This is a genomic window from Gilliamella sp. wkB292 (assembly GCF_001690235.1).
In the GTDB taxonomy this organism is placed as follows: Bacteria; Pseudomonadota; Gammaproteobacteria; order Enterobacterales; family Orbaceae; genus Gilliamella; species Gilliamella apicola_F.
Genome location: NZ_LZGO01000014.1, coordinates 1 through 45,439, shown reverse-complemented (window position 1 = coordinate 45,439; position 45,439 = coordinate 1). Strand labels below are relative to the sequence as shown.

General features: G+C 35.6%; 48 protein-coding genes and 1 pseudogene. 32 read left to right on the top strand and 17 right to left on the bottom strand.

What is annotated here, in order from left to right; all coding sequences use genetic code 11:
• Positions 1 to 38: 38 nt before the first annotated feature.
• The 3 genes from A9G09_RS01090 to A9G09_RS01080 all read left to right on the top strand — a co-directional run bounded on the left by A9G09_RS01090 (position 39) and on the right by A9G09_RS01080 (position 4,411).
• On the top strand, positions 39 to 950 hold the full coding sequence (locus A9G09_RS01090) for a ribokinase (protein ID WP_065633075.1): 912 nt from the start codon (positions 39 to 41) through the stop codon (positions 948 to 950).
• A gap of 664 nt (positions 951 to 1,614) precedes the next feature.
• Positions 1,615 to 2,982 carry an allantoinase AllB gene (gene allB / locus A9G09_RS01085; protein ID WP_065633074.1) on the top strand — a complete coding sequence of 456 codons (1,368 nt, stop codon included), beginning with the start codon at positions 1,615 to 1,617 and terminating at the stop codon, positions 2,980 to 2,982.
• Between the two features lie 46 nt (positions 2,983 to 3,028).
• On the top strand, positions 3,029 to 4,411 hold the full coding sequence (locus A9G09_RS01080) for an NCS1 family transporter (RefSeq protein ID WP_065633073.1): 1,383 nt from the start codon (positions 3,029 to 3,031) through the stop codon (positions 4,409 to 4,411).
• A gap of 117 nt (positions 4,412 to 4,528) precedes the next feature.
• On the opposite strand, the gene flhA is transcribed toward A9G09_RS01080, so the two are convergent.
• The 5 genes from flhA to flgA all read right to left on the bottom strand — a co-directional run bounded on the left by flhA (position 4,529) and on the right by flgA (position 9,396).
• Positions 4,529 to 6,616 carry a flagellar biosynthesis protein FlhA gene (gene flhA, locus A9G09_RS01075; RefSeq protein WP_065633072.1) on the bottom strand — a complete coding sequence of 696 codons (2,088 nt, stop codon included), beginning with the start codon at positions 6,614 to 6,616 and terminating at the stop codon, positions 4,529 to 4,531.
• 17 nt (positions 6,617 to 6,633) lie between these two features.
• Positions 6,634 to 7,764, bottom strand: coding sequence for a flagellar biosynthesis protein FlhB (gene flhB, locus A9G09_RS01070; RefSeq protein ID WP_065633071.1), 1,131 nt, complete (start codon positions 7,762 to 7,764; stop codon positions 6,634 to 6,636).
• Between the two features lie 132 nt (positions 7,765 to 7,896).
• Complete coding sequence (locus A9G09_RS01065) at positions 7,897 to 8,331, bottom strand: flagella synthesis protein FlgN (protein ID WP_065633070.1); 435 nt, start codon at positions 8,329 to 8,331, stop codon at positions 7,897 to 7,899.
• Between the two features lie 23 nt (positions 8,332 to 8,354).
• Complete coding sequence (gene flgM, locus A9G09_RS01060; RefSeq protein WP_065633069.1) at positions 8,355 to 8,654, bottom strand: flagellar biosynthesis anti-sigma factor FlgM; 300 nt, start codon at positions 8,652 to 8,654, stop codon at positions 8,355 to 8,357.
• 82 nt (positions 8,655 to 8,736) lie between these two features.
• Positions 8,737 to 9,396, bottom strand: coding sequence for a flagellar basal body P-ring formation chaperone FlgA (gene flgA, locus A9G09_RS01055; protein WP_065633068.1), 660 nt, complete (start codon positions 9,394 to 9,396; stop codon positions 8,737 to 8,739).
• Between the two features lie 155 nt (positions 9,397 to 9,551).
• On the opposite strand from flgA, the gene flgB reads away from it, so the two are divergent.
• The 9 genes from flgB to flgJ are packed head-to-tail and all read left to right on the top strand — an operon-like array spanning position 9,552 to position 16,771.
• The gene (gene flgB / locus A9G09_RS01050; RefSeq protein WP_065633081.1) at positions 9,552 to 9,962 is read left to right on the top strand and encodes a flagellar basal body rod protein FlgB; all 411 of its coding nucleotides are present in this window, start codon (positions 9,552 to 9,554) and stop codon (positions 9,960 to 9,962) included.
• Between the two features lie 8 nt (positions 9,963 to 9,970).
• Entirely contained in the window at positions 9,971 to 10,375 is a 405-nt protein-coding gene (gene flgC / locus A9G09_RS01045; protein ID WP_065633067.1) for a flagellar basal body rod protein FlgC, read from the top strand.
• A 13-nt stretch (positions 10,376 to 10,388) separates the two neighbouring features.
• A complete protein-coding gene (gene flgD / locus A9G09_RS01040) occupies positions 10,389 to 11,108 on the top strand; it encodes a flagellar hook assembly protein FlgD (RefSeq protein ID WP_081297424.1) in 720 nt (239 codons plus the stop codon).
• A gap of 15 nt (positions 11,109 to 11,123) precedes the next feature.
• Positions 11,124 to 12,335 (top strand): flagellar hook protein FlgE, encoded by a 1,212-nt coding sequence (gene flgE / locus A9G09_RS01035; RefSeq protein WP_065633066.1) that lies wholly within the window; start codon positions 11,124 to 11,126, stop codon positions 12,333 to 12,335.
• A 14-nt stretch (positions 12,336 to 12,349) separates the two neighbouring features.
• The gene (locus A9G09_RS01030) at positions 12,350 to 13,105 is read left to right on the top strand and encodes a flagellar basal body rod protein FlgF (protein WP_065633065.1); all 756 of its coding nucleotides are present in this window, start codon (positions 12,350 to 12,352) and stop codon (positions 13,103 to 13,105) included.
• Between the two features lie 20 nt (positions 13,106 to 13,125).
• Positions 13,126 to 13,908 (top strand): flagellar basal-body rod protein FlgG, encoded by a 783-nt coding sequence (gene flgG, locus A9G09_RS01025; protein ID WP_065633064.1) that lies wholly within the window; start codon positions 13,126 to 13,128, stop codon positions 13,906 to 13,908.
• A 14-nt stretch (positions 13,909 to 13,922) separates the two neighbouring features.
• Positions 13,923 to 14,609 carry a flagellar basal body L-ring protein FlgH gene (locus tag A9G09_RS01020; RefSeq protein ID WP_065633063.1) on the top strand — a complete coding sequence of 229 codons (687 nt, stop codon included), beginning with the start codon at positions 13,923 to 13,925 and terminating at the stop codon, positions 14,607 to 14,609.
• Between the two features lie 11 nt (positions 14,610 to 14,620).
• Positions 14,621 to 15,730: a flagellar basal body P-ring protein FlgI gene (locus A9G09_RS01015; protein WP_065633079.1), complete on the top strand. Its 1,110-nt coding sequence runs from the start codon at positions 14,621 to 14,623 to the stop codon at positions 15,728 to 15,730.
• A 15-nt stretch (positions 15,731 to 15,745) separates the two neighbouring features.
• The gene (gene flgJ / locus A9G09_RS01010) at positions 15,746 to 16,771 is read left to right on the top strand and encodes a flagellar assembly peptidoglycan hydrolase FlgJ (RefSeq protein ID WP_065633062.1); all 1,026 of its coding nucleotides are present in this window, start codon (positions 15,746 to 15,748) and stop codon (positions 16,769 to 16,771) included.
• A gap of 529 nt (positions 16,772 to 17,300) precedes the next feature.
• Here flgJ and flgL read toward each other — a convergent pair.
• The 8 genes from flgL to A9G09_RS00970 form a co-directional block, all read right to left on the bottom strand.
• Entirely contained in the window at positions 17,301 to 18,248 is a 948-nt protein-coding gene (gene flgL / locus A9G09_RS01005) for a flagellar hook-associated protein FlgL (RefSeq protein ID WP_065633061.1), read from the bottom strand.
• Positions 18,249 to 18,263: 15 nt separating this feature from the next.
• Complete coding sequence (flgK, locus tag A9G09_RS01000) at positions 18,264 to 19,907, bottom strand: flagellar hook-associated protein FlgK (RefSeq protein WP_065633060.1); 1,644 nt, start codon at positions 19,905 to 19,907, stop codon at positions 18,264 to 18,266.
• Positions 19,908 to 20,050: 143 nt separating this feature from the next.
• Entirely contained in the window at positions 20,051 to 20,947 is an 897-nt protein-coding gene (motB, locus tag A9G09_RS00995) for a flagellar motor protein MotB (protein WP_065633059.1), read from the bottom strand.
• Positions 20,944 to 21,834 (bottom strand): flagellar motor stator protein MotA, encoded by an 891-nt coding sequence (gene motA, locus A9G09_RS00990; protein WP_065633058.1) that lies wholly within the window; start codon positions 21,832 to 21,834, stop codon positions 20,944 to 20,946. Before motA ends, motB begins: the two co-directional genes overlap by 4 nt.
• Positions 21,835 to 21,897: 63 nt before the next feature.
• Positions 21,898 to 22,503, bottom strand: a complete 606-nt coding sequence (flhC, locus tag A9G09_RS00985; protein ID WP_065633057.1) for a flagellar transcriptional regulator FlhC — start codon at positions 22,501 to 22,503, stop codon at positions 21,898 to 21,900.
• 12 nt (positions 22,504 to 22,515) lie between these two features.
• Entirely contained in the window at positions 22,516 to 22,836 is a 321-nt protein-coding gene (gene flhD / locus A9G09_RS00980) for a flagellar transcriptional regulator FlhD (protein WP_141671490.1), read from the bottom strand.
• A 178-nt stretch (positions 22,837 to 23,014) separates the two neighbouring features.
• On the bottom strand, positions 23,015 to 23,731 hold the full coding sequence (locus A9G09_RS00975; RefSeq protein ID WP_065633055.1) for an RNA polymerase sigma factor FliA: 717 nt from the start codon (positions 23,729 to 23,731) through the stop codon (positions 23,015 to 23,017).
• A gap of 172 nt (positions 23,732 to 23,903) precedes the next feature.
• Complete coding sequence (locus tag A9G09_RS00970) at positions 23,904 to 24,716, bottom strand: flagellin (protein ID WP_065633054.1); 813 nt, start codon at positions 24,714 to 24,716, stop codon at positions 23,904 to 23,906.
• A 315-nt stretch (positions 24,717 to 25,031) separates the two neighbouring features.
• Here A9G09_RS00970 and fliD point away from each other — a divergent pair, with 315 nt between their 5' ends.
• Genes fliD through A9G09_RS00955 form a run of 3 tightly spaced genes read left to right on the top strand, consistent with a single transcriptional unit; the run spans position 25,032 to position 27,213 of the window.
• Positions 25,032 to 26,465, top strand: coding sequence for a flagellar filament capping protein FliD (gene fliD, locus A9G09_RS00965; protein ID WP_081297422.1), 1,434 nt, complete (start codon positions 25,032 to 25,034; stop codon positions 26,463 to 26,465).
• Between the two features lie 9 nt (positions 26,466 to 26,474).
• On the top strand, positions 26,475 to 26,855 hold the full coding sequence (gene fliS, locus A9G09_RS00960) for a flagellar export chaperone FliS (RefSeq protein ID WP_065633052.1): 381 nt from the start codon (positions 26,475 to 26,477) through the stop codon (positions 26,853 to 26,855).
• Between the two features lie 13 nt (positions 26,856 to 26,868).
• Positions 26,869 to 27,213, top strand: coding sequence for a hypothetical protein (locus A9G09_RS00955; RefSeq protein ID WP_065633051.1), 345 nt, complete (start codon positions 26,869 to 26,871; stop codon positions 27,211 to 27,213).
• A 231-nt stretch (positions 27,214 to 27,444) separates the two neighbouring features.
• On the opposite strand, the gene fliE is transcribed toward A9G09_RS00955, so the two are convergent.
• The gene (gene fliE / locus A9G09_RS00950) at positions 27,445 to 27,756 is read right to left on the bottom strand and encodes a flagellar hook-basal body complex protein FliE (protein WP_065633078.1); all 312 of its coding nucleotides are present in this window, start codon (positions 27,754 to 27,756) and stop codon (positions 27,445 to 27,447) included.
• Between the two features lie 178 nt (positions 27,757 to 27,934).
• On the opposite strand from fliE, the gene fliF reads away from it, so the two are divergent.
• The 14 genes from fliF to A9G09_RS00880 all read left to right on the top strand — a co-directional run bounded on the left by fliF (position 27,935) and on the right by A9G09_RS00880 (position 40,690).
• On the top strand, positions 27,935 to 29,644 hold the full coding sequence (fliF, locus tag A9G09_RS00945; RefSeq protein ID WP_065633050.1) for a flagellar basal-body MS-ring/collar protein FliF: 1,710 nt from the start codon (positions 27,935 to 27,937) through the stop codon (positions 29,642 to 29,644).
• Positions 29,641 to 30,645: a flagellar motor switch protein FliG gene (fliG, locus tag A9G09_RS00940; protein WP_065633049.1), complete on the top strand. Its 1,005-nt coding sequence runs from the start codon at positions 29,641 to 29,643 to the stop codon at positions 30,643 to 30,645. Before fliF ends, fliG begins: the two co-directional genes overlap by 4 nt.
• Positions 30,638 to 31,390 (top strand): FliH/SctL family protein, encoded by a 753-nt coding sequence (locus tag A9G09_RS00935; protein ID WP_065633048.1) that lies wholly within the window; start codon positions 30,638 to 30,640, stop codon positions 31,388 to 31,390. The genes fliG and A9G09_RS00935 overlap by 8 nt, the downstream gene beginning before the upstream one ends.
• A gap of 31 nt (positions 31,391 to 31,421) precedes the next feature.
• Entirely contained in the window at positions 31,422 to 32,765 is a 1,344-nt protein-coding gene (gene fliI / locus A9G09_RS00930; protein WP_065633077.1) for a flagellar protein export ATPase FliI, read from the top strand.
• A gap of 12 nt (positions 32,766 to 32,777) precedes the next feature.
• Positions 32,778 to 33,239 carry a flagellar export protein FliJ gene (gene fliJ / locus A9G09_RS00925; protein WP_065633047.1) on the top strand — a complete coding sequence of 154 codons (462 nt, stop codon included), beginning with the start codon at positions 32,778 to 32,780 and terminating at the stop codon, positions 33,237 to 33,239.
• A complete protein-coding gene (locus tag A9G09_RS00920; RefSeq protein ID WP_065633046.1) occupies positions 33,229 to 34,425 on the top strand; it encodes a flagellar hook-length control protein FliK in 1,197 nt (398 codons plus the stop codon). The genes fliJ and A9G09_RS00920 overlap by 11 nt, the downstream gene beginning before the upstream one ends.
• Positions 34,426 to 34,601: 176 nt before the next feature.
• Positions 34,602 to 35,069, top strand: coding sequence for a flagellar basal body-associated FliL family protein (locus A9G09_RS00915; RefSeq protein WP_065633045.1), 468 nt, complete (start codon positions 34,602 to 34,604; stop codon positions 35,067 to 35,069).
• A gap of 5 nt (positions 35,070 to 35,074) precedes the next feature.
• Positions 35,075 to 36,112 (top strand): flagellar motor switch protein FliM, encoded by a 1,038-nt coding sequence (gene fliM, locus A9G09_RS00910; protein ID WP_065633044.1) that lies wholly within the window; start codon positions 35,075 to 35,077, stop codon positions 36,110 to 36,112.
• Positions 36,105 to 36,482, top strand: coding sequence for a flagellar motor switch protein FliN (fliN, locus tag A9G09_RS00905; protein ID WP_065633043.1), 378 nt, complete (start codon positions 36,105 to 36,107; stop codon positions 36,480 to 36,482). The genes fliM and fliN overlap by 8 nt, the downstream gene beginning before the upstream one ends.
• Entirely contained in the window at positions 36,482 to 36,919 is a 438-nt protein-coding gene (locus A9G09_RS00900; protein WP_065633042.1) for a flagellar biosynthetic protein FliO, read from the top strand. The genes fliN and A9G09_RS00900 overlap by 1 nt, the downstream gene beginning before the upstream one ends.
• Positions 36,916 to 37,656, top strand: coding sequence for a flagellar type III secretion system pore protein FliP (gene fliP, locus A9G09_RS00895; protein ID WP_304364020.1), 741 nt, complete (start codon positions 36,916 to 36,918; stop codon positions 37,654 to 37,656). The genes A9G09_RS00900 and fliP overlap by 4 nt, the downstream gene beginning before the upstream one ends.
• An 8-nt stretch (positions 37,657 to 37,664) precedes the next feature.
• Complete coding sequence (gene fliQ, locus A9G09_RS00890; protein WP_065633041.1) at positions 37,665 to 37,934, top strand: flagellar biosynthesis protein FliQ; 270 nt, start codon at positions 37,665 to 37,667, stop codon at positions 37,932 to 37,934.
• Between the two features lie 5 nt (positions 37,935 to 37,939).
• Positions 37,940 to 38,740 carry a flagellar biosynthetic protein FliR gene (fliR, locus tag A9G09_RS00885; RefSeq protein WP_065633040.1) on the top strand — a complete coding sequence of 267 codons (801 nt, stop codon included), beginning with the start codon at positions 37,940 to 37,942 and terminating at the stop codon, positions 38,738 to 38,740.
• 657 nt (positions 38,741 to 39,397) lie between these two features.
• On the top strand, positions 39,398 to 40,690 hold the full coding sequence (locus tag A9G09_RS00880; RefSeq protein ID WP_065633039.1) for a hypothetical protein: 1,293 nt from the start codon (positions 39,398 to 39,400) through the stop codon (positions 40,688 to 40,690).
• A 138-nt stretch (positions 40,691 to 40,828) separates the two neighbouring features.
• Here A9G09_RS00880 and A9G09_RS00875 read toward each other — a convergent pair whose 3' ends face one another.
• Together A9G09_RS00875 and A9G09_RS00870 are read right to left on the bottom strand one after the other, a co-directional pair.
• Entirely contained in the window at positions 40,829 to 41,464 is a 636-nt protein-coding gene (locus A9G09_RS00875; RefSeq protein WP_065633038.1) for a tetratricopeptide repeat protein, read from the bottom strand.
• Between the two features lie 262 nt (positions 41,465 to 41,726).
• Positions 41,727 to 42,062 (bottom strand): zinc ribbon domain-containing protein YjdM, encoded by a 336-nt coding sequence (locus A9G09_RS00870; protein WP_065633037.1) that lies wholly within the window; start codon positions 42,060 to 42,062, stop codon positions 41,727 to 41,729.
• A gap of 433 nt (positions 42,063 to 42,495) precedes the next feature.
• Here A9G09_RS00870 and A9G09_RS00865 point away from each other — a divergent pair, with 433 nt between their 5' ends.
• From A9G09_RS00865 to A9G09_RS00855, 3 genes are all read left to right on the top strand, one after another.
• Positions 42,496 to 43,497, top strand: coding sequence for an ABC transporter substrate-binding protein (locus A9G09_RS00865; protein ID WP_065633036.1), 1,002 nt, complete (start codon positions 42,496 to 42,498; stop codon positions 43,495 to 43,497).
• 61 nt (positions 43,498 to 43,558) lie between these two features.
• Complete coding sequence (locus A9G09_RS00860; protein ID WP_065633035.1) at positions 43,559 to 44,386, top strand: ABC transporter permease; 828 nt, start codon at positions 43,559 to 43,561, stop codon at positions 44,384 to 44,386.
• A complete protein-coding gene (locus tag A9G09_RS00855; protein ID WP_065633034.1) occupies positions 44,386 to 45,147 on the top strand; it encodes an ABC transporter ATP-binding protein in 762 nt (253 codons plus the stop codon). The genes A9G09_RS00860 and A9G09_RS00855 overlap by 1 nt, the downstream gene beginning before the upstream one ends.
• A 171-nt stretch (positions 45,148 to 45,318) precedes the next feature.
• Here A9G09_RS00855 and A9G09_RS12505 read toward each other — a convergent pair.
• A pseudogene (locus A9G09_RS12505) lies at positions 45,319 to 45,439 on the bottom strand (elongation factor Tu); the annotation flags it as partial.

The following is a 45,439-nucleotide window of genomic DNA, read 5'->3' as shown; positions in this document are numbered from 1 at the left end:
TACCGTCTAAGTAACAACGGTTTAAATAAGGAGTTACCATGAAATATGATGTAGTTGTCATCGGAAGTTTAAATTATGATATTTTAATTCAACAAGATAGATTACCTTATATTGGTGAGACTTTTATTGGTAATGAATTATTAATGATGCCTGGTGGCAAAGGAGCTAATCAGGCCGTCCAGTGTGCAAAGTTAGGACTGAAAGTAAAATTTATTGGCTGTATTGGTAATGATATATATGGTGATGAACTATTAAAATCACTTAAAAATAATAATATATCTACCGATAATATATATCGTAGAGGTTCTAATTCCGGCATAGGTGTAGTGCAAATTTTAGAATCCGGGGATTATTGTAGTACCATCATTAAAGGTGCCAATTATTTATTAACCAAAGAAGATATTAAAGATACATTTTTCGAAAATTCCCCATTAGTAATTTTTCAATCAGAAATACCTACAGAAGTTGTTGAATATGCAATTAGTCGAGCTAAATTTTATAGTTGTAAAATTATTGTTAATAATGCTCCAGCTAGATCAATTCCAGCCGCAATATTAAAGCAAATTGATTATCTAATTATTAATGAAACCGAGGCTACATTTATGGCCAATAAATATGTTGAAGATATCAATGATGCTCAAATGTGCGCTGAAGAGTTGTTTAAAAATAACCCATCAGGTACTGTTATTATTACTTTAGGTGAAAACGGAGCGGTATTTGCTGATGCAAATAATGTTACACATCACCCAGCAGTATTTTGCCCACAAGTAATTGATACTACTGGTGCTGGTGACTCTTTTATTGGAGGAATAGCTTGGAGCATAATCCAAAATATGCCAATGAATGAAGCTATTCCGTTTGCAGCTGCAATTAGTACTTATTCTATTCAAAAATATGGTGGGCAAAGTTCGTTCCCGATGTTGTCTGAAGTTCAACATGTATTGAAATAGTAAGTTAATACTGTGGGGTTTTATTGGAAAAGATCATCGAAAATAGCATATGTTTACAATTTAATTATTAAGATGAAATCGATTTTGAAAATCAATAAAACTATATGGTTTTCTAAATTTCTTTGATCGATAAGATAAAGTTCATTGTTGCCTGCTAGGTAAAATGTTTATTTTAGTTGGGTTATTGCTTATTGAAAATTATATATTTTTGCGTTATTACCATCGTAATTAAGGCTATATCCAAGCCTTATCTGCCACTACAGCATAGATGATTAATGGTAGTTGTCCTAATTTAATTCGATAGTGCTGTTACTAATATCACTACAATTGATGCGCTGCTAAGTATTATTATCTTTGATATCACAGCGCAAACCACCTAGATTCAAGCAAATAATCTTTCAACAGCAGAATTATTTGATAAATGCTGTGTCATACGTTTTGGTGTTGCTTAACCTAATGCACCATAATGTTTAGAAGCAGTCTGCAATAATTATAAAGTGGATCATTTTGGTGCGTAAAGATCAAATAAGTAGCAATGATACGTGGTTTTTGGCTTGGTATGTTTTTTGCACAAAAATGTAGTAATGAACGGTAATAATGAATAAGATGAAGAATAAGCGTTATTACAAGTATATTTTTTACTAATCATTTTTGGAAAATTATTATGCAGTATGATCGAATTATTAAAAATGGTATTGTTATTCTTGAATCAGGTGAAGTCCGTACTGATATTGCCATTAAAAATGGCAAAATTGCAGCCATTGCTCCAGATCTAAATGGTGCACATGAAGTTATTGATGCTCAAGGTTTAATTGTTAGTCCGGGTATGGTTGATGTACATGTACATATAAGCGAACCTGGCGGTATTCGTTGTGAGTGGGAGGGTTATGTCACTGGCACTAAAGCTTGTGCTAAAGGTGGCGTGACAACCTTTGTTGAAATGCCACTTAACCAACTGCCAGCAACCACTTGTGGTGATACACTTCGACAAAAATACGCTGCCGGCGAAGGCAAACTCTATGTTGATGTCGCCTCATTTGGGGGATTAGTCCCTTATAACCTCACTAATGGTGGCATTGAAGAACAAGTTAAAGAGGGGGTAACCGCATTTAAATGCTTTATGGCAACGTGTGGCGATCCTACTTTAGAGGGCGATTTTGCAAACGTTAATGACTATGCACTTTGGGAGGGCATGCGTCAAATTGCTAAAACCGGTAAATTACTGGCTATACATGCTGAAAACGCCGCCATTACCGACATGTTAGGCAAGCAAGCTAAAGAACGAGGTGAAACACGCGTTTCACAGTATGTGGCAACCCGCCCTATTTTTACAGAAGTAGAAGCAATTCGCCGAGCAATCTTTTTTGCTAAACAAACGGGTTGCCGTATTCATATTTGTCATGTGGCGTGCCCCGAAGGTGTTGAAGAGGTGATAAAAGCGCGCCAAGAAGGGGTTGATGTCACTTGTGAAACCTGTATCCATTATCTCTATTTTACCACTGATGAACTTGATGCAATTGGACCTTTAGCAAAATGTTCACCCCCTATTCGTGATAAACAGGCCCAAGATGGATTATGGAAATATCTATTTTCTGGTCACATTATTACCGCCGTATCTGACCATTCTCCTTGTACTTATGAAATGAAAAATAAAACTAATGCATTTGATGCATGGGGTGGAATTTCGGGTGTACAAAATAATGTCGATATTTTCTTCGATGAAGCGGTGCAAAAACGTGGTATGTCATTAAAACAGTTTGCCGATATCATCGCTAAAAATCCTGCTGAGCGTTATAACTTACCAACTAAAGGTTCAATTCAGATTGGCAAAGATGCGGATATTATCTTTATCAAACCGCAATCAAGTTATGTGATGAGAGCAGAAGATCTTGAATATCGTAACAAATTTAGTCCTTATGTTGGACGACAAATTAACGCACAAGTAGTACGTACGTTATTACGCGGTGAAACAGTTTACAATTTGACTACGGGTATTGAATCGACACCAAAAGGATCATTTATTCGTCGTTAGTTTGAATATAGCGGCGTTAAAAAGTTAAGTACGAAAGGAATAGGTAATGAATAATAATAGCCCTCAATTATCTAATAACCAATTAAATATTGATAAATCACTATTACCGAAAACACCACAACAGCGTACGGTCAATCCATTGGCATATGCTTTTATGTGGATTGGTGATGGTGTGAATCTTGGCAATATGACCTTAGGCGCCAGTTTAGTTGTTGCCGGTATTGCTACTATGAATATTGTGCAAACTTTTATGGCGGCTTTGATAGCTATTTTAATTATTACCAGTATTTTTGTACTTAATGATCGCTTAGGTTACCGGACCGGTATTCCTTATGTGGTGCAACTTAGGATGTCATTTGGTATAAAAGGTTCGATAATCTCTTCGCTGCTCCGTGGTATTCCTGGTATTGTCTGGTATGGTTTTCAAAGTTGGATTGGTGGCACGGCACTCAACGAAATTATCAAAATTCTATCCAATGAGAGTTTTGATAATGTCTTTATCTGTTTTGTGGTTTTACAATTTATACAAATTGCGTTATCACTGTATGGCTTTCATGCGATTAAATGGGTTGAGATATTAATATCATTAGTTATTCTATCCGCACTTGTCTATGCCTTTATTTTGTTACTTCGCAATCATCAAACTGTCATTATTGAAAAATGGATTAATACTGAAGGAACTTGGGGATTACCATTTTTTGGTTTTATTATGATGTTTTTAGGTAATTATGCTGCAATATTTTTGAGTGCGGCGGATTATTCACGCGAACTCAAATCAGGTATTAGTAACGGTAAACGCGGACTGTTATATTTTGTACCTATCACCATTGCCTATGGATTTGTTATCACAATTGGTGCTATGTTAGCTTCGGTTACAGGGAATAGTAATCCTGTTAAAGCATTTGCTATTGTTGTGGATAATTCGTATATCACTGTTGCGGTATCGTCATTTATTGTACTTGGGGCGATTGCGGTTAACATGGTGGCAAATATTATTCCACCGGCATATGTGATTAGTTTATTAACTAAAGTCAAATATAAATCAGCGGTAACGATTACGGGGTTACTCGCCATTGCTTCTTTTCCTTGGATTTTAGTTCAAGACTCATCAGCCAAAGGCTTAGGTCTGTTTATTTTGATCTATTCTGCGTTTTTAGGACCAATTGTGGCAATTTTACTTGTAGAGTATTATCTATTAAGGCGCCAACAAGTCGATATTAATGAACTCTATAATAAAAATGGTCAATTTGCAGGTTTTAATAAAGCTGCTATTTTAGCAATGTTTATTGGCTCGGCTGCGGCGTTTTGTGAAGTAAGTTTATCGTGGCTAATTGGCTTTTTTGTTGGTGGATTAAGTTATATTCTATTAACAAAATATGCCTTTAAACAATCACCGTTTAGAAAAGGTACTATTTTTGAAAAAAAGTAAATTAAGTGAAATTGAATGATGATCATTACTGATAATGATCATCTTTATTAACTCAGTTATTCGTTAGCGACTTGAGCGAGTCATACTAATTTTAATGCTTATTTGTGTTATGTTCCATTAGCTATTGCCAATTTGGCATGTCACCTTAATTTCTCGATTATCAGTAATTTCAAGATTAGATAATACCGCCAATTGTGGAAAATTAGGTCGCAAAAACTGTGATAGCATCAGCCTTAGTGAATGGTTAACTAATAATACTGGTGGTGCACCGATTGCTTCTTGTTGGTGAAGTGCTTGTTTAAGTTGTTCAATGATCTGCTCAGCAAGCCCTGGTTCAACATGGCTAGTATTTTGCATGGCTTGCAGTAATAAACGTTCTAAGTTGATATCTAAGCCAATCACCTCGATTGGATTGTTACCTGCAAACCATTGTTGTGTGATGACTCTACCTAAAGCAATCCTGACTATACTCAATAATTGATAAACATCATTTTGATTTGGCGCGTTTTCACAAATAGTTTCAATAATAGTGCGCATATCACGAATCGAAACTTTTTCCGCTATTAAATTTTGTAGTATTTTATGAAAGGTTGTTAACGTTACAACCTCAGGAATAAAATCTTCAACTAACTTAGGTACCTCTTGTTTCAAACGGTCAAGTAGTTCTTGTGTCTCTAATCTACCTAATAATTCGCTCGCAAATTGTTGTAGTAAGTGGTTAAAATGTGTGGCAATCATGGTACTGGTATCGACAACGGTATAACCTAATATTTGTGCATTTTCTTTATTGCTTTCATCTATCCATATTGCTTGTAAACCAAAAGCCGGCTCGGTTGTTGCAATACCATCAATGGTTTCTACCACTTTACCTGGATTGATTGCCAACCATTTATTATTCATAATTTCACCTTGCCCAATTTCGCCACCTTTTATAAATAATTTGTATTGGTAAGGGGCTAAGGACAAATTGTCACGAATATGTACTTGAGGCGGTAAAAATCCAAAAGTTTGTGCAAATTTTTTACGTAAACTGCGTATTCGACCAAGTAATTCGCCATTTTGTGCTTGATCAACCATTGGAATCAGTCCATATCCGACTTCCATCGCTAAAGTATCTTCAATATTGACATCCGACCAAGACGCTTCAATATTACTTGGTGTAGTGGCATCGACATTGACTTGTTTGGTTTGTTGTTTAACCTCACTTTTTTTATATTTAGCTAACCACCAAGCAATAGCCAATAATAGACCGGTAAACAATAAAAACACTAAATTTGGCATACCAGGAATCAAACCAAGTAGCCCTATCACAGCCGCTGTTAAAATTAATACTTGTGGATTTTTAAATAACTGGTTGAGCATCTGCTCACTAATATTTTCTTGTGAGCTAACTCTAGTTACAATCACGCCTGCGGCGGTTGAAATAATCAGTGAGGGAATTTGAGCGACTAAACCATCACCAATGGTTAGTAAGACATAAGTTTTACTAGCATCAGCAAGTGTCATGTCATGTTGCATAATACCTACCATTAAACCACCAATAATGGTGATAGCCATGATTAATAAGCCGGCAATGGCATCACCACGGACAAATTTACTGGCACCATCCATCGAACCATAAAAATCGGCTTCTTGCGTGACTTCGGCTCGGCGCGCTTTGGCTTCGTCTTCACCAATTAATCCAGCATTAAGATCAGCATCAATTGCCATTTGTTTACCGGGCATACCGTCTAGTGCAAAACGTGCACCTACTTCGGCTATACGCCCAGCCCCTTTGGTGATAACCATAAAGTTAATAATCACCAAAATAATAAACACCACAATACCGATAGCAAAATTGCCACCAACCAAGAAATGGCCAAAGGCCTCAATAACTCGCCCTGCGGCGGCACTGCCTGTATGACCTTTTAATAATACAACGCGAGTTGACGCAACATTCAACGATAATCGCAATAAGGTGGCAAAAAGTAAAACAGTTGGAAAGGCGGCAAAATCAAGTACTCGCTTAGTAAATAACGCAACAATTAAAATAATAATCGACAAAGCAATGTTAAAGGTAAAAAACAGATCTAATACAAATGCCGGTAAGGGTAATACCATCATCGATAGTATTAATAAAATCAGTAATGGACCGGCTAATATTTGATAATGACCAGTTTTTAATGCATTTATTGATAATATATTGAGTAATTTGGATTTAATCATAAAAATAGTGATTGCCTTTATTTATTTTCAGATAAAAAATCGGGTATAGGTAAGTTATTGGGTTTTGCTGGCTTGTTGCCGCCATGTTTACGCCAATGTTTTAATTGATACACCCAAGCTAAAATTTGCGCTACAGCGGTATAAAGTTCAGTCGGAATGGTTTGACCAATTTCACCGTGACGATATAACGCGCGAGCAAGTGGTGGTGCTTCTAATTGTGGAATATCATGTTCACTGGCGATTTCTTTAATCCGTAAAGCCGTGTTATCGGTGCCTTTGGCGAGTAATTTAGGGGCTGCCATGGTTTTTTCATCATATTGTAAAGCCACAGCATAATGGGTTGGATTGGTGATAATAACATTTGCTTTACTCACATCGTTCATCATTCGGCGCCTTGCCATCGCTTGTTGCACTTGACGAATGCGCCCTTTGATTTGCGGATTGCCCTCTTGCTCTTTAAACTCATCTTTAATTTCTTGTTTCGACATGCGCAATTTTTTTAAATTGCTCCATATTTGATAAAAAATATCAAACCCCACCATTGGAATTAAAGATATAACGGCAAATAACCCACAAATCATAATTAATTGTGCGGCTTTTGCTAACGCATTGCTCAAATACATGTTGGGCAATGCGAGTATAGTAGAAAATTGGTGTAATAAAAAAAGTGCGCATGCAGCAGAAATTAACACTACTTTAAGGATAGATTTGAGTAATTCAGAAAAAATTTTCGTACTAAATAATCGACCGAATCCGGCAATTGGATTGAGTTTTTTAAAATTAGGTTTAATTGATTGCAAACTAAATAGTAAACCACCAATACAAAGCGGCGCTAGGATAGCTACAATCACTAAACCTAAAAAAATCGGCAAAATAGACCAAAAACCGGCTGTGAATAAATTAACCAAATTAAAAATGATTAGTTTATCATCCAAAACATGATTAGACACTTTCATTGCTGTTTTGATAATAACGATTAAATTGCCAACTAAATTGGCACCGATCATCGCAAATAGCGTAATACCTACCAGTAATATGATTAACGAAGTTAGTTCACGCGATCGCGGAATCTGACCCTTTTCTTTAGCTTTTTTGATTTTACTATCTGTGGGTTGTTCGCTTTTATCTAAATCACTGTCGTCAGCCATATTAAGCTTAAATAAAATTTAGGGGATAAGAATAGTGACAGTATGAACTCAACTCGAAAAAGTTATTGGCTAGAAAAGACCCTAAATTACGGGGTATTTATCGCGTTTACTAACACATAATACCTTTTATCACTAAACTTTGGCGCGTTTTGATGAAATAATTTCGGTCTGTTGATAACCGTGATTAGTATAAACAACCGGATTATTAATGCTTTTTAGATAATCAATTGACTGTTGTGTTAAGTTCATACGTTTTTGAATAATCATGCCATTTTCGCGATTAATCAGCGCTAATTGTTGTGTAGTATTAACAATAAATTGCCATTTATCAGCAAGCTTCGCTTTTTCACTATAAGGTGATTGGATATTATGCTGTTTGCTAAATTTTATGCGCTTTTCATCGAGTAATTTTAACTCAATGAGTAGTTGATTTTTTTGGTTAATAACTTCATTGAGTTGATTGATAGCACTATTTTCAATCAATATTTGCTGTTCATTGTTAAGAACGTCGGATAATGTTTGCAACATAATGATGACGTTATCTAGAATGTTGTCTAATTCTAACATTTTTATTTCCCTTCAGTTTTGAATTAGCTTTTAATATCTTCAATAGTTTGTTGAATCAACGCATCTGCAATTTTACTTGGATTAATCACTAAACTACCGTTGCTAATTGCCTGCTTTATTGTCTTTATTTTTTCGATATCAATATCGTTCTCACTGCACTGCAATTGCGCCATAACATGTTGACTTAATCTTAAGTCAGCACAGGTAGTTGAATGATGTTTTTCTGGTACAGATGCCTTTGGATTTTTTTGTTGTTCATTGATTACCTCACGGCTGAGTAGTCCCGATATTGTTGTCACCAATTTAGTTGCATCTATACTCATGTCATACCTTTAATTGAAGTTCAAATTTAAATGATTTGTTTAATGTTATTATCGGCAAAAATTTGAAAATCATTAATTTTATTTATTGATTAATTGTTATACCTTGCTCACTGACAATACCTTCAACAATCGTGCCAGTATTGAGTTTAACGTGAATATAATCACCCGAAGCACCATTAGCCAACGTTTTACCTTTAGTTGCCACTAAGTAACCATCTCCATTGATGATCACTTTTACCTGTTGTCCGGCCTTAACCTGCCAGTGTCTTTTAAGCATTGAAGTTTTTATGGGTTCTTGTGGATCGATATGCCGTATTGCAATATGGTTAATAATTTGGCTTTTATCTAAAATGATTGTGGCAGGGAGTTTGTCTAATTGACCTGATTGCTCTGTTATGTGCTGTTCTGTAATTTTTGTATCGGCATTTATTGCTTGATTGGCAACAATATAACTGCCAACCACATCCACATATAGTTGGATATATTTGGTTTGATTTTTACATTTTGCACTCAGGGTAAGGTTGCCCCATAGTTTGTTTTTACTCAGTAATTTTAATGTTGGTTTTCGACAGTTTAAATCAGGTTGAGCAGCTAGATAGCGAATCCCAATATGATCGATTTTTTTATCTTGCAATTGTTCCGAAATAAAATGATGGATCTGATTATCAAGTACATCAGCAAACGATGTTTTCCAGCCTAATAGTATAAAAATGCAAAATATCAATCTAATAAAAAATGTCATAGTTATTTGTTTTTAAAATTATTTATGGCCAAATTTTACTGTATGTGTAAATGGTTTGAATGTTGAAATAAGGACAATTTTTGGTGTTATTTGTACGATGATTTTTTTTTGATTCACTTAAAATTCAAAACATCAATAAAGGTGAGATGATTTTTATGCTGAATAAATTAGATACATTTGTGAATTTTCATCAACAAGCATTAAATATACGTGAAACACGTCAACAGATTTTAGCTGCAAATATTGCTAACAGTGATACGCCGCATTATCAGGCTAGAGATATTGATTTTAATGCTGAATTAAACAAAGCACTGAATAATCAAAATAATATTAATGGCGTAAAACTGCAAGTGACTAACAAAAATCATATTGCAATTCAATCACCTATAACAACGAATACCAATCTTCTTTATCGTATTGCTTATCAAGCTTCGGCTGATGGGAATACTGTTGAAATGGATCAAGAGCGCACGGAATTTATCGACAACACGATTCATTATCAAAGCAATTTAACCTTTTTGGGTGAACAATTTAAGAATGTAATGTCAGTATTACAGCAAGGATAACAACAGATATGAGTTTCTCTATTTTTTCAATTTCAGCTTCAGCCTTAATGGCGCAAACGCAGCGGATGAATGTCAGTGCCAGTAACCTTGCTAATGCTGACAGTGTGACAAGTACTTCAGGTCAAGCTTATCGCGCTAAACAGGTGGTGTTTAGTGTTGATCATCAGGGCTATCAAAATCACATTGCTGGTGTAAAAGTTACCCAAGTTATTGATGATCCTACTCCGATGAATTTAGTTTACGAACCCCATCATCCACTGGCTGATGAGCAAGGTTACATTCAAAAACCTAATGTCGATATTGTCGGTGAAATGGTTAATACGATTTCGGCTTCCCGTAGTTATCAAGCAAATGTAGAAGTCATAAATACGGTAAAAAGTTTAATGTTAAAAACACTGACCTTAGGACAATAGTAAGGAGTCATTTATGGGGGTGTCTAACGTACCTGTTTCGGAATCATCAACAATAAAAAGCCCACAATCCATGCAAAAAAGTGCAGCGGAAGCAAATTCAAGTAAAGAGTTGCAAGATAACTTCTTAACGCTGCTTATTGCTCAAATGAAGAATCAAGATCCAACTAATCCAATGGATAACAGCCAATTAACTTCGCAGCTAGCTCAAATTAATACTTTAGCTGGCATTGAAAGGTTAAACACAACATTAGGGGTAGTATCTGGTCAAATTGACGACAGTCTTTCTGTAAATGCCAGTAACCTGATTGGTAAAGGTGTAATGGTGCCAGGTAATAAAATTTTGGTTGCTACCTCAGAACAAGATGAAAGCGGTGGTGAGCGCGAAACCATTACCACACCATTTGGTTTTGAATTAGCACGTGATGCAGATTCTGTTGTTATCACCATTAAAGATGAAAATGGTAATGTGGTGCGTGAAGTTGATTTAGGTTCGATTTCAGCTGGGGTGAGCTCTTTTACTTGGGATGGTGAACTTAATGATGGAACAACTGCACCGGATGGCAGTTATACATTTACAGTTAAGGCAACAAGCGATGGGCAAAGTGTATCGTCAACATCACTATCTTATTCTGTCGTTTATGGCGTTATAAATAGTCAAGTGAATAATAAAGTCTTACTTGATTTAGGCATACTTGGTTCAATTAGTATTGACGAAGTTCGTCAAATTCTTTAGGGAGATAAAGTTTATATGGGATTTTCTCAAGCAATTAGCGGAATGAATGCCGCATCAAAACAGTTAGATGTTATTGGTAATAATATTGCTAACTCTGCAACGGTAGGCTTTAAAAGTGCAAGTATTTCATTTGCCGATATTTATGCTGGCTCAAAAGTTGGTATGGGCGTAAAAGTGGCGGCTGTGATGCAAAACTTTAATGATGGCACCGCCACTTCAACCAATAATAGTTTAGATGTTGCTATTTCGGGCAATGGTTTTTTTCGTTTAGTGGATAGTAGTGGTCAAGTTTACTATACCCGTAATGGTCAATTTCAATTAGATGCTGAGCGTAATATTATTTCTGCTGATGGTTTGCAATTAACAGGTTATCTGGCTACAGGTACACCGCCTAAAGTACAACAAGGTAGTGCACCAGGCCCACTTAAAATTTCACAAGAAATGTTAAATGCTTCGGCTACAACCAAAGCATCGTTACAAACCAATTTAAATTCAAACAGCAAAATACCTGAAAAACAACCTGTCAATGCGCTTGATGCTGATACGTTCAATTATTCCACAACTATTACTACTTATGATTCATTGGGTAATCAACGTAATGTTCAGCTTTTTTATGTCAAAACTGCCGACAATCAATGGGATGTGCATTATATCGATGGTAGTGATCCGAGCAGTAATTTACAAAAAATTGGGCAAATGGAGTTTGATTCATCCGGAAAACTCATTAGCAATCCTGAAATGACGATTAATATTAAAGGGCTTAACGGATCTGCTGATAATACCTTTACTTTATCATTAGCCAATAGCTCACAACAAAATATGGGTAAAGAATTGGGCAGCATCAAAACGCCTGTGGTTGATGGTTATGCACCGGGTGATTTAGTCGGTTACAGTATTAGTGATGATGGTTCGATTTATGGTATCTATTCTAATCAACAAACGATGTTGCTTGGCCAAATTGCGATGGCTGATTTTGCCAATGTCAATGGATTGGAATCAGCCGGTAACAATAACTGGCGCTCAACCATTAATTCTGGTGCTGAAGTGCTGGGTGTTGCAAATTCGGGGACTTTAGGTGCATTAACCAGTGGCGCAGTTGAGTCATCAAATGTTGATATGAGCCAAGAATTGGTCAATATGATTGTTGCTCAACGTAACTACCAATCTAATTCACAAACAATTAAGACTCAAGATCAGATCTTAAATACACTAGTGAATCTTCGTTAATATAAAGGTTATTTATGGATCGCGTTATTTATACTGCTATGTCAGCAGCGAGTCAGACACTGCATCAGCAGTCTATTACCGCCAATAATCTTGCTAATGTATCGACAGTAGGATTTCGAGCACAGCTAACAGCCATGAAAGCTGTGCCTATCATTGGCAATGATAGACCAACAAGGACTATGGTTACCGCGACAACACCAACCTTTGATTCGCAAATGGGGACATTTAATTATACCGGACGTGATTTAGATGTTGCATTGGCAAAAGATCATTGGTTGGCCGTGCAACTACCCGATGGTAGTGAAGCGTACACGCGTAATGGCGCTATCGAGATTGATGAAAATGGCACGCTTAAAGTACAAGGTTATCCATTACTTGGTGATAATGATGTATTAACTGTGCCCCAAGGTTCACAAGTTACTATTAGTTCTGATGGAACCTTATCAGCTTTGGGGGCTGGTGATAAGCCAACGACAATTGCACAAGTGGGTAAAATAAAAAAAGTACAACTTGAACGTAATGAAATTGTACGGGGTGATAATGGCTTGTTCCAATTAACACAAGCGACACGCGATACCCGAGGCGCAGTTATGCAAGATGACCCTAATACCAAATTAATGTCAGGTGTTTTAGAGGGCAGTAATGTTAATCCAGTTACTGCTATGGTTAATTTAATTAGCCACTCGCGTCAGTTTGAAATGCAGATGAAAGAGATTATGACGGCTGACGAAAATGCACAAAAAGCCAATCAAATTTTATCATTAACTTAAATGGAATAGGAAAAACAACCATGATTAAATCATTATGGATAGCCAAAACAGGATTAACTGCCCAGCAAATGAATATGGATATTATTTCTAATAATTTGGCTAACGTTAGTACCGGTGGATTCAAACGGCAACGGGCTGTTTTTGAAGATTTGCTTTATCAAACTATTCGCCAGCCAGGTGCACAATCTTCAGAGCAAACCACCTTACCTTCTGGATTACAAATTGGTACAGGAGTAAGACCGGTTGCAACTGAACGTATTCATAGTCAAGGTAATTTAGAATTAACTGACAATAGCAGTGATATTGCTATTAATGGGCAGGGTTTCTTTCAAGTTTTAATGCCCGATGGCACGCAAGCTTATACGCGCAGTGGTGCTTTTCAAGTCAATCAAAATGGACAGCTAGTGACCGCGGCCGGTTATGAAATTCAGCCAACAATCAATATTCCATCAAACGCAATTAAAATGACCGTAGGCCGTGATGGCGTTGTCAATGTCACGTTAGCTAATCAATCAACACAAGTGCAAGTCGGGCAGTTAACATTACACACTTTTATTAATGATACCGGGCTTGAAAGTGTTGGTGAAAACCTTTACCTCGAAACCGAAAGTTCTGGTGCACCAACTGAAAACACACCAGGGTTAAATGGCGCAGGTTTGTTATATCAAGGTTATATAGAAACATCGAATGTCAACGTTGCTGAAGAATTAGTTAACATGATTCAAGTGCAACGTGCTTATGAAATTAATAGTAAAGCTATTTCGGCCTCAGACCAAATGCTACAACGATTAAATCAACTCTAAACAGTAATCATGCGATGAACATAATGCGATATCTTGGTATTTTAACCGTATTTCTTTTGTTGGGTTGTGCCCAGTTACCTAAAAAACCTTTAGTTGAGGGCGAAACAAGCATTGAACCAATGCTGCCTGTAATAGGTAATTCAACCGGTTCGATTTATCAGTCTTCACAACCCACTAGTTTTGGTTATCAACCGATGTTTGAAGATCGTCGTCCTCGTAACATTGGTGATGTGTTAACTATTGTGTTACAAGAAAATGTAAGCGCCAGTAAAAGTTCATCAATCAATGCGGGGCGAAACGGTTCAACCGATTTAAGTGTCAAAGCTGTGCCGCAATTTCTTGATGGCCTAATTGGACGAGGCAAAGTTGATACTGATATTTCTGGTGCAAATGATTTTAAAGGGTCTGGCGGGGCGAATGCAAAAAACACCTTTAGCGGCACTATTACAGTGACGGTTCAAGATGTCATGATCAATGGTAATTTAAAAGTCATTGGTGAAAAACAAATAGCTATCAATCAAGGCACCGAGTTTATTCGATTTTCAGGTGTGGTTAATCCAAGAACTATTAGTGGCAATAATACGGTTATTTCAACGCAAGTTGCTGATGCGCGTATTGAATATGTCGGTAATGGTTATATTGACGAGGCCCAAACCATGGGTTGGTTGCAGCGTCTATTTTTTAATTTTTCTCCATTTTAATGAGTATTGTTATGCTAAAAAATTTGCGTTTTATTCTCTGTTTTAGTTTGACAATGATCGTAGGTATGCCACTGAGTCATGCTGAGCGTATACGTGATTTAGTCTCTATTCAAGGTGTCAGAGAAAATGCTCTAGTGGGTTATGGTTTGGTTGTGGGGCTTGATGGAACAGGAGACCAAACATCGCAAACCCCATTTACTATTCAAAGTATCACGAATATGCTTTCTCAGCTCGGTATTACAGTGCCATCGGGCAGCAACATGCAACTAAAAAATGTGGCTGCGGTGATGGTAACAGCAAAATTACCTTCTTACGCCCGAGTAGGACAGCAAATTGATGTGGTGGTGTCCTCACTGGGTAATGCTAAAAGCTTACGAGGTGGAACATTGATTATGACGCCTTTAAAAGGGGCAGATAATCAAGTCTATGCCATTGCACAGGGAAATCTATTTGTTGGCGGCATGGGCGCAAACAGTAAAAATAGCAGTGTGAGTATTAATCAAATGTCAGGCGCAACCATTCCTAATGGTGCGACAATTGAACGCGAATTGGCAACGCGATTAGATGAACAAAATACAATGTATTTGCATCTAAACCATTTTGATTTTACCCAAGCGTTGAAAATTGCTGATGCGATTAATAAGTTACAAAAAAATACAGCGGTCGCTTTAGATGGGACTACTGTTAGCCTATCTATGCCCAAAGACAGTCAAGCAAGGGTAAAATTTTTATCACAAATTCAAAATTTGGAAATTGGTGTGACGCCAATTTCAGCTAAAGTGGTGATAAATACGCGAACCGGTGTTGTGGTGATGAATCAAAAAGTAAAATTAGATAATTGTGCAGTAGCACATGGTAACTTGTCTGTCGTGGTCAACAATAAACTAAAAGTTAGTCAACCCAACACACCTTTAGCAGGCGGTGCAACTGCAGTTATCCCTGATGATCAAGTCAGTATAACGCAAGATGGTGGGGCACTACATAATCTCGCTTCAGGTACAGATTTGAAACATGTGATTAATTCGCTAAATGTATTAGGCGCGACCCCGACCGAATTGATGTCAATACTGGAAGCATTAAAAACCGCAGGCTGTTTGCATGCAGCATTAGAAACAATTTAAGTTTGAAAATTGAAGATGAATAATAAAATAGGTCAGTCTTTTAATCGTTTTGCTTATGATTTATCGAGTTTGCATCATTTAAAACGAAATGTGACAACGGGAGCAAATGATAGTATCAAGCAAGTTGCCGAACAATTTGAAACACTTTTTATTAATATGATGATGCAATCAATGCGTAAAGCAGTACCAGAGGGTGGCTTATTTACCAGTGCAGCCACTCAACTGTTTACCTCGATGTTTGATCAGCAAATAGCACAACAATCCGCAGGTAAAGGATTGGGATTAGCCAATATGCTAACTCAACAATTAGCCAAGTCTTCGTCTGATTCAGCCAAGATTAACATGCAGTCTAATAGCAATAATAAACAACCTAATTTAAAATTGGCTCAATCTTTATTTTCTGAAAATACTTCGCATCTTTCACCTCAAGCATTGGGGCAAATGCTCTATCATCAACATAAGACAGACAATGCATCACAACTTAAGTCAAATGAGTTAGCTTTTAACACTTCGCGTCAAGATCTTGATGCTGATCATGTTACAACCTTCGTGCAACAGTGGCTTAAACCCGCTAAGCAAGCATCGGGGGTTTCTGGTATTCCTTATGAAGTTATAATTGCACAAGCAGCATTAGAAACAGGCTGGGGACAAAAGGAAATTAAAACAGAAGATAATGCCACTAGCCACAATTATTTTGGGATTAAAGCGACGCCTGCTTGGAAAGGTAGTTCAACGCGCTTAACCACTCAAGAATTTGTGAATAATCGGATGATAAAAATTCAGGATGAATTCAAAGTTTATAACAGTAAACAACATGCATTGACTGATTATCTCAATTTATTAACTAAAAGCCCTCGTTATCGTGCTGTGGTTAATGCGCCTGATGCTCGATCCGCTGCTAAAGCATTACAAGCGGCAAATTATGCCACCGATCCAAACTATAGTGATAAACTAATTCAAATTATTGGTCGTATTGAGCAAATTGCCGCAACAATACCATCAATATCCACGAGTGGTTTTAAACAAATCGCTTTTAACTAAGCACACTTTGGTTATTGACGCGCGTTGCTATAATCAAAAAGGCGGGTAAACCCGCCTTTAATTTTTAGAGATGTCTTACTGATGATAGTTGCAACAAGTATCATCGCAATAAACTAATTCAAATTATTGGTCGTATTGAGCAAATTGCCGCAACAATACCATCGATATACACAAGTGGTTTTAAACAAATTGCTTTTAACTAAGCGCACTTTGGTTATTGACGCGAGTTGCTATCATCAAAAAGGCGGGTAAACCCGCCTTTAATTTTTAGAGATGTCTTACTGATGATGGTTGCAACAAGTATCATCATGATAAACTAATTCAAATTATTAGTCGTATTGAGCAAATTGCCGCAACAATACCATCGATATCGATAAGTGGTTTTAAACAAATTGCTTTTAACTAAGCGCACCTTAGTTATTGACGCGCGTTGCTATAATCAAAAAGGCGGGTAAACCCGCCTTTAATTTTTTAAATATGTCTTACTGAAGATGGTTGCAACAAAAGTACAACTATTAAAAATAGTTAATTACTTCATTTGAAATAAAGACATACTTTGCATATTCATAAAAGTATATTGTGCAGCTTGTAAATTTGCCTGTAACATTACATAATCTGAAATTGCTTCATACCAGTCGACATCTTCAATTTGACTGATTTGGGTTTCAAATTCAATATCTAAGCTGTCACCTAAAGCGGATAATCTTTCTACTTCTGCTAATACTGTTCCGCCAGCCGCTCTTAATGTTGATATGTTATCAAAAGCATTATCAATCCCTAAACTCGCTTGAGTTAATCCTGCTCGAAATTGCTCAATGGCATCTTCATCGTTATCATCTAACTTCATATTTAATGCATCAAGCGCATAATCCAGGCTGGCAAAGATATCGCTTGGCGCATCAGGTTGGTTTGGATTGGCGCCACTCATAAAGGTTTGTGCACCAGTAAAACTGAGTGAAACTTCGCGCGTGTCATCAATCAAAACGTTAATTTGTGATGTTCCACCCACATAATTGACTTTACCTGATTCGTCGACAACAAATGGTGGCGTGTCGTTTTTGTTACCGGCAAATAAATAATTACCATTGGTATCTTTAGCATTGGCTAATGATATAAGTTGATCTTTTAAACCTTGTAATTTATTGGCAAGATCTTGGCGGTTTTCGTCATTTAACGTTTCGTTTCCGGCATAAACTAACGTTTCTTGAATGGTTTGAATGACGGTATTAACTTCTTTTAAGATGGTATCTTGTCGGCTTAATGATTTATCAACACTTTCGCGTGCTGCTTGGAATTGATCGTTCTTCGATTGTGCTTGTTTAAGTATCAGTGCTTGTGATGCCCCCATCGGATCATCAGACGGTGATAAAATTTTCTTACCTGTGGCTAAATGTAATCCAGATTTTTGCCATTTATTGTTAGTATTTAAAATACTATTTAAATTTTTTTGATACATTGAATTAGTACTAATTCGCATTATTAAACCCTTTTATCAATTAGCCAAACCTAAGATAGTATCGAATAGAGTTGTTGCAGCATCAATTACTTTTGCGTTCGCTTGATAATACTGCATATAAACCTGCATCGAAATATACTCTTCTTCAATATTAACCCCTGATATAGATTGATTTTGTTCATAAATCTGATCTGTAATATTTTGGTTGGATTGCAGAGAAATTTTGGCAGTATGCGTTTCACTGCCAATATAACTTACTAAGGTGTTGTAAGCGCTGTTTAATGTTTTGGTGCCATTAATTAATTTTTCATTTTGTATCTCTAAAAATTTTGCCACATTACGATTGTCACCAGCACCGTTTTCATCATCGGCAAGCCCAGTAGCAAGTTGATTAACATCTTTTACCAACAATTGTAATGATGAAGCAATATTAGCAACTGGTTTAAGCATAAACGAATCGCCATTAACTGGTGTACCTGTGATTTTTATTGATAAACCATCAAAGTTTAATGTACCATTCTCAACTTGAGGCGTGATTTGCTGATTGTCAGATAATCGCGTTACTATCCAATCACTACCATTAAATTCGATTTTATAATCAGACGCTTTAACATCCTTAACTGATTGATAATCAATGGTTACCGCGGCATTTCCCTGATTTTTAATATTGGCGATACTGCTAGGTGCGTTGTAATCAAATAACTTTTCGCCAGCATTACCATTGATATCAACACCTGACATATGGACTTGATTAAATCTTTCAGCCAAATTTAATGCAATTAAACCTAATTGATTACGTGCTTCTAGGAGTGGTCCATCACGAGAAGTTAATAATCCATTTAATCGGCCTGATGTGATATGTTGACTTGTGAGTTCTTGAGTCGCACCAGAAGGATGAGTGTAAATAATTGTATTTAAAGAAGGGTCATCTGTTGAAGGTTGTACTGATAGTTGATTAACTGATGCACCTTGTACTAAATTTAAACCATTACTAAGCGAAATATTATATTGACCATTTTGTTCGGTGACAGTGATGCCGATAATTTCACTTAATTCATTGACTAGCTGATCGCGCTCATCAAGCAGCGCATTAGGTTGGTCTGCTTCACCCACAGTCTGTAGTTTTGAAATTTTTTGATTTAGTTCTGCAATTTGTTTGGTATAAGCGTTGATTTGATTAACGTTATTGCTTAGTTCAGTATTAATATTGGCAATTTGATTTTTTAAATTTAATTCGGTTTTATTAAATTGATTTACTAGTGAAGTGAGATCGCTAATCACCGTTTGCTTAGTTGCAGCGTCAGCGGCATTTGATGAAAGTTTATTTAAGCTAGAAAATAAATTATTGAGTTGTGATGCAATACTATTTTCATTTTCAGCTAATAAATTATCCACTTTAGATAATTCATTGTAATACGCTTTTATTGAACCATTTTGTGACTGTGCTTGGCGTAATTGTCCAACAACAAATCCATTAAAGGCTCGATTAACAGCACTGACGCACACACCATTACCAACAAAACCAAAACCATATTTAGTACTATTTGCTTGGCTTAAAATTTGTTGTTGACGATTATAACCCGTAGTATGCGCATTACTGATATTATTGCTTATAACATTAAGCATATTTTGTGCTGCATTTAATCCACTAATACCAGTATTCATCAATGAATTTGACATAAAAACTCCCAAATATAGTGTTAGTTAGTCACGCAATAATTAACTAAACGAATATTGTCTATATCGGATTAATTGCTAAAAACTTTAATTATTTTTTGCAAAATTAAACACCGCTGATTTTTGGTAAAACTTTTTATGCTGCATTACTCGGATTGAATTTTTTGTGATTGTTTTAAAAAATCAATGCCAGTCATATTATTTTCATCTTCAATATATTGTTGTGCTGATTTATTTAAGATTAAAATACTGATACGACGATTGGCATCATTACTGTAATTTGGTTTATTTAAGCTTACGGTATCAGCCAATCCAATAATACGAATAATTTTGTTTGAATCTAAGCCACCGGCAATCAGTTCTCTTCTTGATGAATTTGCTCTGTCAGCGGATAACTCCCAGTTACTGTAACCTCGATCACCTGTAATATACTGGCGTTCATCGGTGTGGCCTGATAACGTAATTTTGTTAGGTAGTGAATTAATGATTGGTGCTAATGCATTTAAAATTTCTTGCATGTTAGGGTGAATGACAGCACTGCCGACATCAAACATAGGCTTATCATCGCTGGCCAAAATTTGGATTCGTAACCCCATTTCAGTCAATTCTATAATTAAATTTGCCGCTAATTTTTTAAGTCGTGGATCGAGTTCAAAAACTTCATTAATTTTGCGTGCGGTTTCTATTAACTGTAATTTTTCGACCTGTTTTTTCTCAGAATCAGTAAGGTCTTGTTGCAAGGTGGTATTGTTTTCTTCCCCTATTTTTTTATGAAAATCATCACCACCGCCAGGTATTGGACTTTCACTATCACTGAGGTTTTTTCCGCCATTTTGTCCCAGTATTAAAGGGGTTCTAAAATATTCAGCAATGCCTTGTAATTCTTGAGGGCTAGCTTTAGCAATTAACCACATGACTAAAAATAGTGCCATCATAGCGGTCATAAAGTCGGCATAGGCGATTTTCCAAGAACCACCATGATGCCCACCACTATGCCCTGATTTTTTTTTAGAGATAATTATTTTTACTGAGTTGTTTTTCATTGTTCACTGTTTTCTGTTTGCTGAGTATTTTTTTCTTTGATTTCTTGTAGGTATTTTTCTAATTCAAAGAAAGAAGGTCTTTCATGAGAAAATATGGTTTTACGTCCAAATTCAATACAAATTTGGGGGGCATAGTCATGCATACTTGCAATTAATATCACTTTGATACATTCCAAGATTTTTACACTGTCAGCGTTCTTTTGTCTTAAAAGTGCAGCTAAAGGCGAAACAAAACCATAGGCGAGCAATATACCTAAAAACGTTCCTACCATCGCGTGAGCAATTAATTCTCCTAACTCGCTCGCCGGCCTGTCAGCTTGTGCTAATGTATTAATAACCCCCATAACGGCTGCAACGATACCAAATGCGGGTAAGCCATCGCCTACACTTGAAATGGCATCGACAGGTTTTTCTAATTCATGTAACTTGGTTTCAATTTCTTCATTCATTAATGCTTCAATTTCGTACACTTCCATGTTGCCACTAATCATTAATCGTAAATAGTCCGTTATAAAATCACAGATTTGAGGATTAGCTAAAATAAGTGGATAAGCTTTAAATAGTTCACTTTCTTTGGGGTTATCAATATCAGCCTCGATAGATAATCCCCCATTTTGGCGAACTTTAGTTAAAATAGTGTACATTAAATTAATCAGGGTTAAGTACAATGTTTTGTTATATTTTGATGTCTTAAATAATTGACCTAACGATTTAAGGGTAGCGAGAATGATTTTTTTTTCATTACTGACAATAAACGCGCCGATAGCCGTTCCGCCGATAATTAGAAATTCTAACGGTTGAAAAAGTACGGCTAAATACCCTCCACTAAGTACATACCCAACTAGGGCAGAAGCGATAACAACGATATATCCTACAATGATGAGCATTGGCTTTCCTTTTTCTCCATAAACTGATCGTGATTAAATATGCTTATTTTTTATAATGTTGATTTAAGCAGTCATTTGTTTTGCAATAATCGAATTAAAACCATTAGGTATTGATAATACTTGTAAGCATTTTGCATGGTTTTCTTTCTGTGTTTTGTTATTTTTTTCTGCCCTTGATGGTGGCTGGCATAAACTACAAATAAAACTATTATGCGGTTGATAAGCATGGGTAATAAATCGCCCTTTACACGCTTTGCAGCATGATTGTTGCATTACATTGCTTTCAACAAATTTGACTAAGATCCAAGCTCTGGTAAGTCCTAAAACCGGTTCTTCATTATAAGACGAGGGACATTGCTCTAAGTACAGTTGGTAGGCTTTTAGAATCGATTGAATGCCAGGTTTAGTACCATGTTTAACCAAAAAGTGATAAGCATTATAAAAAATACTAGAGTGAATATTGGGTTCCCATGTCATAAACCAGGTGGTTGAAAAGGGTAATAATCCTTTAGGCGGTGGACAACCTTGGATCTCTTTATATAATTTGATTAATTTACCACGACTTAAATTGGTTTCGCTTTCCAGCATCTGAATCCTAGCGCCTAGCGAAATTAGTCGGATAGCTAGTTGAACTTCCTTATATTTTTGAATAATACTTGTGCATCTCATCCTAATTTCCTATTACTTATTGATTGAATCTAATAGTAAACTAGATAAAAGAATTCCCGTGTGCATCTGTTTAATGTCACTCACGCGAGATTCTTCCGTTAGTTTTTTCATCATTTCTGAATTTTCAAAACGTAATTTAAATGTTAATTGGTTGGTTTCAGACAACACTAACATTTGAGAAGCACTTAGATTACTAAGCATGTCAGCTGTTTCTTCATCAATGCCTAGTCGATACATCGCCATTACTTTATCTTTTTCAAGCATGCGTTGACTTAGTAGTAATGTTGAAAGATTCAAATGATGTATGCATTTAAGAATATCGTCATCTAATATATTACCCAATTTAATCACCAATCCCTATCCAGTAAAGTTCGCATTAAAAAGTGCGAAATAAATAAATTTTTATTAGAAATATTTTTTTATGCTTAAAATTACATTTTTAAACGAAAAAAATCAATAAAAAAATAATTTCAATTTATTTTCGATTAATTAAATTTTATTTAACTCTTTTTTATAAGCTAATTTTACTTTGTATTCTTTTTATTGCTTGGCTGTGTAATTGGCTGACTCGTGATTCACTAATATCCATAATTTTGCCAATCTCTTTTAAATTGAGCTCTTCTTGATAGTAAAGCGCCAATACCATTTTTTCTTTTTCTGGCAGTTTTTCTATTTGCTCAATAATGATATTACGAATTTCATCGTTAATGATGTTGGAAAATGGTGTGTTATCATCTTGATAATCAATCATCACATCTAGACTATCACCGAGCTTTTTTTGTATTTCGTCGTAAGAATATAGTTGGCTATAATTGGAATCTAACAATATTTTGCGATATTCGCTTAGAGACAGTTGTAAGTAATTGGCAATTTGCTGATCAGTAGGTGCAACACCTAATTGCTGTTCAAGTTGGTGAATTGCCTGAGTGACATCTTTAATTTTTTTGCGTGTTTGTCTAGGTAGCCAATCTCGACTACGTAACTCATCTAACATGGCGCCTTTGATTCGCGGAATGGCAAAGGTTGTAAAAGTATTACCTTGTGATGCATCATAACGTTTTATTGTGTCTAATAAACCGATATAACCAACTTGTAATAAATCATCAAGCTCTACTGTTGTGGGTAAGCGAACTGCTAATTTTAGTGCTTCATTACGAACCAAATGAATATATTTTTGCCAATCAATTTCATTCATTACACCTTGTGAGTTATAAAGGTTATCATTCATTTTATGAACCAATGTAAAAAATGCCTAATGGTATTATGGTGATAATCGGTTAATTTGATGGCGAGAATAGCGTAGTAAATAATAGGTATTTGGCATTATTAGCAATAACGGAAATTAAACCGTTATTGCTAAGTTCAAAATTAGAGTAACCAGAAAATTTTAGATAAAAAACTTATTGTAATAAAGATAGTACTGATTGTGGTACTTGGTTAGCTTGTGCTAATACAGATGTACCTGCTTGTTGTAAAATTTGACCACGCGTCATATTTGATACTTCGGTTGCATAATCAGCATCTTCAATTCGGCTACGTGCAGAACTTAAGTTATTTACTGTGTTATTGATGTTGTTAACAGTTGATTCAAAACGGTTTTGTACCGCACCTAGCTCACCACGTAATGCATCAATTTTTGATAATGCTGCATCAAGCGTTTTTAATGGATCTGCTGTTGGTGTGTCTGATACATTGAAAGCAGCTAGACCTAATTCTGTGCTATCAATTTTTTTCAAATTGATTTCAATGGTTTCGCCGTCATTTGCGCCAACTTGGATTTTTAGTGATTTATCTGCTGACAATACTTTAGAACCATTGAAATCAGTTTGTTTAGATACACGGTCGATCTCTTCTAAACGTTGATCGATTTCGTTTTGGATTGACTCTAAATCGCTTTGTGAGTTAGTGCCGTTTGCTGCTTGAACTGTTAATTCACGAATACGTTGTACGTTGTTATTAATTTCGTTTAATGCACCTTCAGTTGTTTGCGCAAGTGAGATACCATCATTTGCATTACGCGCTGCTTGAGTTAAACCTTTAATGTTTGAAGAAAAACGGTTAGCGATAGCTTGACCTGCTGCGTCATCTTTAGCGCTATTAATACGCATACCAGATGAAAGACGTTCAATAGCTGTGCCAAGCACACTTTGTGAATTGTTAAGGTTATTTTTTGCCATTAAAGACATCGTATTAGTATTAATTACTTGTGCCATTTTTATCTCCTTTAATATTATTAGTAAAATCAACGTTATACTGATTATTAATTCAATATTCTTGCTGACAGATAATGTATCGGTAGTAAAAAAAGAAACTTTAATTTTTTTCTACATTATGGTTGATTTTACTCAGTTTTAATGGCGATTTTTGTTAGGTAAATTGATATAAATCATTTAATTAAATTATTTTTTATGTTTTATAAAATCGCACCGTTTTTATTATGTCTCGATAAAATTTCAAACCTGATTAAACTTTTTAGTAAGTTAGCCGATATAAAACTTATCGAATAATTGTTATAGGTTGATCAGATAATGGCAATGAGTGTGTTAGGTATCGGTTCAGGAATCGATCTTAATGAAGTTTTAAATCAATTAGAGTCTGTTGAAAAAACACGTTTGACTCCAATTAAATCACAACAAAAAGCGGTTAATGCCAAAATTAGTGGATTTGGTAAGTTAAAAAGTGCGTTGACGGCATTTAATTCAGCCACCGAAAAATTGCAGAAAAAAGATTTATTTCAAAGCAAAATAGCAACTGGCAATGATAGTTATTTTACAGCTAAAGTAAATAGTCAGGCACAATCAGGTAATTATGCTGTAAGCGTTGAGCAATTAGCGACTTCGCATAGCGTTGCAACAACGTCAATTAATGATAAAAATATGGGCTTAGGGAGTGATAGTGAAAGCCGCACAGTGACCATTAAGCAAGCTAATGGTAGTGAACTCTATATTGAGTTATCTAAAGACGAAACTTCGCTTGAGTCAATTGCTAATGCAATTAATCACGCCAAAGTAACTAATGCTGATGGTAGCACGAGTGAATCGACGATGAATGCAGCCGTTGTTCGTTCAGGAACAGGGAGTTATCAGTTAGTGATCACCGCTAAAGAGACTGGGGAACAACATACTATTACGTCCATTTCGTCAGATGATGAGCAGTTAAATAACATAATTGGCTTTGACTATAATCAAAAAGATAATGCTAATATGACTGAAGTTTGCCAAGCGCAAGATGCTAAGTTTACTTTTAATGGTATTGCCATTACCAGCGCTTCAAATACCGTTAAAGATGTGGTTGCTGGCATCGATATCACCTTAAAGGCAACGACTACAACTAGCGAAAATTTAACTATAACGGCTGATAACGAAAAAGCCGAAGAAGCCATTAAACAGTGGGTTGAGGCATTTAATCAATTACAATCAACCATATCGAGCTTGACTAAATTTACCGCAAAAGAGGCCAATTCCGAAGAGTTAGATAGTAATAATGGACCGCTCATTGGTGATTCTACTTTACGTAATATCGATCAAAGTATTCGTTCAATTTTTGCAAAAGGGCAGTCTGGGGAATTTTCGGTTTTAGCACAAATTGGTGTCAATATGGATAATAATGGTTCATTAACTATCAACCAAACTCAATTACAAAAAGTGCTGAGTGAAAATAGTGAAGCTGTTGCTGAGTTGTTTATTGGTGATGGTCAAAATAGCGGTATTGCTAATGAGGTTTTCGCTAAGATTAGTGGATTTATTGATAATGACGGTATGATTGATTCTGCAACGAATGGCTTAAATTCGACATTAAAATCATTAGATAAGCGTTATGAACAAGTGAATAACTCAATTGAACAAACTGTTGAACGCTATCGAGTACAATTTACTAAGTTGGATGTTTTAATCAGCTCGTTAGATAGCATGAGTAACTATTTATCTACTCAATTTGACATGATGGCCAATTTAAAAAAATAGGAATACCCGATGTATAAAGTTGGTTCTGATGCTTATCAGCAAGTGAATTTAGAAACTCAAGTTAGTCAGGCGTCCCCACATCAATTGATTGTATTACTGTTTGATGGTGCACTTAACGCTATTCGCTTGGCCAGTCTACACATTGAACGAGGCAATATTGCCGGTAAAGGCGCAGCAATTTCAAAAGCCATTAATATCATTGATAATGGCTTGAAAAGTTGTTTAGATCTAGAACAGGGCGGCGAAATTGCTGAAAATCTAGATCGCTTATATCACTATATGACCCAACAATTGGTGCTAGCAAATTTGCATAATGATAGGCAAAAATTACAAACTTGCTTTGATTTACTTGATAATATTGCAGAGTCTTGGCGCGAGATTGCCAGATAAAAAGGAATAGAATGTGAAAACATCTTTATTAGAACAATATGAACAACTTAATTATGTCACAGAACAAATGCTTATTAATGCGCGTGATGAAAATTGGGATCTATTGTTAACTTGGCAAGCTAAATATCATCAATTAACGAAAGCAATTATGCAGGCCGATGATCTCACTGCTGTTGATAAAATACCTTTAAAACAAAAAGATATATTTAGTATGTATATAAAAAATATTCATAGCTATCAACAGCAAATTAGTCAATTAATTATTTATCGTCATGCTCAATTAAAAGAGTTAATTGGCGAACAAGTCGATTATCAAACAAAGCTTGATAGCTATCAAAAAATCGCAAGTTTAATTTAGATTGCCTTATTAGCTTTAGTTTTATTAATAAAATACGGTTAAATATAACTATGTTGAGCAAAATAGTTATATTGTTGGCCAGTGATTTTTAGTTATGATAAGTGATATTGCAATCACTTATCAGATGTTTGAATCTTATTTAGCGTTACTTACAACCGCTTATAGTAATATGACGATCTGTGAGTCATGCTAAACCTGTTAAATTGAAGATAGCATAGACAATCACATCATTTAAACATTCATGTTCATGATTTCTTGATAGGCAGCAACGAGTTTATTACGCACTTGAATACCAAATTGAAGAGAAACCGAAGATTTTTGCATATTAACCATCACTTCATTTAACGTTATGTTGGGCTTTCCTTGTTCAAAAGCTTGTGCTTGATTATGGGCCTGAATTTGTGTTTGGCTAATGTGATCGAGTGCCATTTTTAATGCCGCAGTAAAATCAGATTGTGCGCTCTTTGATTGGTTGTTTATTGTGGAGTTGGTTTGATTAAAATCAACTAGAAACGTATTGTTAATTGTATTTAGCGTGTTCATGGCGTTAAAAGTCATCTCTTCTTAACTTGCTCAATATGTGATTGAATTTAACATACAACCTTAAATCTAAATGCCACAAGTAAGGGGTAAAGCATTTGCTTTTTTAGCTATTGATTTTTTTAAATGGATTGATAATAAACTCTAGAACAAATCTAATTAGTTTAGCATTAGGGTTTTTATGGATAGCCAAACTGTCGGTAACAAAGGCGAATCAATATTGAGTAAGTTACCATTTATCAATCAATTTAAACAAAATCGTAAAATGCTGCTGCTTGTTGCTGGCGTGGTTGTGCTTGCCATTAGTAGTATCGCCTATTTATGGTTAAAAGATGATAATTATGGGGTTTTGTTTAGCCAGTTGAGCGATAAAGATGGCGGCGAAATTATTAGCCAACTTGATAAGATGAATATTCCTTATCAGTTTTCATCTTCAGGATCGACTATCTTAATTCCTGCTGATAAAGTTTATGACACGCGCTTACGTATTGCCCAGCAAGGCCTACCTAAAGGTGGTGCTGTTGGTTTTGAATTACTCGACAAAGACAGCTTTGGTATGAGTCAATTTAATGAACAGATTAATTATCAACGCGCATTAGAAGGCGAACTATCAAGAACCATTTCAATTATTAGTAGTGTGGATGATGCGAGAGTGCATTTAGCGATGCCTAAGCCATCTTTATTTGTACGTGAACGAAAATTTCCTTCAGCGTCTGTAGCATTAACATTGTTGCCAGGACGATCATTATCGCAAGGGCAAATAGATGCTATTGTTCATTTAATTTCAAGCAGTGTACCGGAATTACAAGCAGAAAAAGTCACAATTATTGACCAACAAGGTCATTTATTAACGGGTGAAAAATTTCGCGACGGTAACGTCAACGTAGCGCAGTTAGAATACAGTCAAAAAGTAGAAGATACTATTCGAGAGCGGGTCGAAAAAATCATTACACCAGTGTTAGGTAAACAAAATATTATGGTGCAAGTTAATGCTGATATTGATTATAGCCGGCAAGAAGCAACATCTGAAACCTTTGATCCCAATGGCGATACTGCTCAGCAAACCTTACGTAGTAAGCATCAAGTGGAGAATCGTCAGTTAGCAGCAAACGATAACACCGGTGGTGTGCCGGGCGCTTTGTCAAACCAACCTATGCCAACACCGAGTGCCCCAATAGATGATAATCCAGACTCAAAATCAAAAGACGATAAGAAAAAAATTTATAATTTACAATCAAATAACACGTTAAATTTTGAAGTAAATAGACAAATCGTGCACAGTAAAATCCCAGAAGGGCGTATTAAACGATTGTCAGTTGCAGTGCTGGTTAATTATAAGTTTATGGCACAACAGTTGGATCAATCTCAATTACAAGAGCAATCTGACAATGCCAAGGAACCAGCACCACAATGGGTGAAATTAGATAAAGACGAACTAGAAAATATTGAAGCATTAGCGCGTCAAGCAATGGGATTTTCTGATTCACGCGGTGATACGTTGACAGTTGCAAATTTAAAATTTACCGATCAAGCGCTCGAAACGGATGATAGCTTGCCATTTTGGCGAACACATGAGTTTTATGATGTGCTAAAAACAGTAATTAAATATCTTGTTTATGTTTTAGTGTTATGGTTTGTTTGGCGCAAAATGTTACGTGCTTTATGGATTAAATTACAACGCCAGCTCTTTAATGTGAACCATGCTTCAACTGATACTAAATTATCGGGTGAGGATAAGTTAGATTATAAGGCGCATAGTAAACAGCAGCAGAAGATATTTGAAGATAATATGCAGCAGCAACAATATATTCGCAAAATTGTCGAGAAAGATCCTCGGGTCATGGCGTTAATTATACGTGGTTGGATAAGTAAGGCGGACACAAATCCATGAATTTAAGTTTAAGTGAATCTCAAAAAGCAGCAACCGTGCTAATGGTATTAGGTGAAGAGCTTGCCGCTAACGTTATGCAATACCTTAATCCCAAAGAGGTACAGCAAATTAGTAGTGCAATGATGTCGCTACCACAACTTTCTCAAGAACAGTTGAAAGACATCTTAAATGAATGTCAAAAAACACTTGAAGAGTGTGCAGTACTTAATACCGATACCAATGGTTATTTACGTTCAATTCTCGAAAAATCAATCGGTACTGAAAAAGCCGATCGGTTACTTGATGAGTTGTTAGAGGTCGATTTAGATGAAGCGAAAGATGGACTTGAGATGCTTAATTTTGTCGATGCAGCTAGAGCGGTTGATTTAGTTAAAAAAGAACATCCACAAATTATTGCTACAATTTTAGTTCATTTAAATCGAGATTTAGCTGCGGAAATTTTGAATTTATTTGATGATGAATTACGTAATGATGTCATGCTTAGAATCGCAACATTTGGCGGGGTTGAGCCGTCGGCACTTCAGGTTTTATCTGCCTCATTATCGACGTTACTACATGGTCAAAATATTAAACTTAATAATCTTGGTGGTATTCGTACTGCGGCTGAAATTATTAACTTGATGAAGTCACAACAAGAAGAATTGGTGATCAATTCCTTACGTGATTATGACAGTGAACTTGCACAGAAAATTATTGATGAAATGTTCTTGTTCGAAAATCTGGTTGAAGTTGATGATAGAAGCATCCAACGTCTACTTAAAGAGGTGGATAATGAAACATTGATTATTGCCTTAAAAGGGGCATCAGTGGCATTACGTGACAAGCTATTAAGTAATATGTCACAGCGTGCCGCTTCGATTTTACGTGAAGATTTAGAAAATAGACCACCAGTGCGCCTATCTCAAGTCGAAACAGAACAGAAGAAAATTTTGGTTATTGCGCGCAAATTGGCTGAAAGTGGTGAAATGATTTTAAGTAGCGGTGATGACGAATATGTATAATCGAACCAATACCATGAGTTGGGAACCATTAAGTTTTCAGGATTTAACGTTAGCTAAGTCGCAAAAGTTAACCAAAAAGAAAATAACTAAAAATGCTGATAAGGTTGAGCCCAAGCCAGAACCTAAAGTTATTGAAGTCGACAACAGTGTTATTGAACAACAATTAGCCATTATCAAGCAACAAGCAAAAGAGCAAGCTTATCAAGATGGATTTAATTTAGGGAAAGAAGAAGGGTTTAATATAGGCCAACAAGCAGGTTATGAGCAGGGGTATGCCATTGGTCAGCAAGAAGGCAAAGCGGTAATTGAACAGCAGCTTGATGCAGAAAAATTAAAAGCAGTAGAGACAATAGCTAATTTAGTTAGCCATTTTCATACCGCTATCAATCAAATAGATGATTTAATTGTCCCACAATTGTTTGATTTAGCCTTAGTTGCGGCACAAAAAACGGTAGGGACAATATCAAAAGTTAAACAAAAACAGTTAATGCATACCATTAAAACCTTAATTGACGAAGGTTCGATGATAATTAAGTCAGCTTCTTTGCATCTGCATCCCGATGATCTGTTATGGATTGAACCTTTATTACAAGATGAAATTAAACAATATCATTGGCAATTAGTTGCAGATACGAATGTTGAATTAGGTGACTGTAAAATATGGACCGATACTAATCAAGTCGATGCTAGCAATGCATGTCATTGGCAAATGATGGCCGATTGTATACAGGGAGAGAATCAGTAGCGTGAGCTTGGCAAAGCAATGGGCAGCTAAAATTGATTATGCCACACAGCAGCTGCAATCGTTATCGTTGATTCGGCATTATGGACGATTAGTTAAAGCTTCGGGCTTAGTACTTGAAGCTATCGGATTAAAATTACCGTTAGGATCAAATTGTTTTGTTGAACGGCAATCACATGGAAAAATCGATGCGGTGGAGTGTGAAGTCATTGGCTTTAACGATAAAACTCTATATTTAATGCCTTTTGATACCACTGAAGGTATTTTGTTAGGTGCTAGAGTTTATACCGCACAATATGATTTAGCTCACTTTAATCATAAAGTGTTACCTATTGGTATGGCATTGTTGGGTCGGGTTGTTGATGCAGCTGGAAGACCGTTAGATGGTATGCCATTACCAGAACATATTGAATATCAAGGATTAGCAAATTCATCGCTCAATCCACTACAACGTACACCTATTGATCAGATCTTAGATGTGGGTATTCGAGCTATTAATGCGCTGTTAACCGTTGGTCGAGGGCAAAGAATGGGGTTATTTGCCGGTTCAGGTGTTGGTAAAAGTGTTTTATTAGGGATGATGGCGCGTTATACCAAGGCCGATATTATCGTCGTTGGCTTAATTGGTGAGCGTGGTCGGGAAGTTAAAGATTTTATCGAAAATATTTTAGGGAAAGAAGGATTAGCGCGATCGGTTGTGGTAGCTGCTCCTGCTGATGTTTCACCGCTGCTACGTTTACAAGGCGCGGCATATGCAACAAAAATTGCAGAAAACTTTCGCGACCAAGGGTTTAACGTGCTACTCATTATGGACTCTTTGACCCGTTATGCTATGGCACAACGAGAAATTGCTTTAGCTATTGGCGAACCACCAGCTACCAAAGGTTATCCACCTTCGGTATTTGCTAAATTACCGGCATTAGTTGAAAGGGCAGGTAATGATGATAAAGGTCAAGGATCGATTACTGCATTTTATACCGTATTAACTGAAGGCGATGATCAGCAAGATCCGATTGCAGACTCAGCACGTGCTATTTTAGATGGGCATATTGTATTATCGCGTTCACTTGCAGAATCCGGGCATTACCCAGCGATTGATATTGAAGCGTCAATTAGCCGTGTCATGACTGATTTAACACCTGTTGCCGATGAAAAAAAATCTCGGTTATTTAAACAGCTATTTTCGAGCTTTCAACGAAATCGTGATTTGATTAATGTCGGTGCTTATGTTTCGGGCACCGATCCTCTGTTAGACAGTGCTATCACTTTGTACCCAGCAATGAAAGATTTTTTACAACAGGGTATTGATGAACATTGTAGTTATCAAGATGCTTATCAACAATTAGCCAGTATGTTGCAACCCATTTTAACTAATTAAAAGGGGGGAATGATGAATAAAAATTCAGGGTATTTGGCGTTTTTAACATTAAAAAAGTTAGCGAAAAAATCGCTAGATGATACGTTAATTAAGTTAAAAAAAGCTGATGATAATCAGCGCCATGCTCAGTCTCAGCTCAATTTATTAAATGAGTATTATCTTGAGTATCAAGGACGATTGAATAAAGCTTTATTCAATGGCATTAAAGGGCATGAATTATCAAATTTTCAGGCTTTTATTGCAACACTAGAGCAAGGTATTGCTAAACAAAGAAAGTTATTATTGACGTTAGATATCAAAAAGAAGCAGATAACGCATGAACTTAATCAATCTCAAAAAAATCTTAATACTTATAAAACATTGTTAGATAAGCAGCAGCAAAAATATGTAGAGCAACAAAACCGGTTACAACAAAAACTGACAGATGAATTTGCTCAGCAACAATTAGCCAGGAGAGCGTTAAATGAATATTAACCTAATCACTGATGTAGCATTAGCACCTTCAAAGCAGTTACCCTCAACTGATGAAGATTTGTCGTTGGTGGATAGCGAGTTATTTCAGCAATTATTACACGCTAATCAAAATCATGGGGTAGGTTTGCAACACAGCCTTAACTCAACACAAAAAATAGGTGATGATAGTGACGCGGATCAGCAACAAGATGATAGTTGTTTAGCTATGGTGTGGATAACGCCATCTCCGCTAGAAATCGTTAATTCACGAACAGATGTCACATTGAATGATATGATTGCCAATCATTTAATTGAAAAATCGCATTGCGCCTTAAATGCTAATCAACCGGCTAAAGTTGATAGCTTGCCGTTGAATACTTTGCAAAATGCTGATTCTCCAACAATTGCTAATAATCAAGTTACCGAGTTGTTGATATCGATCAATGATAGTGAACTATTGATCAACAACATCTCTCAGCCAGATGGATTCTTTAATCAACGTAATGGTGCTAGTAACCGTTTAATGGCAGAACATTTGGTGGATAAAACAATTGCGGCTCATTATTTGCAAACGGATGCACCAAGTCAGATGCTGGATTCTGATAGTATAAACAAACCAATTGCTTTATTTAATCAGTTTGTAACTAACCCTGTGGATAATGATACTGTCATTCATGCCCAAGCCGATAATCATGTTGTGACCAGTATTAATACGTTCACTCAACCTTTTTCACAACAAACTGCGCCTGTTACAACTTCGACTTTTATGATGAATTTGCCTATGCCAGTTGCTGTAACACAGTGGCAGGCAGCGTTGACAGAGCAAATTAGCTTAGTAACTCGTCAAGGTATTCAAAGTGCGGAAATCAAGTTAAACCCCGAACAATTAGGATCGTTACATATTAAGCTTGATCTGCTCGATGATAAAATCAATATGCATATGGTAGTTGCCCATTCGGCGGTTAAAAGTGTTTTGGAATCTACATTACCTTATCTTAGAGCTTCCCTTGAAGAACAAGGCATGAGTTTAGCGCAAACCAATATTAGTGATTTTTCAACGATGCATCATTCAGAGCAATCCTCTGGATATAAATCAAGTAAAAATCCTCAATTCACTGCTGCTAATTCAGATACCATTGATGAATCTGTTGAGCAAGTGGAGGGTGACAAGCCCTTATCGCACTTAGGATTAAGTATATTTGCTTAAGTGAAGGAGTTAGCTTGTGTTTAGCGGTTGTTTCAATGTTAAAAACGTCGAATAGGTGATATTTTTATTGTCTATTCTTCAAATCAAATTTTTAAGCATGATTTATTATTTTTGTAATTTTTACCATTTAGCTGGTCAAAAAATAATTTTTAATTTTTACTGAGATAATAATCAATATGCAAACTACCAAGAAAAAAGTAAGTATTTTAAACATAATACTTATTATCATTACGTTATTAGCATCAGGCACTGCAGTTTATTTGTGGTTACAAAATCATTCAAGTAACAAGCCTCAAGTTGAGCAAGAAACACCAATTGTATCTCCGGTATTTTTAACTTTAAAACCTTTCACTCTTTCGTTACCGGTTGCCGAAGATAACAGTGATGCGACTAAAATTTTGTATATTGGTATGGTGTTACGCGTTGCTGATGAGCAACAAAAAACAGTTTTATTAGAGTATTTACCAGAAGTGAGAAGTGATGTTTTACTTTTGGCATCAAAGCAGTATGTTAATAATCTTAAAAAAGAGAACGGTAAAACTGATTTACAAGAGAAGATTAAGTCAACGTTAACTCGTCAATATGACGCAAAACATTCTGTAAAAATTGATGAAGTGCTATTTACTGATTTTATACTTCGGTAAGTATTATGTCTGATAAGCAAGAATCAACAGTTGACATTAATCCCTCTACAGATGCTGAGTTTACTCATAACCCAGCAGAGGCTCAATCTGATATTTTGATTGATTCTCAGCAATCGATTGGTAAAAAGATTGAAGTCAAACCCTATGATTTATCGGTAAAACACAGCTTTATTCCAGAGCGATTAACCGCTTTAGAAATTATTAATGAGCGTTTTTCGCGTCAGTTTCGCATTGGCTTGTTTAATTTACTTCGTCGTAATACCGATGTTATTGCTTGCCCGATTGAGCCGAAAACATTTAAAGAGTTTTCGGCAATTTCAGCAACAAATCATCTAAATTTAGTCCATCTTAATCCACTGAGGGGGACGAGTTTATTTTCGTTTTCACCTGAACTGGTGTTTATTGTTGTCGATACTTTATTTGGCGGTGATGGTCACTTATCTAAAGTTGAAACAGAAGGGCGAGAATTTACTCATACTGAACAACAAATTATAAAACGAGTATTAGAGCTCGCTTTAACTATCTATCAAAATGCATGGACAGATATATATTCAATTGAAACTGAATATATTCGTTCTGAAATCCAAAGTAAATTTACCAATATTACCAGCTCGCCGGATGATGTTGTATTAACCACTACATTCAAAGTCGAAATTGGTAATTGTAAAGCTACATTTTGTATCTGTATTCCCTATGCAATGGTTGAACCCATCAAAGAATTACTAATAAAACCGCCAGTAGAACAACAAACGTATCAGGATGATAACGTTTGGATGAGTTCGTTAACCAGTGGTATTAAACAATCGACCGTTGAATTAGTGGCTAACTTTACTCATATCCATACCACAGTCAATAAACTTTTAGCCTTAAAAGTGAATGATATTTTAGTGATTGAAAAGCCTACACATCTTGATGTCACTGTTGGTGGGGTGCCAGTGCTAAAAGGTCACTATGGTAAAGTGAATAAACAATATGCAATTCAAGTCGAACAGGTAATTAATCCTGTTTTAGAACAACTGAATGAAGGAGCACTTAATGACTGATAGCAAATCAACGAATGATGATGATCAAACGTCCGCTGTGGCTGATGAATCAGTGAATAAACAAACTATTTTTGAAACACTATCACCACAACAAACCGAAATCAAAAAGCAAGATATCAATTTGATTTTAGATATTCCTGTGAATTTAAGTGTTGAATTGGGTCGAACCAAAATGGCAATTAAAGATCTCTTAAATTTAACGCAAGGCTCAGTTATTGCATTAGATGGTTTAGCCGGTGAACCTTTAGATATATTAATTAATGGTTATTTAATTGCACAAGGTGAAATTGTGGTGGTGGGTGATAATTATGGTGTGCGAATTACTGATATTATTACACCTTCTGAACGTGTACGTAGATTGAGTCGTTAATGTCTAGTAACAATCAACATACATCTCCAGCAATATCCACAAGTGAGCATACCGTGTCTTCTTCGCCAGAAATGAACCTATATACACAAGTTGCAACATCGATGGGCCTATCCTTTGTTTTAGTTATTAGCGTTATTTTGTTATTAGGTTGGATGGTCAAGCGGCTGAGTTGGAAAAAAAAGACAAAGCAGTTAATCGAGGTTAAATCTATCTATAATTTAAGCCCAAAAGAACGCATTATTTTAGTACATGTTGATCACCAATTATTGGTTGTCGGGGTGAGTGCACAACAAATGACGTTATTACATACGATAGATGAGCAACGTACTGAAATGTTATTATCCCAACCTACCACAAGCAAAGAATCAAGTAAAAATAATTTATTTCATCAACTATTACTGTCTACGTTAAGTTCAAAAAGGAGTAATAACGAGTGAAGTTAAAAATCTTTTTTTTACTTAGCTTATTATTATTCAGTCACTTATGTCAGGCTGACGTTTCACCGTTTTCTTTGATTGCTGAACCCACGGCGCAAGGTGGGCAAAGCTGGTCATTGCCAGTTGAAACGTTAGTTTTTATTACACTACTGACCTTTATTCCGGCTATTTTGCTGTTAATGACCAGTTTTACGCGGATTATTATTGTATTAGGTTTGTTACGTAATGCACTTGGCACTCAGTCAGCGCCACCTAATCAAGTGATATTAGGTATTGCGTTGTTTATGACATTTTTTATTATGTCACCGGTATTTGATAAAATTTATCAAGATGCTTATTTACCCTACTCTCAAAACCAAATTACCCTGCATCAGGGCTTATCTACAGCCAGTCAACCATTACGAGAGTTTATGTTAACTCAAACTCGTGAAGATGATTTAGCGTTATTTGTAAACATGTCTCATTCAGGTGATATTGCAACGCGTGATGAAATTCCTTTAAAAATATTGGTGCCCGCGTTTGTGGTGAGTGAACTTAAAACCGCTTTTCAAATCGGTTTTACTCTTTTTATTCCCTTTTTAGTGATTGATTTGGTGGTAGCAAGCACACTCATGGCACTCGGTATGATGATGGTTCCACCAGCAACGGTATCTTTACCATTTAAAATCATGCTGTTTGTGTTAGCCGATGGGTGGCACTTATTATTAGGATCGTTGGCCCAAAGTTTTTTTAGTTAAGGAGTGTTATGTCATCTGAATATATCAGTACATTAGCGATGCAAGCGATAAAAGTGGCAGGTTTACTTGCTGGTCCTTTACTCCTTGCTGCACTGATTACTGGGTTGATTATTAGTTTGTTACAAGCGGCAACTCAAATTAATGAAATGACATTGTCATTTATTCCAAAGATTCTGGCGGTAGTTGTAGTACTCATTATTTTAGGCCCATCAATGTTATCAACAATGATTGATTATATTCGAATTGTTATTACCGATATTCCAAACTTAACGCGTTAAGCTTAATGGATTTTAATATTCAGCAACTACTTAATATTGATTTGTTTACTTGGATAAAACAATGTTTTTTTCCATTTGTACGCATTTTAGCATTGATTATGGTTGCTCCTATTACCGGCGAAAAAGAGGTCCCTAAGCGACTTAAGATTGGTTTAGCTTTATTTATTACTATACTTTTACCCTTACCTGAGTTTGATAATACTTTAGGGATCTACTCTTTTATCGGGGTTGCTGTTATTTTGCAACAAATTGTCATCGGTGTCATGATGGGTTTTACTATGCAGTTAGCATTTATGGCAGTCAGGTTTTCTGGTGAATTAATTGGTATGCAAATGGGACTTGGTATGGCGACTTTTTTTGATCCAATTGGTGGTCCTGCAACCTCGGTATTATCGCGCTTAATTAATATCGTCGCACTGTTAATTTTTTTAAGTTTAAATGGTCATTTGTGGTTGTTATATGGCTTGGCTAATAGCTTTGATATCATTCCAATTAGCTTTACCTCTTTAAAACAAAATGGCTATTTAGTTTTAATTGAGGTCAGCGCATCATTATTTGTAAATGGTCTTATGTTAGCACTCCCGTTAATGACATTGTTGTTGATAATAAACATTGCACTTGGTTTATTAAACAGAATGACACCACAATTATCCATTTTTGTGGTCGGCTATCCGGTGACCTTATTATTGGGACTGACCATGTTAACTTACCTAATTTCAACATTACCTGTTTTTGCCGAATCTATTTTTGAACAAATGTTTGAACATATTTCAACCATGCTTTTGGATTTAAGTGATAGTAATTAACTCTAAAATTGATAGGGTTATATGCTAGCTTTATAAATTGTACAGTAATAAGACAATGTTATATTTATAATTCAATTTTGAGTTCTTTTTTATTGCAAATTTATGACTATTTTGATGAAAAGAAAAGTAATCAAAAAGCCAAGTTATAGTACAAATGTGTAAACGATTAATGGTCTAACTGATTAAATAAGTGTTAATAATTCCGTCATATACTTGACATTTTTTTATAATAATAAGGGTATACAACAAGATCGTTTTCATTTAGCATACAAGCATATTTAATGCAAATTACGTTGTATTGCATAGTTATTAAACAGATTCATTCTTCCAATTTTAGAAAAATTTATATTTATATTTATATTTATGAAAAATAAGGAATAATTGTCAAAAGAGGTAAAGTATGTTAAAATATGGTCCTAATCAAGCATCAAGCATCAAGCATCAAGCATCAAGCATCAAGCATCAAGCATCAAGCATCAAGCATCAAGCATCACAATAATTGATCATTTTCTGTTCTATAACGGTTTTCTTTTTTATATCTCTTCTTATTTCAACTATTTTCTACTTTATGCAATTGCCACTAAAAATTATCGAACTGTATGTCGTATAAAAGTAATCGATATCCTTGTTATTTTAATTTTGCTCGCTACTTTTTTATTGCCAATTAATTCTGCTGATGCGCTATCTGCGGTAACATCTCAAAAAATTATTGGTAATTCACCTAGATTTGTTGATGTTCAAAATGCTACCAATAAGCTTGGGTTCAAAGTGAATGGTATCTTGTATCGTGAATTTGACAATAATATCAAATCAACAGAAATAAAAGTGTTTGATGGAGAATTTACCTTTGATAATTTTCAAGTTCAAAATTATGACACCAGCAATCTGGTAGTGTTAAACAATTATAAAGATAGTGATGGTGATGGTGCCCATTTAAATACCCCTTTTATTATTACTGAAACTGAATATAAGTGGTTTGATAATAGCGGTAAGCAAATAGATTCAAGTGAATATCAGCATAGTATTGGCTGTGGTAGTGGTTATTATATGCCTCTAAAACTGGTTATTGCTACACAAGTTAAGGTTAAATCACAATATGGGATACCCGATGAGAGTGAATATATAACATTAAAAAAAGAGTATAAAATTGCCACTAAACCTGCCATATGTTTTGCAAAACCTAACGCAACCATTACTGTTGAAAATGCCCAGTGGCATAGTTTTGATGACAATGGTAATTCACAACCTTGGAATCTCAATAATGCGCAAATTAGTTCGATATATGGTGGTGGGCGCACCACTGATTATGTCCTGAATTTTGGTTTTAAAGCATCACCGACACAATCAAATGGAAAAAAATTTCCAACCACTGGTTTTCCTGGGGCTAAATTTCAGTTAGTAATGGCGGGTTCGCAATATGATTATCGTTTTTCTTTAATAACACCAACAAGCGATGTGGTTACGGTTAGTGCAGATGGGTTTGTTACTTTAAACAAGAAACCTGTGGGTAATGTAACTATACGTGCCACGCTGAAAAGAGAGCCAGCGATCACGTTTGATTATACTTTTAATCCAACATCGGTTTGGGCGGTGCCTACAGGGGATTATTCTGCTATTTGGGCCGTTGCTGTTCAAGATAAGTGTGGTAGTGAATCAAATGTATTAAGTCGGCAAGAACTGACTAATTCACCACAAAATCAAGCTCCTCAATTTTGGACTTATTTCGATAATAACTATACTCGCAAGATAGGCGGTGGACTTAGTGCTGAGTGGGGACAAATGAATCAAACAAGTTATCCAGATTCTAATTGGCGCAATGAGCATTATTGGACCAGAGATTACTATTCACCAGACAGGCATTTTGTTGTACATAGTGTTAATGGTGGAGTCGGTTATGATGGCTATGAAAACAAAATAGGGAAAATTAATTATATTGCTTGTAAGCAATAGCTATATTTACATATAAATCACTCCAGCTATAATTTTTTAGATAAAAAGAGTTATCAAGGATAAATAATTAAGGGATGATGTGATTATCGTCCCTTAATATAATATTTATTTTAATTTAAATTTTGTTTAGCTAGACTATTAATTTTCATGCCAACCTAGATAATCAAGCATGATATCCATTGGCGGTTTTTTACTATTTTTTTGATGTAAGGCGTTGTACACTACTTTGCCTTGTTCTAGCTCTGCTTTTGTCATTTTACTTTGTAGAACAGCTAAATTATTTGGTGCTTCTCTATCACCTTGATTGACTGCACTGGCAAATAAAGCCCAAGCAACAGACGTGTTTTGTGGTAAGATTTCGCCGTTAAGTGCCATTACACCCAGATTATTCATTGATTTGCCATCACCTTCATTTAGTCCGGTAAAATAATATCCCATTGCGGTACCCCAATCTTGTTTTACGCCTCGACCGAGTTCATATAATACAGCTAGGTTACCATTGGCTTTTACATTACCTTTTTCAGCTGCTTTTTTATAATACTTTACTGCAGTTTGATAATTTTGTTCAACACCTAAACCTTTTTCATATAAGGTACCAAGACTATTGTATGCTCGTGGGTCATCATTTTCTTTAATGGCTTTTTGAAAAAGCTTATATGCAACATCATACTGTTGATTTTGTGCTGCCTCGGCTGCTTCATCATAAGTTGCTGCTAAAGCGAGTTGAAGCGAGCTAAAGCTAAAAAACAATACAATTATCACTTTTTTAAACATGATTATTCTCCTTAATGTTGCAATAAACAAAAATTACAACTGCATAACACTTCATGTTGTTAACCTTATTTTCAATCGGTTATATGGTGATTGATTTACCAACATGATCTAAATACAAAATGAGCTTAAAAGTGAATATTGTCAATGTAAAGCAGTTAGATGAGCATTAATAGCCTAAGAAGTTTTAAAACAAGTTTGCGGAACAATTGGCGGGAAAACTATTTGTAACACTGATTGGAACAGCATTACAAATAGTCACTAACTAAGCTTTCTTAACAAAGCAGGCTTTTAGCATGATTTTCATGCCATCAATTTTACAATCGATTTCATGATCGCCTTCTACTAAACGAATACCTTTTGCTTTAGCGCCTTTTTTCAGCACAGTTGATGATCCTTTTAATTTAAGATCTTTAATTAAAATAATATCATCGCCATCAGCCAGTAAATTTCCATTGCTATCTTTTACTTGAAGCTCGTCAGATGCTTCAGTAGCTTGGTTTGGGTCCCACTCATAAGCACATTCAGGGCAAACATAAAAAGTACCATCATGATAGGTATGTTCTGAATGGCATTTAGGGCAGTTAGGTATAGATTCCATAATATATGATTAATCCAAATTGAATAAAATAGGGCCTACTATAGCAAAAAAACGTTATTAAGTCATGATAATGATGTTTTGAACGTCATCTAATATGAGGTCAATTCATGCAAAAATTCATGATTGTCGTCAATTCAACGATAAGGACAGAGATTATTTATGTTTCAATCCAAAATAGTGATAAGTTTATGCTTTGTGATATTCAATATCATCTCTTGTAAATAATAAATCAACTAAAGCTTTTATTCTTTGGTGAAGGGTTTTATTTGTATAATTAAACCTCCAAGTGCATTATCACTTAAATCAGCTTTTATAATTTACACATCTTTAATAATGCTTTGTTATAGATCAATATTTTAGATCTATCTTGCTGTTATGCTAAAAAATCGGTTATATTAAAACCATATTGAATATTTTTTAATTGGTTGCAGTTATGCTTAAAAACATCGTAGTAAAATTATCGTCCTTAATCTTAACGTTCACCGCTATATTCTTCCATCCTTTAGCAATTGCCGATCAAATCCCACAACCAGAATCACCAAATGTCACTATTGGTATTCAACCTTGGCTTGGTTATGGACAATGGTATATTGCTAAAGAAAAAGGTTTTTTTAACGAAAATGGTTTAACCAATGTATCGATGATCAATTTTATTGAAGATAAAGATATTAATGCGGCTTTAGCCAGCGGACAAATTGATGGTGCGAATGTAGCAACCCATACCGCTATGAGTATGGTAGCAGCAGGCATTCCAGTTAAAATTATTTTATTACTTGATACCAGTAAAACTTCAGATGCTATTTTAGTTGAGCCAAGCATCAAAACATTAGCAGATTTAAAAGGTAAGTCTATAGCTTATGAAGAAGGTACCACCAGCGATATTTTATTACGTAATGCGTTAGATAAAGCCAACATAGCATGGGATCAAATTACCCCAGTACCAATGCCAGCAGCTTCAGCAGGCTCTGCATTAATCACTAAACGCGTCAATGTCGCTGTAACTTATGAGCCATATATTACCGTAAGTAAAGCAAATGATGCTTCTATTCAAGTATTATATGATGGTGCGCAAGTTCCAGGTTTGATTAGTGATGCCTTTGTTGTTCGTAATGAAGTAATTGAAAAAAATCCAGGCAAAGTTTATGCACTTGTTAAGAGTTGGAATGATGCTGTACGTTATTATCATCAAAATACTCAAGATGGACGCGCAATTATTGCAAGAGGTATTGGTGAGTCACCGGAAGAAATCACCACTGCTTTTGATGGTGTCGAATATCTATCTATTGCTGATAATAATCAGCAATTCAATGGAGCATTTAAACAAAATACATTTGCACAAATATTAAAAGCGGCTACCTCAGCAGGTATGATTATGCAACCAATAAGCTATGAAAATGTTATTGATAGTCGATTTGTTGATAATTTATCTAACTAGGTATGAAAGTTAGTGTTTAAATTGTTAGTATTTATTAAGTATGAGTAGTTGAGTTGCAATAATGGTATCTAAAAAGTCCTTACAAGGCAAACACACGTCACAGCGTATATTTACAATAGGTAGGCAGCTCTCGCGCCGTAGTATGTTAACAATTTCAATAGTGACATTTGGCTTACTTTTGGTGTTATGGTGGGGTGTGACAACTTACGGTTTAGTTCAACCTATATTTATTCCTTCCCCTCCATCGGTTTGGCAGCGGCTTGTTGCCTTATGGGATAATGGTACATTAATTTCTGATATTCAAGTCAGTGTTTATCGAATTCTTACCGCTTTTATTATTTCGTCGATTATGTCAATTATCATTGGCGTGTTAGCTGGCTGTTTTGCGGTTGGTAAAGCCATTATTGAGCCATTAGTTGATTTTATTCGATATATGCCTGTTGTAGCATTTGTACCATTAACTATTTTATGGTTCGGTACTGGCGATCAGCAAAAATTTATCATTATTTGGATTGGTACTTTTTTTCAACAAGTTTTAATGGTGATTGATGCGACTAAACGTGTACCAGCCGATTTTATTGGTTTAGGGCGAACGTTAGGGATGAGTGAAAGTAAAATTCTTTTCAAGATTGTTATCCCTTCTGCTTTGCCTGCTATTTGGGATACCTTACGTATTAGTCTTGGTTGGGCATGGACTTGGTTGGTTGTCGCTGAATTAGTCGCGGCAACGTCGGGTTTGGGCTATCGAATTCTACTTTCACAGCGTTATTTTCAAACGGATACTATCATTGGTTATATTTTAATTTTAGGTTTATTGGGATTAATAACAGATCAGTTAATGCGCCTATTTGAAAAAATACTATTCCGCTATAATGTGAGGTCAAAATAATGGCGAGCTTAACTATCAAACATCTGAATAAAAGTTTTTGTTTAGGTAAGCATCAGCGCAATGTATTAAGTGATATAAATTTATCGGTTAATGATAATGAATTTGTTTCAATTGTTGGCGCTTCTGGTTGTGGTAAAAGTACACTATTATCGATTATCGCAGGTTTAGAATCTTATGATAGTGGTGAAGTTTTCGTGGATGATAAACCCATTTATACCCCAGGGCTTGATCGTGGTGTGGTTTTTCAATCTTACACTTTATTACCTTGGCTTACTGTCCAGCAGAATGTTGAATTTGCGCTTTCAGCTGCCGGTTACTCTGGTCACGAAAGCCGTGATATTGCCAAAGAACACCTTGAGTTAGTCAATTTATCTAAGTTTGCTAAGGTTTATCCTAATCAATTATCGGGAGGTATGAAACAACGCGTTGCGTTGGCGAGAGCGATTTCATATCGTCCTAAGATTTTATTAATGGATGAACCATTTGGTGCATTAGATGCAATTACTCGTCATCAAATGCAAACATTATTGACTAAAATATGGGAACAACATCGGCTCACTGTAATCTTTATTACTCATGATGTTGAAGAGGCAATTTATCTTTCCGATAGAATTGTTTTATTATCAGTGAAACAAAAAGGGATTAAAGCAATTTTTCCCGTTAATCAAATGCGGCCAAGAAATAAATCTACCTTAAATACGGGCAATTTTTTAAATCTGAATCAACAAATCCTTGATGCCATCAATCAAGATATTGAATAAAACATTATTGTTACAGTCACAATAAGACAATCAAAAAAGGATTGTTAAACGATATTGTATTATAGACGTCAATTTGCTTTCTTTTTTATAAGATAAAAAAAAAGGTGCACATTGTGCACCTGCTTCTGAGCTAATTAAGAGCACTCATCGTGCTCTAGTTATTATCTAAAATTATTTAATAACTTTAGCAACAACACCCGCACCAACAGTACGGCCACCTTCACGAATCGCAAAACGTAAACCTTCTGCCATCGCAATTGGGTGAATTAATGATACTGTCATTTTGATATTA

Coding starts and splice junctions, on each gene's coding strand:
- A9G09_RS01090 (WP_065633075.1), top strand. CDS start 39: ATGAAATATGATGTAGTTGTCATCGGAAGTTTAAATTATGATATTTTA.
- allB (WP_065633074.1), top strand. CDS start 1,615: ATGCAGTATGATCGAATTATTAAAAATGGTATTGTTATTCTTGAATCA.
- A9G09_RS01080 (WP_065633073.1), top strand. CDS start 3,029: ATGAATAATAATAGCCCTCAATTATCTAATAACCAATTAAATATTGAT.
- flhA (WP_065633072.1), bottom strand. CDS start 6,616: ATGATTAAATCCAAATTACTCAATATATTATCAATAAATGCATTAAAA.
- flhB (WP_065633071.1), bottom strand. CDS start 7,764: ATGGCTGACGACAGTGATTTAGATAAAAGCGAACAACCCACAGATAGT.
- A9G09_RS01065 (WP_065633070.1), bottom strand. CDS start 8,331: ATGTTAGAATTAGACAACATTCTAGATAACGTCATCATTATGTTGCAA.
- flgM (WP_065633069.1), bottom strand. CDS start 8,654: ATGAGTATAGATGCAACTAAATTGGTGACAACAATATCGGGACTACTC.
- flgA (WP_065633068.1), bottom strand. CDS start 9,396: ATGACATTTTTTATTAGATTGATATTTTGCATTTTTATACTATTAGGC.
- flgB (WP_065633081.1), top strand. CDS start 9,552: ATGCTGAATAAATTAGATACATTTGTGAATTTTCATCAACAAGCATTA.
- flgC (WP_065633067.1), top strand. CDS start 9,971: ATGAGTTTCTCTATTTTTTCAATTTCAGCTTCAGCCTTAATGGCGCAA.
- flgD (WP_081297424.1), top strand. CDS start 10,389: ATGGGGGTGTCTAACGTACCTGTTTCGGAATCATCAACAATAAAAAGC.
- flgE (WP_065633066.1), top strand. CDS start 11,124: ATGGGATTTTCTCAAGCAATTAGCGGAATGAATGCCGCATCAAAACAG.
- A9G09_RS01030 (WP_065633065.1), top strand. CDS start 12,350: ATGGATCGCGTTATTTATACTGCTATGTCAGCAGCGAGTCAGACACTG.
- flgG (WP_065633064.1), top strand. CDS start 13,126: ATGATTAAATCATTATGGATAGCCAAAACAGGATTAACTGCCCAGCAA.
- A9G09_RS01020 (WP_065633063.1), top strand. CDS start 13,923: ATGAACATAATGCGATATCTTGGTATTTTAACCGTATTTCTTTTGTTG.
- A9G09_RS01015 (WP_065633079.1), top strand. CDS start 14,621: ATGCTAAAAAATTTGCGTTTTATTCTCTGTTTTAGTTTGACAATGATC.
- flgJ (WP_065633062.1), top strand. CDS start 15,746: ATGAATAATAAAATAGGTCAGTCTTTTAATCGTTTTGCTTATGATTTA.
- flgL (WP_065633061.1), bottom strand. CDS start 18,248: ATGCGAATTAGTACTAATTCAATGTATCAAAAAAATTTAAATAGTATT.
- flgK (WP_065633060.1), bottom strand. CDS start 19,907: ATGTCAAATTCATTGATGAATACTGGTATTAGTGGATTAAATGCAGCA.
- motB (WP_065633059.1), bottom strand. CDS start 20,947: ATGAAAAACAACTCAGTAAAAATAATTATCTCTAAAAAAAAATCAGGG.
- motA (WP_065633058.1), bottom strand. CDS start 21,834: ATGCTCATCATTGTAGGATATATCGTTGTTATCGCTTCTGCCCTAGTT.
- flhC (WP_065633057.1), bottom strand. CDS start 22,503: ATGAGATGCACAAGTATTATTCAAAAATATAAGGAAGTTCAACTAGCT.
- A9G09_RS00975 (WP_065633055.1), bottom strand. CDS start 23,731: ATGAATGATAACCTTTATAACTCACAAGGTGTAATGAATGAAATTGAT.
- A9G09_RS00970 (WP_065633054.1), bottom strand. CDS start 24,716: ATGGCACAAGTAATTAATACTAATACGATGTCTTTAATGGCAAAAAAT.
- fliD (WP_081297422.1), top strand. CDS start 25,032: ATGGCAATGAGTGTGTTAGGTATCGGTTCAGGAATCGATCTTAATGAA.
- fliS (WP_065633052.1), top strand. CDS start 26,475: ATGTATAAAGTTGGTTCTGATGCTTATCAGCAAGTGAATTTAGAAACT.
- fliE (WP_065633078.1), bottom strand. CDS start 27,756: ATGAACACGCTAAATACAATTAACAATACGTTTCTAGTTGATTTTAAT.
- fliF (WP_065633050.1), top strand. CDS start 27,935: ATGGATAGCCAAACTGTCGGTAACAAAGGCGAATCAATATTGAGTAAG.
- fliG (WP_065633049.1), top strand. CDS start 29,641: ATGAATTTAAGTTTAAGTGAATCTCAAAAAGCAGCAACCGTGCTAATG.
- A9G09_RS00935 (WP_065633048.1), top strand. CDS start 30,638: ATGTATAATCGAACCAATACCATGAGTTGGGAACCATTAAGTTTTCAG.
- fliJ (WP_065633047.1), top strand. CDS start 32,778: ATGAATAAAAATTCAGGGTATTTGGCGTTTTTAACATTAAAAAAGTTA.
- A9G09_RS00920 (WP_065633046.1), top strand. CDS start 33,229: ATGAATATTAACCTAATCACTGATGTAGCATTAGCACCTTCAAAGCAG.
- A9G09_RS00915 (WP_065633045.1), top strand. CDS start 34,602: ATGCAAACTACCAAGAAAAAAGTAAGTATTTTAAACATAATACTTATT.
- fliM (WP_065633044.1), top strand. CDS start 35,075: ATGTCTGATAAGCAAGAATCAACAGTTGACATTAATCCCTCTACAGAT.
- fliN (WP_065633043.1), top strand. CDS start 36,105: ATGACTGATAGCAAATCAACGAATGATGATGATCAAACGTCCGCTGTG.
- A9G09_RS00900 (WP_065633042.1), top strand. CDS start 36,482: ATGTCTAGTAACAATCAACATACATCTCCAGCAATATCCACAAGTGAG.
- fliQ (WP_065633041.1), top strand. CDS start 37,665: ATGTCATCTGAATATATCAGTACATTAGCGATGCAAGCGATAAAAGTG.
- fliR (WP_065633040.1), top strand. CDS start 37,940: ATGGATTTTAATATTCAGCAACTACTTAATATTGATTTGTTTACTTGG.
- A9G09_RS00875 (WP_065633038.1), bottom strand. CDS start 41,464: ATGTTTAAAAAAGTGATAATTGTATTGTTTTTTAGCTTTAGCTCGCTT.
- A9G09_RS00870 (WP_065633037.1), bottom strand. CDS start 42,062: ATGGAATCTATACCTAACTGCCCTAAATGCCATTCAGAACATACCTAT.
- A9G09_RS00865 (WP_065633036.1), top strand. CDS start 42,496: ATGCTTAAAAACATCGTAGTAAAATTATCGTCCTTAATCTTAACGTTC.
- A9G09_RS00860 (WP_065633035.1), top strand. CDS start 43,559: ATGGTATCTAAAAAGTCCTTACAAGGCAAACACACGTCACAGCGTATA.
- A9G09_RS00855 (WP_065633034.1), top strand. CDS start 44,386: ATGGCGAGCTTAACTATCAAACATCTGAATAAAAGTTTTTGTTTAGGT.